We start from the raw sequence: 57,671 nt of genomic DNA on the forward strand, positions 1-57,671 counted from the left end.
AATGCAATGGGCGCGAAGATCACGGGCGCCGGCACCGGCACGATCCACGTGCAGGGCGTGACCAGCCTTTCCGGCGCGCGCGTTCGCGTTATTCCTGACCGCATCGAAACCGGCACCTATGCAATGGCTGTCGCCATGACCGGCGGTGACGTGCTGCTCGAAGGCGCGCAGGAAAGCCTGCTCTCGTCGGCGCTCGACACGCTGCGTCAGGCCGGTGCGGAAATCACCGAGACCAATAGCGGCCTGCGCGTTGTGCGCAACGGCCATGGTATTCATCCGGTCGATGTTACGACCGATCCGTTCCCGGGCTTCCCGACCGACCTTCAGGCGCAGTTCATGGGCCTGATGACCAAGGCCAAGGGCACGTCGCACATCACCGAGACGATCTTTGAAAACCGTTTCATGCATGTGCAGGAACTGGCGCGTCTTGGCGCGAAGATTTCGCTGTCTGGCCAGACCGCGACCGTTGAGGGCGTGGAACGCCTCAAGGGCGCTCAGGTCATGGCAACCGATCTGCGCGCATCGGTCTCGCTGGTTATTGCCGGTCTTGCCGCCGAAGGCGAAACCGTCGTCAACCGCGTCTATCATCTGGATCGCGGGTTCGAGCGTCTCGAAGAAAAGCTTTCGCGTTGCGGCGCGAATGTCGAACGCATCAGTGGATAATCGGCAAGGGCCGGAACTTAAATCAGGTTCCGGCTTTTTCATTCTGGCACGCTGATTGATCACAGGCTTGAAAAGCCTGTCGATTTTTTTCTGCCGACATGCAAAGTTATTGGGCAAAGTTGTCTCAAACTATTGAGCAAAGTTGCTTCGTGAACCACCCGTGTCGCCGATCTGGATGCGATGTTGGGCGGTTGTTTTGAACATGACAGGAAGTCGGTGCGGACCATGGATATGTTGAAGCTTGTGGCGTTGGATGAAGAGGATTTGCAGGTCCTGTCCGCCCATCTTCAGGACGCGGTTCTCAAAGTCTCCGACCTCCAATATGTCGCCAGGGAACAACGCTTCGTTCTGACGGCGAACCGCTTCGTCTGGGAAGAGGCGCGCCCGAAATTCCTGCGCAAGCCGCAATATCAGCGCCGCCGCGCCGCTTTGCATTTCAACCGCGTCACCGCCGCCAAGGCCACTGGCATTGACCGTCAGAAACAGGACGACGTCCTGTCGCTGCTGACCATCGGTTTTGTCCCCGGCGAAGCGCCGGCGGGCACAATAGAACTGACATTCTCGGCAAATGCCGCTATCCGTCTTTCGGTGGAATGCATCGAAGCGCAGCTGACGGATCTGGGTGCGGCCTGGGAAACGGAATCGCTCCCGCGTCACGGCGTATGAGATGAATCTTCCATGCATCGCGTCTGCTGTCACGCGGACGGTTGCTCTTATCTGGACTATTTAAAGGAATACAAGCGTGGTCACGACGCTCAGACAAACCGATCCGAACTTCGAACAGCAATTCGCGGCCTTCCTGTCCGGCAAGCGCGAAGTTTCGGCCGATGTAGACCGCGCAGCCCGCGAAATTGTTGAGCGCGTGCGCCGCGAAGGCGATGCGGCGCTGATCGATTATTCGCGCCGTTTTGACCGCATCGATCTGGAAAAGACTGGCATTGCCGTCACGGAAGCTGAAATCGATGCGGCTTTCGAGGTTGCACCCGCATCCACCGTCGAGGCGCTGAAACTGGCGCATGAGCGGATTGAGCGCCACCATGCACGGCAGTTGCCGCAGGATGACCGTTACACCGATGCGCTCGGCGTAGAACTTGGCTCGCGCTGGACGGCAATCGAGGCGGTCGGCCTTTATGTGCCGGGCGGCACGGCGAGCTATCCAAGCTCCGTCCTGATGAATGCCGTGCCTGCCAAGGTGGCAGGGGTCGAGCGCATCGTCATGGTTGTTCCAGCACCTGACGGTATTCTCAATCCGCTGGTGCTGGTTGCTGCGCGTCTGGCAGGCGTTTCGGAAATCTATCGCGTTGGCGGCGCACAGGCTGTTGCGGCGCTTGCCTATGGCACGGAAAGCATCAAGCCGGTCGCCAAGATTGTCGGCCCCGGCAATGCCTATGTCGCGGCGGCCAAGCGCATTGTGTTCGGTGTCGTCGGTATCGATATGATCGCCGGCCCGTCGGAAGTTCTGGTGATTGCCGACAAGGACAACAATCCGGATTGGATTGCTGCCGATCTGCTGGCGCAGGCAGAGCATGATACCGCCGCGCAATCCATTCTCATGACCAATGACGAAGCGCTGGCGAAGGATGTGGAAGCGGCAGTCGAGCGTCAGTTGCTGACGCTGCCGCGCGCCCAGACTGCTACCGCAAGCTGGCGCGATTTCGGCGCGGTCATTCTGGTCGAGGATTTCGAGGCGGCGATTCCGCTCGCCAACCGTATTGCTGCCGAACATCTGGAAATCGCCGTTGCTGATCCGGAAGCGCTGCTGCCGAAAATCCGCAATGCCGGTTCCATCTTCATCGGCGCGCACACGCCGGAAGTGATCGGCGATTATGTCGGCGGCTGCAATCACGTGCTGCCGACGGCGCGCTCGGCCCGGTTCTCGTCGGGCCTGAACGTGCTTGATTACATGAAGCGCACCTCGCTTCTGAAGCTCGGTCCGGATCAGTTGCGGGTTCTTGGCCCTGCTGCCATCGAAATCGCGCGTGCCGAAGGTCTTGACGCACACGCCAAATCCGTCGCCATCCGGCTCAATCTATGAGGCATCATGACCGCTGGCGTTCCCAATGCCCGTCTTGTTGATGTCGAACTCGATGAATCCATCGGGCGGTCGACGCCTGACGTCGAGCATGAACGCGCGGTCGCGATTTTCGATCTGATCGAAGAGAATTCCTTTCACCCGATTGGCGACGAGACCGGCGGTCCCTACAGGCTGAAACTCTCGCTGATGGAAACGCGGCTGATCTTTGCCATCAGCCGTGAAAGCGGGGACGATGTGGCGACGCATATATTGTCGCTCACGCCGCTGCGCCGCGTGGTGCGCGATTATTTTCTGGTTTGCGAAAGCTATTATCAGGCGATCCGCTCGGCCACGCCAAGCAAGATCGAAGCCATCGATATGGGGCGACGCGGGCTGCATAATGAAGGGTCGCAAACCTTGCAGGCGCGGCTGAAGGGCAAGATCGAAGTCGATTTCGACACGGCGCGGCGACTGTTCACGCTTGTCTGCGTGCTGCATTGGCGAGGTTGAGCCTGCATGGTCGCTGTTGATGTCGTGAGCGCGCAGGATGATGGAGAGGGCGATGTGGGCCCGAAACAGAAACTGCCGTCATCCCTGCTTTTCGTCTGCGGCAAGAACGCGATCCGCTCGCCAATGGCCGAACTTCTTGCAAGAAAGCTGCTGCCACCCAATATATATGTGGCTTCCGCAGGTGTGAAACGGGGCGAACGCGATCCTTTCGTGGATGCCGTGCTTTCGGAAGAGGGGCTTTCGCTCGACGACCGCCAGCCGCGGGGCATTGAAGAACTGGCCGACGGCTATTTCGATCTCATCGTAACGCTGACACCGCTTGCCCACCACACGGTGCTGGAGCGCATGCGCGGTTTCTCCGTGGATGTGGAATATTGGCCGACGCCGGACCCTACGCTGGTCACCGGCAGCCGCGAGCAGATCATGAATGCTTATCGCGATGTGCGGGATCGGTTGAAGACGCAGATTTTGCAGCGTTTCAGCCCGAAATAAGTTCACGGAATTCCGTTGTTCACAAATGCCGCCTAATCATATAGGTTCCGGCCAAATTTAGGATTAGAGTCCATTTTCGGACGCTTTTTATCGAAGAAAGAAACAGGTATCGCATGGCGAAAGAAGAAGTCCTCGAATTTCCGGGTGTTGTTACGGAACTGCTGCCGAATGCAATGTTCCGCGTGAAGCTCGAAAACGAACATGAAATCATCGCTCATACGGCTGGCCGTATGCGCAAGAACCGCATCCGCGTTCTGGCTGGTGACAAGGTTCTGGTCGAAATGACCCCTTATGATCTGACCAAGGGTCGCATCACCTACCGCTTCAAGTAAGCTTATCACGCACGGGCAGCCGTTTCGGGGGTGTTCTTGACGACAGTTGCGCAACACAAGCTGGTTCTGGCTTCCGGGTCTCCTCGCAGGATTGAACTGCTGGGGCAGGCCGGTATCGAGCCGGATCATATCCAGCCTGCCGACATAGACGAGACGCCGCAGCGTAGCGAGCATCCACGCTCGCTGGCGCGCCGTCTGTCGCGTGAAAAGGCGGAAGCGGCGCTGGCGCAGCTGAAGAGCGACGCCAATTTTGCCAAACCCTTCCTGCTCGCGGCCGATACGGTCGTCGCGGTTGGGCGGCGCATTCTGCCCAAGGCGGAAACCGCCGATGAGGCGCGTGAATGCTTACGTCTTCTGTCGGGCCGCACCCATAAGGTCTTCACGGGCGTCTGCCTCATCTTGCCGAACGGCAATCTGCGCCAGACCCTGGTGGAAACGCGCCTGCGCTTCGAGCGCCTGTCGCGCCAGCAGATTGACGCCTATCTCTCTTCGGGGGAATGGCGCGGCAAGGCTGGCGGCTACGCCATACAGGGCCTTGCAGGCAGCTTTGTCGTCAAACTGGTTGGCTCCTACAGCAATGTAGTCGGCCTGCCGCTCCAGGAAACTGTAAGCCTGCTGGCTGACGGTGATTATCCGGTCTATGCCAACTGGAGCACCGGAAAAGTTTAAGGTTAAAGCCATGAACGGCAAGAAGGACATATCCGCAGCAGCAGGCGCCCGCGTGACGCCGCTGCGCCCGACACGCCCTTGCCCGGAATGCGGCAAGCCTTCGGTGCGTGACAGTTATCCTTTCTGTTCGCCGCGCTGCAAAAGCATCGATCTCAATCGCTGGCTTTCGGGAAGCTATGTCATCCCCGGCAAGCCTCTGGGCGAAGAGGACGAGGGTGAGAATTAGGCTTTTTGACGCTTTTTCTCTTGTGAAATCAATTCATTAGAGAAACTGTGAGAAAAGCGCATAAAAAATGCGATACGGTGCTGGACAGCGCGAAATTTAATGCTATAACCCACCCACTTCCGGCGGACACCAACACCGCCACACGGCAAGACCAAGCGCTTGCTACAGGATGCCCGGATAGCTCAGTTGGTAGAGCAGCGGATTGAAAATCCGCGTGTCGGTGGTTCGAATCCGCCTCCGGGCACCACTTCTTCTCCAAGAAAAAATGCTGCATGACTGGCGTTGATATTTGCGCAATGCGCTTGCTCGTTCCGCTTTTTCGCATCGGTCGCTTCTGTGCTCCCTTGCGCTGATTGCTGGCAGTTCGCTATGTGAGAATATCGCGCATACAATTGTGAGCTATCGTTCGAAGAACGAAGCGGCTTTCAAACAGGATGTGCTTAAACGGGAAGATATGGGCGTTTGCTCGCGCCGTTCGGGCGGGGCGCGTTTCGGGGTCTCAGGAGGGAGTTTTCATGCGTTGGCTGTTCGGTGCCGTTTTATTCCTGATGCCCTCTCTGGCCCACGCTGAGGCCGATCAGGACCGTATCTCTTATGTCTGCGACCATGACAATGTCATCGATGTTTTCACGTCGCCTGACGATCCTGACCATATCCGATTGAGCGCCTTTAGCCGCGACCGTCTTCTTGAAAAGGTACCATCCGCTTCCGGTAGCAAGTTTGCGGGCGAGGGCTATGAAATCGCGTTCGAGACTTTGACGAAAATCGCGATCACCTCTCAAGGCGTTACATATCAGTGCGTTATGGATTCGGTGGAGTAGGCGCCCACAGCCATGTCGCTGCATTCAGCAGCGCATCGAAAACGACGAGCCGAAGCTATTTCAGTAGTCTGATTTTGATTGGACGTGTTCCGATCTGAAGTCGGATAAGCAAAAAAGCGAAGCCCGATCTGTCGATCAGTCTATCTTGAAATCTTCGCTAAATGCTTGAAAAGAAATGGCGCACCCGAAAGGATTCGAACCTCTGACCCCCAGATTCGTAGTCTGGTGCTCTATCCAGCTGAGCTACGGGTGCTTGCCTTTGTGCCGCTCGCTGCGGCGATGGGCGGTTGATAATCGGACCCATTACTAAATGCAAGCGTCTTCTGAGAAAAAAATGCCGTTATGTGAATATTTCTTGTCAAAGCCCGGTTTTCCGGGCTTCTCCACCGTTGTTTTCCCTGGGGTTTTTCCCCAGTCAGGCGGTTTCCTCCCGCCGCGTCTGTTCTCTTTCACGCTGCGCGGGCAAATCAGGCAGGCGAATCTCGAAATGCGCGCCGATTGGGCGGTCTTCCCGAAGCTCGATACTGCCGCCATGGGCGCGGATCAGCTCCTGCGCGATGGCGAGGCCCAGTCCGGTGCCATCGCTGCGTGTCGAGCCCTTGAATGCCGTGAAGAGGTTATCGCGCGCCTTTTGCGGCAGGCCCGGGCCCGTATCCTCGACGCCGATGACAGCTGTGGTGCCGATTCGTCCGGATGAGAGCGTCAGGCGCTTTACAGCCGCAGCGCCGCCGGTATCGTCGCGCTCCATCGCCTGCACGGAATTGCGGCACAGATTGCTGAGCACGCGGAATAGCTGCTCCGAATCGACGTTCAGTTCGAAATCGTCTGGAATGCGATTGTCGAACTCGATGCCGCTCTCGCTTTCCAGATTGAGGCTTTCCTGCACATCCGTGACGATGGCGTGCAGGTTGACACGGCGCGGCCTTGGCGGCGCTTCCTGCGAGCGCCCATAAGCGATGACGCTTTCCGAATAGCTGATCGCACGGCTGAGCGTGCGGATGAGCTTGGGCGCGAAACGCTTCACCATCGGGTCCTTGGCGTCCGCCAGATGGTCGGACATCAATTGCGCGGAGGCCAGAATGTTGCGCATGTCGTGATTGATCTTCGACACGGCAAGCCCAAGATCGGCAAGATGCTTCTGTTCCTTCAGCGTGCGCTGCAAATCGCTCTGGATGTGGGAAATCTGCCGCTGGGCGATGCCGAACTCGTCCTTGCGGTTTTCCGGCACCAGAATGAGCGCCGGATTGTCCGGCGTCGTTGCAAAGTCGATCATGTTGCGATGCATGATGCGCACCGGGCGCAGCAGCATTTCATGAATAATGAGATAGATCAGGCTGGCGGCGATGACGGATATAATCAGTGAGATCACGGCCACGTTGCGGGCATAAAGCAGTATGGCGCGCCGCATGGGCGCATCGGAAGTGACGATTTCAATCACCCGACCGGGCGCGCTTGTCGGCGACACCGAACCATAGATGCGCAGCGTTCGGTCTCCGCCGGAGAAAAGTGTGCTGAAGGCGTCCCATATAGAGGCGGCTTCACTGACATTGTCGAGGTCGATGACCTGATCGATCTTGCCAGGAATTTCCGACATGGCAAGGAGGCGAGAAGCGCCGGCTTCACGCAGCGCAATCGCCTTGGTGCCGGTGACGAGCAGAACCTTGTCCTGAATGGCGCGCGGGACATCCATATTCGCGCTGGCTGCCAGCACTTCGCTGACCGCGCCCACCGTATCGAGGCGCGATGTCAGCCAGCGCAGGCGCATATTGGCGATGGACGGCACGAAAATCAGAACTTCCGCCACGAGAACGGCGAGCACGATCAGCAGAAGCAGTTTGCTGGAAAGACGGTTCTGCCAGCGCAGACGCGTGAATTGCGCAGGCGATGTGCGATCGTCCGCGTTTGTGCCCTGAGCGGCGGTTTCCATCGGAATGTCGCCCGGATCTATGGTCTTTTCAACAACCGCCATAACCTGATTCCAAATAGACGGCGTCTGGGGCTGTTGGCCGATGCAGCGCGTCCGATATGCCCCGATATGCCCAATATGCCTGTGAGTCTCGAGACTGCAATAAATATAGCTTCCTATATATGGTGGCGGAGCAGATTTCCAACAGGCATTATTGTATCGATTGAATTGAGCTGGCGACAGATTGCCAGCAAGGATTACGGAAATTTAATTCGACCTTCATGAGAGGCGATGCAAAAAAGCAATATGGGGAAGTGTTAGCTATTTCTCCATCGAATCTCTGTCATGGGCAGGCGGTAACCATTGTGTCGAATGGTTGCCGCAAATGGTCAGACATTCGACGTGTCGAGCAAAAAAGTATATTTTTCAAAAGACAGGACCTGTCGGGCAGCGATGGGACGGGTTCTGCCGGAGAGCTGAATGAAATCGTGGAAGCAGATTGTCGTCTGCCTGCTTATTGTTCTGGCCGCTGCGGGCGGCTGGTACGCCTATAAACAGAAAAATGCAGCGCCGGAGAACGCCGCTGCTGGCGCCGATGCGCCCCGCACTCAGCAATCCGCTGCCAGATCCGGAGCGAGGGCGCCGCTGGTCGTCGTCGAACCGGCAAGCGAAGAAACCATCAATAATCGTCTGACCGCCATCGGCTCCGCGCGTGCGCTCAGCACTGTGTCGATCACGCCTTATTCCAGCGGCTATATGAACAAGCTTTTCGTCAAGGCCGGCGACACCGTCAAGGCGGGCGATGCAATTGCAGAACTTGATTCCGACACCGAGACGATTGCCGTCGCCAAGGCTGAAACGGCTCTGAAAGATGCCGAGACAACCCGCCAGCGTATCGAACGCCTGAGAGCCACGAACACGGCAACCGGCGTTCAGGCCGTTGAAGCCGAACTGGGTGTCGCCAATGCGCAGCTTGCATTGAAGGATGCGCAGCTTGCCTTGAGCCGCCGCACGGTGCGCTCGCCGATTTCCGGCGTGGTCGGTATTCTGCCCGTCAATGCGGGCAACTATGTCACGGCCCAGACCTCCATTGCGCGCGTGGATGACCGCTCCAAGATGCTGGTCGATATCTGGGTTCCCGAACGTTTTGCACCGCAGATCAAGGTGGGCCAGCCGCTGACAGCGGCAACAACCGCTTTTCCGGGTGAAACCCACAAGGGTGCGATCAATGCCGTTGACAATATGATCGACGAGGCAAGCCGCACCTTGCATGTGCGGGCCGAGGTCGACAATTCGGAAGACCGTTTGCGCGCAGGCATGTCGTTCTATGTCACGGTGCTTTTCCCCGGCAGCCGTTTTCCATCCGTCGATCCGCTGGCGATCCAGTGGGGCGCTGACGGCTCTTACATCTGGCGTATCGAAGAGGGTCTGGCGAAGAAGGTCGCTGTGCGGGTCGTGCAGCGCAATGCCACCAGCATTCTTCTGGATGGTCCCATCAAGCAGGGCGATATGATCGTCACGCAAGGGGTCCAGACCGTTCGTGATGAAGCACCCGTTCGCGTGATGGACGAGCAGGGCACAGCCCGCGCCGATCCCGCGGCTGCAAAACCTGTAGCCGGTTGAGGGGGCGCTGGTGAGCAGTCATAAATCATCATCCGCCGAGCGCGGCGGCTCGACGGCGCTTTTCATTCGTCGCCCGGTCTTCGCTTTCGTCATCAATGTTCTGATTGTCGTGGCAGGTCTTGCTGCTTTCACCGGCGTCGATATTCGCGAATTGCCCGATGTTGATCGTCCGGTTGTCACGATCAGCACGGATTTCAGCGGCGCGTCCGCCGAAACCATCGACCGTCAGCTGACGCAGGTGCTGGAAAACGCCGTTGCGCGCGTGTCCGGCGTCAAGTCGATTTCCTCGACATCGTCCTTTGAACGCAGCCGTGTGACGGTCGAATTCAACGACGGTGTCGATCTCAATGTTGCCGCCGCCGATATGCGCGATGCGATTTCACGCGTTGCCAATACGGTGCCGGAAGAAGCCGATCCATCCCGCATCATCAAGGCGGATTCGAATGCTGATCCCGTCATGCGACTGGCTGTGACATCGGACACCATGTCCGTGGACGACATGACCGTGCTGATCGAAGACCAGATTCAGGACGTGCTGTCGGCTGTGCCCGGCGTGGCCGATGTGCAGATCAACGGCGACCGCGCCAAGATTTTCCGCATCGACATCAATCAGGCGCGCCTTGCAAGCTACGGGCTGACGCTGGCCGATGTGGCGACTGCGCTCAATTCCATGGGGCTGGATGCGCCAGCGGGATCGCTGCGCAGTTCCGATCAGGCCATCGTGGTGCGTGCGACGGCCAATCTGGAAAAGCCCGAAGATTTCGAGAATGTCTATATCAAGGGCCGCACGCAGATCCGTGATGTCGCCACTGTGACGCTTGGGCCGGATGTCGAAAGTTCGGCAGTGCGCTCCAATGGCAAGATGGCCATCGGTCTGGGCATTGTGCGTCAGGCGCAGTCCAACACGCTCGATATTTCGCAGGGCGTCCGCGCTGCTGTTGCCAATCTTCAGCAAACCCTGCCGCCAGGGGTCAACATCACCGTTACCAGCGATGATGCAAGCTTCATCAACGGCGCTATCCATGAAGTCGAGATCGCGCTGATCGCCTCGGTGATCATCGTGGTGGCGATCATCTTCATGTTCCTGTGGGATATTCGCGCCACGCTCATTCCGGCATTGTCCATGCCAGTGGCACTGATCGGCACCGTCGCGGCAATCTATCTTGCCGGCTTTTCCATCAACATTCTGACATTGCTGGCGCTGGTGCTTGCCACCGGCCTTGTGGTCGATGACGCCATCGTGGTGCTGGAAAATGTCGTGCGACGGCGCAATCAGGGCATGGGTCCGCGCGCCGCTGCCGTTTTGGGCACGCAGGAAGTGTTCTTTGCCGTCATCGCGACGACGCTGACGCTGGCTGCCGTGTTCGTACCGATTTCGTTTTTGCCGGGGCAGGCGGGCGGGTTGTTCCGCGAGTTCGGCTTCGTGCTGGCGATTGCTGTTTTGTTGTCGTCGGTGGTGGCGCTGACGCTTTGCCCGATGCTGGCCTCGCGCTTTCTGAAAGAAGGCAGCGGCGAGACGGAAGGCGCGCATGGTCCGCTTTTCCTGCGCCGTATTGGCGGCGGGCTTGCAAGTTTCTATCGCAAGACCCTTCATGCCTGTCTTGCCGCGCCATGGGTCGTTGTGCTGGTTGCACTGCTTTTCGGCGGTGTATCGGTTGCCGTCTTTGGCACGATCCGTCAGGAACTGACGCCGTCGGAAGACCGTGCCGTGGCGGTGCTGCGTATCAACGGCCCGCAGGGCATCAGCATTGACTTCCTGCAATCGCAGCTCAACAAGATCGAGGAGGCAATCCAGCCATTGCGCGACGATGGCGAGATTGTCACCACCTATGCCATTGCCGGTTCCGGCGGCTCTTCCAATAATGGTTTCATGGTGCTGACGCTTGCGCCATGGAAGGAGCGTCACCGCAGCCAGCAGGAGATCATGGCGGATATCACCAAGCGGGTGCAGAACATTACCGCCGTGCGCATTTTCTCGACGCAGCCGAACAGTCTCGGTATTCGCGGCGCCGGTAACGGACTGCAATTCGCCATTGTCGGCAGTGATTACGCCAAGCTTCAGCCTGCCGCGCAGGCCGTTGTGGCCGCGCTGGAAAAAGATCCGCGCTTTGTGCAGCCACGCCTTTCGGTGGAGCCGACACAACCGCAGCTTTCCGTCGAGATCAACCGTGAGCGCGCCTCCGATCTTGGCATCGACATTACTGGGCTCGCCAATGCCGTGCAGTCGGTGCTGGACGGGCGCAAGATCGGCTCGGTCTATGTGGGCGACCGCAGTTTCGACGTGAAATTCGTCGCGACCACCAATCCGATCAACGACCCGACCGATCTGGAAAACATCTTCATGAAAGCGGCGGACGGTCGCTATGTACCGATGTCGTCCATCGCGACCGTCGTTGAAAAGGCGGTGCCGCCGCAGCTTGATCGTGAAACGCGCCAGCGTTCGGTGGCCATCACCACCGGCCTGCGGGCAGACTTTGCGCTCGGCAATGCCTTCACCGCAGCACAGGAAATCGCCGCGCCGCTTCTGCCGCTGGGCAGCCATATCATTCCGCTGGCCGAAGCCTCGACGCTCAGCGAAACCTCCAGCGGTCTTGCCATGGTGTTCGGCTTTGCCATCATCATCATTCTGCTGGTGCTGGCGGCGCAGTTTGAAAGCTTCGTGAGTGCGCTGATCGTCATGGCGACGGTACCGCTCGGTCTTGGCTGCGCTGTCATCGCGATGATGCTGACCGGCACCAGCCTCAATGTCTATAGCCAGATCGGCCTTGTGCTGCTGGTCGGCATCATGGCCAAGAACGGCATTCTGATCGTCGAATTTGCTGATCAGTTGCGCGACAAGGGGCTGAGCGTGCGCGAGGCGGTGGAGGAAGCATCCAATATCCGCCTGCGTCCGGTCTGTATGACGATGATCTGCGCCGTGCTTGGCGGTGTACCGCTGATACTGGCCAGCGGGGCCGGGGCGGAAGCCCGCGTGGCGCTCGGCTGGGTGATCGTTGGCGGTCTTGGCCTTGCAACCATTGCCACGCTGTATGTGACGCCGGTGGCCTATCTGCTGCTCGGACGCTTCACCAAGCCAAAGGTCGAGGAAGAAGCGCGTTTGCAACGCGAGCTTGTTCGGGCTGTGGCTCTGGAAGAAAAATTCAAGTAACATAATGGATAGACAAACAAAAACCCGGAAGCGTGCTTCCGGGTTTTTTCATATTGAGAGTGCGATGATTACTTCTTCATCGCATCGGTCACCTTGGCGGTCCATGCGCCTTCGGGCTTCTTGGTGATGACCGGATCGGACCCGCCACCAAGCAGCGTTTCAACCGTGCGGTCGGCAGCGGCAACATCGAGTGTGCCGTCCGAGCCGTCGATCAGCTTGGCGATTTCCTTGACCATGCGCTCCTGAACTTCCTTCTTCTGCGCACCGGAAGAATCATTGTCGAGAATGACGTCGGCGGCTTCGTCAGGATGTTCGGATGCATATTGCCAGCCCTTCATCGAAGCGCGGACAAAGCGTGCCAGCTTGTCGACCATGGCCGGATCATCAAGGCTCTTCTCAAGCACATAGAGCCCGTCTTCCAGTGTCGCCACGCCCTGTTCTTCATAAGGGAAGACGACGAGCTGGTCGGCCGGAATACCGGCATCGATCACCTGCCAATATTCATTATAGGTCATGGTCGAGATGCAGTCGGCCTGCTTCTGGATCAGCGGATCGACATTGAAGCCCTGCTTCAGAACGGTAACGCCATCCTTGCCGCCGGTGGTCGGGATTTTCAGATGGTTCATCCAGGACAGGAACGGATATTCATTGCCGCCGAACCAGACGCCCAGCGTGCGGCCCTTGAAATCTTCCGGCTTGGTGATGCCGGTTTCCTTGCGGCAGGTCAGCATCATGCCCGACTTCTTGAAAGGCTGGGCGATGTTGACCAGCGGAACGCCCTTTTCGCGGGTGGCGAGCGCCGACGGCATCCAGTCGACCACCACATCCGCACCGCCACCGGCGATCACCTGTGGTGGCGCAACGTCCGGACCGCCCGGCTTGATCTCGACATCGAGCTTTTCTTCATCATAGAAACCCTTGTCCTTGGCCACGTAATAGCCCGCGAACTGGCCCTGCGTGACCCATTTGAGCTGCAAGGTCAGCTTGTCTGCGGCCATGGCCGTCGTGCTCATGAGTGCGAGAGCAAGTCCGGCTGTTGCGAGGCCTATGGATAGTGCCTTCTTCATGCTTGGTTCTCCTCTGGTTGACGGTCCCGCCTTATGTTGGCGGATACCGGATCTGCTTACATTTACGCATTTCCCGCAAAAGCATTTCGCGCTTTTGCGGGAAAGGCTTCACCCCCGCCTGTAAGAAGGGTGCCAGAATGTCACTTTGCGCTCGATCAGCGCGATCAGCCCGTAAGAGAGCGATCCCGCAAGGGCGGCGACGAAAATTTCGGCCCAGACCATGTCCACATTCATGCGGCCGATCTCGGCCGAAATGCGGAAGCCCATGCCGACAATCGGCGTACCGAAGAATTCGGCCACGATAGCGCCAATCAGCGCAAGCGTGGAATTGATCTTCAGCGCGTTGAAGATGAAGGGCATGGCGGCGGGCAGGCGCAGCTTCACCAGCGTCTGCCAGTAATTGGAGCCATAGGTCTCCATCAGGTCGCGTTCCATTGATCCTGTGCTGGCAAGGCCTGCGACCGTATTCACCAGCATGGGGAAGAAGGTCATGATGATGACGACGGCAGCCTTTGACTCCCAGCCGAAACCGAACCACATCACCATGATCGGCGCGACGCCGACGATGGGCAGCGCTGCCGCCAGATTGCCGAGCGGCAACAGGCCCTTGCGCAGGAAGGGGATGCGGTCTGCAACGATGGCCGTGATGAAGCCAAGCCCGCAACCGGCGACATAACCGATGATGACCGCCTTCATGAAGGTCTGGCGAAAATCCGCCCAGAGGATCGGCACGGAATCGACGATCCGCGCCCAGATGGCGGAAGGTGCCGGCAGCAGCACTTGCGGTATGGCAAACAGCCGGACGGCTGCTTCCCACAGCACCAGCATGGCGATGCCGAACAGGGCAGGGACCGCGATGTCGAGGAGTTTTTGGCCTTGCGGGGTGCGGGCCTTGAGGCTGGAAACCCAGCCCACAATCACCCACGACACCGCAATGATGGCGATCAGGGAGAGGATGCCTGTCGTCATGCCGTCGCCCTTTCCGGCTTCGCGCCCATGCGGCTGTTGACGATGCGCGCCACCAGCCCGACCAATGCCACCAAGACGCCGGCCATGACGGCAGCGGCGATGAGTGCCGCCCAGATCTGCACCGTCTGCCCGTAATAGGAGCCGGCGAGCAAGCGCGCGCCAAGTCCGGCGACAGCGCCGGTCGGCAATTCGCCGACGATTGCGCCAACAAGGCTGATGGCGACGGCAATCTGCATCGATGTGAAGAGAAACGGCATGGCCGCGGGCCAGCGCAGCTTCCAGAATACCTGCGCCCGTGACGCATTATAGGTGCGCATGAGGTCGAGATGCATGACATCCGGCGACCGCAGCCCCTTCACCATGCCAACGGCAACGGGGAAGAAGGACAGATAGGTCGATATGAAGGCTTTCGGCAGCAGGCCCGATATGCCGATGGCGTTCAGCACCACGATGATCATCGGCGCGATGGCGAGGATCGGGATCGTCTGCGAGGTGATGATCCACGGCATCAGGCTTCTGTCGAGCGTGCGCGAATGGACGATGCCGACCGCCAGCGCAATGCCAAGAAGCGAACCGAGTGCAAAGCCGAGCAGCGTCGAGGAAAGCGTGACCCAGCCGTGATAGACGAGGCTGCGCTTGGAGCTTGGCTTGACTTCGAAGACGGTCTTCCAGATTTCCTGCGCCACCTGATGCGGCGCGGGCAGAACGGGGCGCTCCTGGCTCATCGTATTGGCGACGAGCGTGGAAAACGAAATCTCGGTTCCGGCGCGCTCAGCCTGATCGCGTTCGAAGGGCGCGTTCAGAAACATCGCCAGCCCATACCAGAGCGCCACGAACACGGCGAGAACCGTCGTCACGGGAATGAATTTGTCGTGCAGGAAGGCCTTCATCTTCGGCCTCGTATGATAAAATATGGGCTGCGAGCTTTACTCATGAATATGCCCCAGCCGCAGGCCTTCGCGCACGCGATGGGCGATTTTCAGGAAAGCTTCCGATTCACGAATATCCAGCGTCCGGTCCGGCCCAAGATCGCAATCGATGATTTCGTGAATGCGGCCCGGACGCGGGCTCATCACAACGATCTTGGTGGAAAGAAACACGGCTTCCGGGATCGAATGGGTGACGAAGATCACCGTCTTACGCGTCGCCGCCCAGAGTTTCAGAAGCTGTTCATTGAGGTGGTCGCGCACGATTTCATCAAGCGCGCCGAAGGGTTCGTCCATCAGCAACATGTCGGGGTCAAACGACAGCGCGCGTGCAATGGAAGCGCGCTGCTGCATGCCGCCGGAAAGCTGCCATGGGAACTTTTTGCCAAAGCCGGTCAGATTGACGAGCGCGAGGTTCTTTTCGATCCGCTCCTGACGCTCCGTCCGGGAATAGCCCATGATTTCCAGCGGCAGGCTGATATTGTCCTCTATCGTGCGCCATGGAAACAGGGCTGCTGCCTGAAACACATAGCCATAGGACCGGTCGAGACGCGCATTGGCGGGCGTCTTGCCGTTGACCGTGACCGAGCCGGAAGTTGGCTGTTCGAGATCGGCGACCACACGCATCAGCGTGGTCTTGCCACAACCCGAAGGACCGATAAAGGAAACGAACTCGCCACGTTGAATGGCGAGATTGATATTGGACAGCGCATGGACCGGCCCGTCATTGGTCTCGAAAATCAATGACAGATCCTTGATGTCGATCACCGTCTGCGCATCACTCAAGCCCCTCTCCGGGGCCATGCTGTCATTCACATTCATGCGCGGTTCCCGAAGCTGAGCCAGAGCCATGTGTCAGACTCCTATCGGCATATGTTCTGCGCTGCGTTCTACCTTACGCGGAGCAACGATTTCCTTCCACTGCGACAATGCCTTGTTCACGGCGCCGTTCGGCTCGCGTTCGATGAAGCGACCGTCGCCCGGCTCGGCCGTAACCTTGCCCTTGTTGAAGGCGACGCGACCGCGAGAGAGCGTCACGACCGGCAGGCCCTTCAGCTCGAAACCTTCAAACACATTGTAATCGATGGAGGAGTGCTGAGTCTTGGCCGAAACCTTCTTGGTGGCTTCCGGGTCCCAGATCACCAGATCGGCATCGGCTCCCGGCAGGACAGCGCCCTTTTGCGGATAGATGTTGAGGATCTTCGCAATGTTGGTCGACGTCACCGCAACGAATTCGTTCGGCGTCAGGCGACCGGTGCGAACACCACGCGACCACAAGACCGGAAGGCGTTCTTCAAGGCCGCCGGTGCCGTTCGGTATCTTGACGAAATTGCCGATGCCATAGCGTTTCTGCTCGGTGGTGAAAGCGCAATGGTCGGTCGCGACGCATTGCAGGCTGCCAGCCGCAAGGCCAGCCCACAGGCTGTCCTGATTGACCTTGTCGCGGAAGGGCGGCGACATCACGCGGCGCGCCGCATAATCCCAGTCCTTGTTATGATATTCGCTTTCGTCCAGCGTCAGGTGCTGGATCAGCGGCTCGCCGAAAACGCGCATGCCCTTTTGCCGGGCACGGCGGATCGCTTCATGGCTCTGCTCGCAGGAAACATGCACCACATAAAGCGGCACGCCTGCCTGATCGGCAATCATGATGGCGCGGTTGGTGGCTTCGCCTTCCACTTCCGGCGGGCGCGAATAGGCATGGGCTTCCGGTCCGTTATTGCCTTCGGCCATCAGCTTGGCCTGCAAATGGGCGACGACATCACCGTTTTCAGCATGAACGAGCGGCATGGCGCCCAGTTCCGCGCAGCGCTGGAACGAGGCGAACATCTCGTCGTCATTCACCATCAGCGCGCCCTTATAGGCCATGAAATGCTTGAAGGTGTTGATGCCGCGCTTCACCACTTCGGCCATCTCGTTGAAGGTGCGCTCGTTCCAGCCGGTGATGGCCATGTGGAACGAATAATCGGTGCGTGCCTTGCCCGCTTTCTGGAACCACTCCTGAAGCGCGTCGAGCAGATTGCCCTCGGAATCCGGCAACACGAAATCGACGACCATGGTCGTGCCGCCCGCAAGCGCTGCCGCCGTGCCGGTGTCGAAATCGTCGGACGAATAGGTGCCCATGAAGGGCATTTGCAGATGGGTATGCGGATCGATACCGCCGGGCATGATATAACAGCCGGTCGCGTCGATAATTTCATCGCCGGTCAGATTGTCGCCAACGGCAGCAATCTTCTCGCCTTCGATGAGAACGTCGGCTTTAAAGGTGCGGTCGGCAGTGATGACTGTGCCGCCCTTGATCACTTTACTGGCCACTGTTCGTTCCCCTTTTTGGTTTTGTTGCGAAACAGAAGCCGTATTGGATGGCAGTGAAATCAGCTTACAATTTCAGCAGTCTCCAATACGGCATGCAGAAGCACGTCGGTCCCGGCCGACGCCCAGTCCTTCGAAATTTCCTCATCTTCATTGTGGCTCAACCCGTCGACGCAGGGGCACATGACCATTGCCGTCGGTGCAACGCGATTGACCCAGCAGGCATCGTGGCCAGCACCGGAAATAAGATCGCGATGGCTGTAACCAAGCCGTTCAGCGGCATTGCGGATGGCCTCCACGCAGCCCTTGTCGAAGGTGACAGGATCGAAATGGCCAGCCACTTCGATCTCGATGCCGATACCCAGTTCCTCGGCAATCTTTGGCGCTTCCTGCTCAAAACGCGCCTTCATGCCGTCGAGCACAGCCTGATTGGGTGAGCGGAAATCCACCGTGAACACCACCGTGCCCGGCAGGACATTGCGCGAATTGGGCGAGACGTCGATATGGCCAACGCCGCCAACGGCATCCGGCTGATGCGCCATGGCGATTTCGTTGACGAGTTGCAGCATCTTGCCAAGGCCGAGGCTGGCATTCTTGCGCATCTTCATCGGCGTTGAGCCGGTATGCGCTTCCTTGCCGGTCAGCGTCACTTGCAGCCACCACAGGCCCTGACCATGGCTGACGACGCCGATGTCTTTGTTTTCAGCTTCGAGGATCGGTCCCTGTTCGATATGCAGTTCGAACATGGCGTGAATTTTCCGCTGGCCGACAGGCTCGTCGCCTTTCCAGCCGATGCGCTCCAGCTCATCGATGAACTTCTTGCCCTTGGCGTCGGTGCGCGCATAGGCCCAGTCCTGATCCAGCACGCCTGCGAACACGCCCGAAGCCAGCATGGCGGGTGCGAAACGGGTGCCTTCCTCATTGGTCCAGTTGGTGACCACGATGGGGCGCTTGGTGCGGATATTCATGTCGTTCAGCGTGCGCATGACTTCGAGGCCGCCCAACACACCCAGAACGCCGTCATATTTGCCGCCGGTCGGCTGCGTGTCGAGATGGCTGCCCATATAGACGGGGTCGGCATCGGCATCTTCGCCGGGGCGAAGGAAGAACATGTTGCCCATGGTGTCGACGGTCATCGACAGTCCGGCCTTTTCGCACCATGACTGGAAAAGCTTGCGGCCTTCACCGTCTTCATCGGTCAGCGTCTGGCGATTATTACCGCCGCGCAGGCCCGGGCCAATTTTGGCCATGTCCATCAGGCTGTCCCACAAGCGGTCGCCATTGACTCTGAGATTGCTGGTGAGCACCATGCGCTCGACCTCCTCATTGTATGGATGCGTTGGATACCCCGCCAATTCTGGTTCTGGCTCGTATCCACCCGCTTAAAATGTTCCCGCGACCCGGCTCTTTGGCCACAATATTCTTGCCTGAATTGCAAAAACTTGACTAGTTGGTCAAAATGCAGGCTAGAAGAGCGTTCGAAGACGGTCAAGCGCTTTTGAAAAATTCTACACTGCCGAAAGGTGTCAAATGGCCACAGCCCCTTCCGCACCCCCATCTGTCTCATCCCCCACCCATGCCGATCCGGCTGCACATGAGAAGACGGAAGGCGCGACGCGCATCCAGGGCATCAATCGCCGGCTCATTCTCGACGCGGCGCTGGAAGTGTTTTCAAACTACGGATTTCGCGGCTCGACCATCGACCAGATCGCCGAGAAGGCGGGCATGTCGAAGCCCAATCTCCTCTATTATTTTCCGCGCAAGCAGAACATCTATGTGACGGTTCTGGAAGATACGCTCGCCACCTGGCTGGAGCCTTTCGAGAATATTGACCCGGAAGGCGATCCGCTGGATGAATTGCGCCGCTATATCGCGGTGAAGCTGGAAATTTCAGCCAAAAAACCGGAGGCTTCGCGGCTTTTCGCCAATGAAATCCTGCACGGCGCACCAGCCATTTCCGATTTCCTGAAGGGGCATCTGAAGCAGCTTGTGGATGAAAAGGCGGCTGTCATTCATCGCTGGATCGCGGAAAAGCGCATCGCGCCCGTCGATCCTTACCACCTGATTTTCACGATCTGGGCGGTGACGCAGCATTATTCGGATTTCTCGGTGCAGATTTCCGCAATACTGGAAGACCGCACCCAGAAGCCCGGCTTTTACGATGAAACGGCGGCGGCAGTCAGCGCCATCATCCTTGACGGAATTCGCCCGCGGGACGAACCTGCCGGATCATGAAAACGATTCGCATTTCAGCAGCCATCATCCGCGACGAGGCAGGCCGGTTCCTGCTGGTGCGCAAGCGTGGCAGCACCATCTTCTTCCAGCCCGGCGGCAAGATCGATGCGGGTGAACAACCCGAAATCGCGCTTATCCGCGAGATCGAAGAGGAGCTTGGCATCCATATCGACGTGAGCCAGTTGCGTTATGCGGCGAAGATGTCAGCCCCTGCCGCCAATGAGGTGGACGCGACCGTGGAAGCGGAGCTTTTCCATCTGACCCTGAAGGATGGTCAGGTGCCAGTTGCTTCCAGCGAGATCGAGGAGCTGATGTGGAACCCGCCCGGCGACCAGACGCGCCCGGTGGCCCTGCTGTCGCAGAGCATTCAGGCGCGTTTCAAGGACTTCTGACACGCACACGGTTTGTTGTAAGTCCATCGCGAAAACCGTTTCACAGTTTTCGCGATGTGCACTAACAGTTCTGCGAATGGGAGAACGCCGCCAGTCATGCGCGGTGTGAGGAAGTGAGGATTTCATGGGATTCAAGGCCACCGAACGGCGGGTGCTGGGCCGCACCGGCCTGTCAGTTACGGCGCTTGGTCTGGGAACGGCGCCGCTGGGCGGGCTTTACGAGCCTGTCTCGCGCGCAGATGCGACGGCGCTGTTGCAAGCAGGCTGGGACAGCGGCATCCGCTATTTCGATACTGCGCCGATGTATGGTTACACCCGCAGCGAGCATCTTCTGGGCGATATGCTGCGGGAGACAAACGAGCCTTTCGTTATCTCCACCAAGGTTGGCCGCCTGATGACCACCGAGCGCGCCGGGCGCAAGCTGCCGCCAGCGCCGCCGAAGAACGAATTCGATTCCGGCTGGTGCAACGGGCTCAAGTTTCAGGAAGTTTTCGATTACAGCTATGACGGCATCATGCGCAGTTTCGACGACAGCCAGCAGCGGCTCGGCTATCCCGATATCGATCTGCTCTATGTCCACGATATCGGTCGCGTCACCCATGGCGATCTGCACGAGCACCATTGGGGCGCGCTGACCAGGGGCGGCGGCTTTCGCGCACTGACCGAACTGCGCGATGCGGGCAACATCAAGGGCTTCGGGCTTGGCGTCAATGAATGGCAGGTCATTCGCGATGCGCTGGACGAAGCCGATCTTGATTGCTCGCTTCTGGCTGGACGTTACTCGTTGCTGGATCAGGACGCGGAAAAGGAATTCCTGCCGCTGGTGCAAAAACGCGGTATGGCGCTGGTCGTGGCCGGTGTGTTCAACTCCGGCATTCTGGCGTCGCCGCGCGGCGGACAGCAGAAGTTCAACTATGCCGATGCGCCTGCCGAAATCATTGCCCGCACCGAACGGCTGCACGATATTTGCGATGGCTTTAACGTGCCTCTGGCCGCCGCCGCCGTTCAGTTCCCGATGATGCATCCGGCAGTGAGCTGCATTCTCGTCGGCGCCCGCACACCGGAACAGATCCGCACCAATGTGGCATGGTTCGAGCAGACTATTCCCGATGAGCTCTGGAAGACCTTGCGTGCCGAGGGACTGATCGTCTGATCTCTTTATGGCGAAATGAAAAGCGCCGGGTTTCGCCCGGCGCTTTCTCTTCTGTGATAGTTTTTTATTCCGCCGCTTCCGTCACAGCCATCGGGTTGTTCGGATGTGTGGTCCAGTTGGCATAATCCGGCGCAATCGGCGCCTTGGTGCGTGGATCGACGCCGCCGATCTGCTCCATGGTGATGCAGTCCTCGACCGGGCAGACATTGACGCAGAGATTGCAGCCGACGCATTCCTCATCGATCACCTCGAAATGGCGCGCGCCATTGACGAGATTGGTGATTGCCTGATGCGAGGTGTCCTCGCAGGCAATGTGACAGCGACCGCACTTGATGCAGAGGTCCTGATCGATGCGCGCCTTGGTGACATAGTTGAGGTTTAGATACTGCCAGTCGGAAACCTGCGGCACGGCCATGCCGCGGAAATCGTCGAGCGTTTCATAGCCCTTCGAATCCATCCAGTCCGACAGGCCGTCGATCATTTCTTCCACGACCTTGAACCCGTAGGTCATGGCCGCCGTGCAGACCTGCACCGTGCCGCAACCAAGCGCGATGAACTCTGCCGCATCGCGCCATGTCGTAATGCCGCCAATGCCTGAAATCGGCAAGCCGTGGGTTTCGGGATCGCGGGCGATTTCCGCCACCATGTTGAGCGCGATGGGCTTCACCGCCGGGCCGCAATAGCCGCCATGGCTGCCGCGACCGTCAATCGACGGCACCGGCGACATGCGGTCGAGATCGACCGAGACGATGGAGTTGATCGTGTTGATCAGCGATACGGCATCCGTACCCGCTGCATGAGCGCCGCGCGCTGGCTTGCGAATGTCGGTGATGTTGGGCGTCAGCTTGGTGATCACCGGCATGCGGCTATATTGCTTGCACCATTTGACGACCATGGCGACATATTCCGGCACCTGACCGACAGCCGCACCCATGCCGCGTTCGCTCATGCCATGCGGGCAGCCGAAGTTCAGCTCGATGCCGTCCGCGCCGGTTTCCTCGACCAGAGGCAGGATCGCCTTCCAGGCTTCCTCCTCGCAAGGCACCATGATCGAGGCGATCAGCGCGCGGTCCGGCCAGCGCATCTTCACCTCTTTCATCTCGCGCAGATTGACCTCCAGCGGGCGGTCGGTGATCAGCTCGATATTGTTGAGGCCGAGAAGCCGCCGGTCTGCGCCATGGATCGCGCCATAGCGCGGGCCGTTGACATTTACCACTGGCGGGCCTTCCGAACCCAGCGTCTTCCATACCACGCCGCCCCAGCCCGCCTTGAAGGCGCGCTCGACATTATAGGCCTTGTCGGTCGGCGGGGCCGAAGCCAGCCAGAAAGGATTGGGTGATTTGATGCCGAGAAAATTCGTTGAAAGATCAGCCATGTCTTGAACCTCCTCAGCCTTGCTCGTTGCCAAGCTGGGTCGTTGCCCAATGATCGGACGGGACACTTCTGTCCCGCGGGGATGCTGTCGTGTGGTGCGCGCCGCCGGAAAGCACGGCTTCTGCAAAGCCTTCCACTGGCTGCGGACGCCGTGTCAGCGTTGCATGAATCGACTCGGCGGCAACTTTGCCCGCCTCGACCGATGCGACCGTCAGGTCCTTGCCGCCTGCAACGCAATCGCCGCCTGCCCAGATGCCTTCAACCGAGGTGCGGCCTTCCGCATCCGCGCTGATCCGGCCCTTGGCCATGCCGATACCGGAGCCGCGCAGCGGTTCTGGATCGAATGTCTGGCCGATGGCCTTGAACGCCTGATCGGCTTCAAGCGTCAGATATTCACCCATGCCGACCAATTTGCCGTCCTGATTGCCGGTATATTCAAAGGTCACGGCATGGACGATGCCGTCGCCGCTGCGTTCCAGCGCATGGGGTTGCAGCCAGTGTCGGATTACGACGCCATGGATCTGCGCCAGTTCCTGCTCATAGGCGCTGGCATTCATGTTTTCCTGACCGCGCCGATAGACGACGGTGACATTTTCCGCGCCAAGCTTCTTGGTCTGGATCGCGACGTCGATAGCCGTCATGCCGCCGCCAATGACAACCACATTGCGACCGACGGGGAGGGTGGACAGGTCCTTCGCCTGACGCAGATTGGCGATGTAATCGACCGCGTCGAGAACATTGGGCGCATCTTCGCCAGCAAGGCCAAGATCGTTCACGCCCGGCAGACCCATGCCGAGGAACACCGCATCATGGCCCGCCTTCAGCGCTTCGATGGTGATGTCCTGGCCCAGTGTCTGGTTGTATTCGACGGTGATGCCGCCGATTTCCAGCACGAATTCCAGTTCGCGCTGGGCGAAATTATTGACGGTCTTGTAGGCCGCAATACCATATTCGTTGAGGCCGCCGCCCTTGGCGCGTGCTTCGAACACGGTGACCTGATGGCCTTTCATGGCCAGACGGTGTGCTGCCGAAAGACCGGCAGGACCAGCGCCGACCACGGCGATATGCTTGCCGGTTTCCGGTCCGCGCTTGAAGGGCTGCTTGCCCTCGGCCATCAGAACATCGGTGGCGTAGCGTTGCAGATTGCCGATCTTGACCGGCTTGCCCTCTGCCGTTTCGCGCACGCAGACTTCTTCGCACAGCGTTTCGGTGGGGCAGACGCGGGCGCACATGCCGCCGAGAATGTTTTCGCTCAGGATGGTTTTGGCCGCGCCGACCGGATTGCCCGCATTGATCTGCCGGATGAACATAGGAATGTCGATGCCCGTCGGGCAGGCATTCATGCACGGCGCGTCATAGCAGAAATAGCAACGGTCGGATTCGACAATGGCTTCGTGCCGCGTCAGCGGCGGATGCAGATCGTCAAACACATGCACATATTCACCGGCCGCAAGGCGCGCGCCGTGAATGTCAGGCGTGTGGCCCGCTTCTGCATCAATGGATGAACTGCCTGCGGATCCCCTCGTGGAAGGATTCATGGATCGCATCTCCCATTTTTATCTACAGTATTGGCCCAAAAATCGGGATCGACCTTTGGAAATCACGATGCGTAGAAATGCTTCAGAGCGACCTTTGTGCGTCCCTGTAGACGCCTCGGTGCTCTATGCGACATGCGGGTTCCCTTTGCGCAATGCCGCTCATGTCCGGGCTGCAATCTTGCCGTTGCCTGCTCCGGTTAAGGGTAGGATGACAGATTTTTTCGGAAGGTCAAATTTTTTATCATCTGGTCAATTTATGATTCCAGACGTCAAGAAATAGGCGGTGCGAGGCACCGCTTTTCAAGCCAGATAGATGGTTTGAAATTATGCGGTTTTTGCCGCTTTGCCGGATGCGGCTTCGGCAATATTGGCGAAGAACCGGTCTGCAACCTTGCGCGCGACCGAGCCGAGCAGCCGGGTGCCGAGCTGGGCAATCTTGCCGCCCGCATCGCCGCGTATGGCGTAGGAGAGGATGGTTTCGTCGCCATCTTCGGTCAGCGTCACATCGGTGACGCCGTGCGCAAAACCGGCAATCGAACCCTCGCCATGGCCCGAAATCGTATAGGAGGCGGGCGGGTTCATGTTGGACAGTTCCAGCATGCCGTGGAACCGGACTTTGATAATACCAAGATTGACCTTGAGCGCGGCGCGGATTTCGGTTGGCGAGAGACGTTCAATGTCTTCGCAGCCGGGAATGCAGTCTCTCAGCGTCTCAATGTCGTTCAGCGCGTCCCACACCGCCTGTCTTGGCGCTGCTATGCGTTCTTCACCTATCAGGTCCATGCTTTGCTCCAGACGCGTCCTGCTATCAATGTAATTTGATTGATAAGATGTATATGGCAATCTATCCAAATAGGAAGTTTCGGTGATTTAATCGCCGCATTCTTTCTTAAACTGCCCTAATATCCGCGATTAAATCGATTTGATTCGGGAGTAGCATCATGGCAAGAGACGCGACGAAGCTTGAAGCAACGGTCGCTAAGCTGAAAAAGCATTGGACGGAGAACGCCCCGCACGACATGCGCGCGGCATTTCAATCCGATCCGGGCCGGTTCGAGCGTTATTCGCTCTCGCTGGACGATCTCTTGTTCGACTGGTCGAAATGCCGGGTCAATGACGAGACCATTGCACTGCTGAAGGAACTGGCCGAGGCCGCCGACGTGGAAGGCCGCCGCGCCGCCATGTTCGCAGGTGAGCACATCAACAACACCGAAGATCGCGCCGTGCTGCATGTAGCCCTGCGCGACACCTCGTCGAAGGAAGTGCTCGTCGACGGCCGCAATGTGCTGCCGGATGTGAAGCAGGTTCTGGATCGCATGGCGGCCTTTGCTGACGGCATCCGTTCGGGCGCGCTGAAGGGCGCGACGGGCAAGAAGATCACCGACATCGTCAATATCGGCATTGGCGGTTCCGACCTTGGCCCGGTCATGGCCACGCTGGCGCTGGCGCCTTATCACGATGGCCCGCGTGCGCATTTCGTTTCCAACATTGATGGTGCGCATATTGCCGACACGCTGGCTCCGCTTGATCCGGCGACAACGCTGATCATCATCGCCTCGAAGACCTTCACGACCATCGAAACCATGACCAATGCGCAGACGGCGCGCAAATGGATTGCCGATGCGCTGGGCGAAGCTGCCGTGGGTGCGCATTTCGCCGCCGTTTCGACAGCGCTCGACAAGGTCGCGGCCTTTGGCATTGCCGAAGAGCGCGTGTTCGGTTTCTGGGACTGGGTCGGCGGTCGCTATTCGGTATGGTCGGCCATTGGCCTGCCGGTGATGATCGCTGTCGGTCCGGATAATTTCCGCAAGTTCCTCGCCGGTGCCCACGCCATGGATGTGCATTTCCGCGATGCGCCGATGGAGAAGAATTTGCCAATGTGGCTTGGCCTGATCGGCTATTGGCACCGGGCGATCTGCGGCTATGGCAGCCGGGCAATCATCCCTTACGACCAGCGTCTGTCGCGTCTCGCCGCCTATTTCCAGCAGCTCGACATGGAATCGAACGGTAAGAGCGTGACTGTGGACGGCAAGCCGGTTTCCGGCCCGACCGGTCCGGTTGTCTGGGGCGAGCCTGGCACCAACGGCCAGCACGCTTTCTTCCAGCTTTTGCATCAGGGCACGGATACGATTCCGCTGGAATTCATCGTGGCGGCGAAGGGCCATGAACCAGCGCTCGACAATCAGCATGAAATGCTGTTGGCCAACTGCCTCGCGCAGTCGGAAGCGCTGATGAAGGGTCGCACGCTGGACGAGGCCCGCGCCCAGTTGCAGGCGAAGAAAATGCCGGAAGCCGATGTCGAACGCATTGCGCCGCATCGTGTATTCTCCGGCAACCGCCCGTCGCTGACGCTGGTGCACGATATGCTCACCCCATATGCGCTGGGTCGCCTCGTCGCGCTTTATGAACACCGTGTGTTCGTCGAAGCGCAGATTTTCGGCATCAATGCGTTCGACCAGTGGGGCGTGGAACTGGGCAAGGAACTTGCGACCGAATTGCTGCCGGTGGTTTCCGGCAAGGAATCGGCTGGCGGTCGCGACGCCTCCACGCAAGGTCTTGTCGCGCATCTGCACGCACGACGCAAAGCTTGACGGCATAATCCTGCGTAATAGAAATGATGTGGAGCCGGGTTTGACAGGTCCTGAGCCTGGACCCGGCTCTATTCGTATAAAATGAAATGGGACGAGAAATGAAGACTGAGATCATCAAATTTGCGGGCGACGTGCCGGGCAATGCCATCGAACTGCGCGTGCTGCGCTTTGCGGGCAAGGGCGGCGATGCGCCGACCGCTTATCTGCAATCCTCGCTGCACGGTTCGGAACTGCCGGGGCAGGCTGCGCTTCATTTCCTTATCCCGATGCTCAAGAAGGCTGGCGAAGAAGGCCGCATTCTGGGCAACATCACCGTGGTGCCGCAGGCCAATCCGATTGGTTCGAACCAGTGGCAGACCTATCAGCATCAGGGCCGTTTCGAGATGTTCTCGGCGGTGAACTTCAATCGCGCATTCCCGCTTCTGCCCGACTTCGACACGTCGGAACTGCCCGGTCCCGACGCGCCGGAAGCACTGGCCAAGCGCCTCAAGGCCACGCTTCTGAAACTCGCACTGCCGAACGACATCGTGCTCGATCTGCATTGCGACGACGAGAGCGAAAACTATGTCTATATCGCGAATGATTTCGTGGAAGACATGAAGGATCTCGCCGTCGCGCTCAATTCCACGGCAATCCTTGCCTGGGACACCACAGCTGACGCTGCCTTCGAGGAAGCCTGCGCGCATCCCGTTCTGCAACTGCCGAAAGACAAGCGCAACATGAAGCGCCGCGCGGTGACCACGGTGGAATTCCGCGGCCTGACCGATGTTTATGCCGATATGGGCAAGGGCGACGGGGAAGGTCTCTATAAGTTCCTCGTGCATCGCGGCGTCATTCGCGACGAGAGCGTCAAGCTCGACCTCGACTATAAGGGCCTCATCTCGCCGCTCTCGAATGTCGAAATGGTCCGTGCGCCGCAAGGCGGCATGGTGTTCTTCCATGTCGAGCCGGGCGATGTGGTGGAAGCAGGCGCGAAGCTTGTCACGATTGTCACCGTACCGGGCGAGCCGGAACACGATATCGTCATGACCGCCCCGCAGGCCGGTCGCATCCTGACGCGCCGCTCGCTGCGCTATGTGCGCCGGGGTGATGATCTTCTGAAACTGCTCGGCGCGAAGCCGTCTTCCGTCAAGAAGCGTGCAGGCGCACTCGAAGCATGAGTGTGACGCCCTTAGCCGATCGCCTGAAAGACATCCGTGCCGTTCTTTTCGACAAGGACGGCACGCTGATCGATTTCGACCGCACCTGGTTTTCAGTGTCGTGGACATTGGCGCAGCGTGCTGCGAAGGGTGACGAGCAGCATGCTCGCTCTCTGCTCGATGCTGGCGGCTATGACTGGGCGGCAAAGCGCTTCCGCGCCAATTCGGTGATCGCGGCGGGCACAGTGGAAGATATCGTCTCGCTCTGGCATCCGGAGCTGGACAAGGCGGATTTGCGCAGTGTGATCGGTGAATATGACCGCTATGCGGTCGAGGAGGGCGCGCGTTCGGCGGTTGCCATCGAAGGCCTGCGTGAAACGCTGGAAGCACTGCGCGGCATGGGCTATCGGCTCGGCATTGCGACGAATGATTCCGAGGCGGGCGCCCATGCGACCGCCAAGGCGCTCGGCATTGAGGGCTTCTTCGATGTGATCATCGGTTATGACACGGCGGCACGACCGAAACCCTATCCCGATCCATTGCTGCATTTCGCTGAGAAGCTGGGGCTTCAGCCGCGTGAAATCGCCATGGTGGGGGATAATCTGCACGATCTCGAAACCGCCCATGCGGCGGATGCGGGGCTTGCGGTCGGCGTCCTGTCAGGCAACAGCCCGCGTGAAGCGCTGGAACCTCGTGCCGATATCGTGCTCGATTCCGTCGCCGGTCTGCCGGAACTGCTGAAGGTTAAGGGTTGAACCATTCCATTTTCTGATGCTGGCTTCAGAAGAATTCATCCCTGCGGCACTTGCAGACGCAGGGAGCTGCGATAGCATGCCCTGATCACAATCTAGTCCGGGCGATGCCATGATCCTGATCGGCCAGTATGATTCTCCCTTCGTGCGGCGTGTCGCAATCGCCATGCGCCTCTACGGCCTTCCCTTCGAGCACTGGCCGTGGTCCACATTTGGCGACCGCGACCGGCTGGCCGAATACAACCCGCTCAGCCGGGTGCCGACCCTGCTTCTCGATGATGGCGATGTGCTGATCGAAAGTGCGGCGATACTCGATTATCTCGATGAGATTGCCGAAGTCAGAAAACCGCTGATTGCCGGTCATGGGATTGAACGGCGTCAGGCGCTAAAGATTTGCTCGCTGGCGACCGGGCTTGCCGACAAGGCGGTTAGCCTTCTCTATGAGGGCCTTTTGCGCAGCGAACAGTCGCCGGTCTGGGTGGAGCGGTGCGAAATGCAGATCGGGCGCGTGCTGGATGGTCTGGAAGGTGATCTGGCCCTGCGCGGCTCGCCGTTCTGGTTCGGCACCGATATCGGCCATGCGGATATAGCGGTTGCCTGCGCACTGCGTTTTGTTGGCGAGGCCCATGCGCACCTGTTCGATGCGGCGAAATATCCGGCGCTGGCAGGTCTGGCCGGGCGCTGCGAGGCTCTCGCACCCTTTCAGGAAATCGTGCAGCCGCTCGCCCCGCCATCGGCCTGATCGAAAGAAAAAAGCCGGGGCGAAAACCCCGGCTGTTGATTTTGGCAATCAGTCGCGCAATTCGCGGCGCAGGATTTTACCCACATTGCTCTTTGGCAGGCTTTCGCGGAATTCGATTTCGCGCGGGCGCTTGTAGTTGGTCAGCCGTTCGGCGCAGAAGGCCTTGACGTCATCGGCTGTCAGATTGGCATCGCGGCGCACAACATAGAGCTTCACCACTTCGCCGGAATGTTCATTGGGAACGCCAATGGCGGCTGATTCCACAATGCCCGGATGCTCCGCCGCGACTTCCTCGATCTCGTTTGGATAAACGTTGAAACCGGAGACGAGGATCATATCCTTCTTGCGGTCGACGATCTTCGTATAGCCGCGCTCGTCCATGAAACCCATGTCACCGGTGCGGAAATAGCCGTCGGGCATGATGGCGCGCGATGTTTCGTCGGGCCTGTTCCAGTAGCCTTTCATGACCTGCGGGCCACGTACGCAGATTTCACCGACTTCGCCGAGCGGCAGATCATTGCCGTCATCATCGCGAATGGTGATGTCGGTTGATGGCATCGGCAGGCCGATGGTTCCGCTGAACTCGGTTGCGTCCAGCGCATTGGCGCTGGCGACAGGCGAGGTTTCCGAAAGCCCATAGCCTTCGGTGATCAGGCAGCCGGTCATTTCCTGCCAGCGTTCGGCCACCGGGCGTTGCACAGCCATGCCGCCGCCGAGCGTCAGGATCAGCGGCTTGAAATCCAGCGTTTTGAAATCGGGATTGTTCATCAGGCCGTTGAACAGCGTGTTGAGGCCGGGGAAGATGTGGAACGGATATTTCTTCAGTTCCTTGACGAAGCCCGGAATGTCACGCGGATTGGGGATCAGGATGTTGCGCGCGCCAAGCTTCATGCCCAGCATCGCATTCACCGTGAGCGCGAAGATGTGATAGAGCGGCAGCGCGCAGACATAGTTCAGCGCTTTCGGCTTGCCCTTGATGCGGAAGGCCACCTCCGTCCACACGCCCATCTGCTCGACATTGGCAAGAATGTTGCTGTGGGTGAGCATCGCGCCTTTGGAAATGCCGGTCGTGCCGCCGGTATATTGCAGGAAGGCGAGGTCCGATCCTTCGACGGGAACCGGATTGAAGGGCTTTGACTTGCCCTGTGCCAGAGCATCCTTGAAGCTGACATGCCCCGGGAGATTCCAGGCCGGAACCATTTTCTTGACCTTGCGCACCACGAGATTGACGATGTGGCCCTTGAGGCCCAGCATATCGCCCATGGACGCCACGATGATGGTCGACAGCTTGACGGAGGGCAGGGTCTTTTCAACGGTCGCGGCGAAATTCTCCAGCACGATCAGCGCCTTCGCGCCGGAATCGTTCAGCTGATGCTCCAGTTCGCGCGGCGTATAAAGCGGATTGACATTCACCACGACAAAACCGGCGCGCAGCACGGCGGCAATCGCAATGGGATATTGCAGCACGTTCGGCATCATGATGGCGACACGGTCGCCCTTGACCAGACCACGCGATTGCAGGAATGCCGCGAGCGCCCGCGCATTCTCGTCGAGCGCCTTATAGGTCAGGTCCTTGCCCATACAGGTGAAGGCAGGATTGGCGGGAAACTGGCGGCAGGCGGTGGTGATCATGTCGCCGATGGACGTCGAGCGGTTGAGATCAATCTCGAACGGAACACCAGCCGGATAGGATTGCAACCAATACCGGTTCGGCTGCCCGGGTGCAGGATTGACCTGCTCCGTCGTGACGGCTTCGGTTGCGGATGCGCTTTGCCCTGTCGCTTTTTTTGCCATCTTTTCTCCCCGGATCGCTCCGTCCGTTGCATCGAGAGCGGTTTCAGCGAAGGCTGAATCGTTCTAACCGCTCTATCAATTTTTACGCATTCTCCCACGCAAAACCGCTTCGCAGTTTTGCCGGAAATGCTCTGGCGGAAACTTGTCCGCCCTTCTCCCAAGCTTACCCGTCCTCTCGGGTCGCTTCCTCAAGAATAATGTGGTCGAGTTTCCACATCTTCGCAAGGCTTACATTGACGTAAACGTAAAATATTAGTGTGTCGAGTCTTCGTGAAAAACTTTAGCGACGGCTGGATTATCACTGCCTGTCTGTATCAAAAACGCAGTTGGTCGTGACAAAACCGGCAAGATTGAGAGCCGAAACGCAGTGTTTTGCGCCTCTGGCGGGTCTCAATCGGTCCTTCGTAAAGACTGAATATGCGTCCTGACGGCTTTGCTGCCGCCGGTCACCAGATCGAAATTCTTTTCGCTGCGCAGCCATTCATTGAGCAGCCCGCTGACGATTGCGAGCAAGATCGGGGCTGCCGTGCTGGCAGTCCAATCCGGAGAAAGTTCGCCGCGCCGCTCCGCGACATCCAGAAGGCCGGTGAAAAGCGACAGCACATTGTCGCGTGCTTCCTTGATGCGTTCCACCACGGGGGCCATTTCGCCCACATATTCGCAGCGCTGGTTGATGATGGTGAAAATGACCTGCTGGCGCTCATTCGTCACGAAGAGTTCAAACGCAGAAACAATGGACTGTTCAAGCACATGCAGCGGGTTGGGGTGGTCGACACTCGCCGCCTGAAGCATGATCTCTTCTTGCGGAAAACGCGCCTGACCGATGATGGCCTGAAAGATGTCGAGCTTGTCATGAAAGTGGAAATAGATTGCCCCACGGGTCACGCCCGCGTGGGATGCTATTTCCATGAGCGATGACTGATTAACTCCGCGTTCGAGAAACATCTGTTCGGCGGCTATCAGTATGGCTTCCCGCGTTTCAGCGGCTTCGGCTTTGGTTCGGCGCATTTTTGTCTCGATCTGCCGGAAAAGGCTGGATTTCCTTGCTTTTCCGGCTGTACCGTGGATAAATCATTCGTGATCTACCTTTGAGCTTATTGACTATAGCATCCCAAATCGTGTTTACAAACAGATATGTATGTTTAATTGGCCGCACCTTATGGGCATCAAACCTTATGGGCATCTCTGGGGCGACAACAAGGGCAACACCCATCATGACCATCCATCGTTCTATCCGGCTTTTTGCGGCGGGAGCCGCTTTTCTTGTTTTTGCAGGGCAGCCTGTTTTTGCACAGGCACCGGCAGGCGCGCCGCCTGCGCAGGTTGAGGTCGTGACAATCAGGCCGCACGACGTGCCCGTTACCTATGAATATGCAGCGCGCATCAGCGCCTATCGCAATGTGCAGGTTCGCGCCCGTGTGGGCGGCATCCTGCTGCATCGTAATTTCGTTGAAGGCACCGAGGTGAAGGCCGGCGAAGTGCTGTTCGAGATCGATCCGGCGCCGTATCAGGCAGAGCTTGAACGAGCGCAGGCTCAGGTTGCCCAGGCCCAGGCGCAGTATCAGCAATCCATCCGCGATGCCGAGCGCGCCGAGCAGCTGGTTCAGCAGAAGGTGCAGAGCGCGGCAGTTCGCGATTCCGCATTTGCGACCCGCGATCTGAACAAGGCCGCTGTCGCTGCGGCGCAGGCGCAATTGCGCACTGCCGAACTCAATCTCAGCTATACCAAAGTGACCGCGCCGATAAGCGGCATCACCAGCCAGGAACAGGTGTCCGAGGGCAGCCTCATCGGCACCGACGCGACGTCGAGCCTGCTGACCTCGATCACGCAGCTCGATCCGGTTTATGTGAATTTCTCGTTCACCGATACGGAATCTGCCGAGATTCAGAAACTGCGCGCCGAACGCGGTGCGACGGGTGAGGATGCCGACCGCCTCAAGATCAAGATCCTGTTCGGTGACGGCCAGCCCTATGATCATGAAGGCACGATCGACTTCACCTCGTCGTCGCTCGATACGGAAACCGGAACGCTCGGCGCTCGCGCCGTGGTCCAGAACCCGGATCGTCGTCTGATCCCAGGTCAGTTCGTGCGCGCCGTCATTCTCGGCATCCAGGTGAAAAACGCCGTAACGATCCCGAAGGCCGCTTTGATGCAGGGGCCGCAGCTGCAATTCGTCTATGTCGTGAACAAGGACGATGTCGTGGAAGTGCGCCCGGTCACAGTCGCCCGCGAGCTTGACAATGAATGGCTGATCTCTGACGGCCTCAAGGAAGGTGACCGCGTTGTGACGGAAGGCGTCATCAAGGCGCATCCGGGCGCCAAGGTGCAACCTGTCGACGCTGCGGCGGCCGGCAACAAGGAAGCATCGTCGGCTGAAGCTGGCAAGGAACAGGCGGCAGGCAACAAATGAACAAGTTTTTCGTAGACCGCCCCGTTTTTGCGGCGGTCATATCCATTGTGCTTGTGCTTGCGGGGCTTATCTGCATCCGCATCCTGCCGATTGCACAATATCCGGAGCTGACGCCGCCGCAGGTGGTTGTCACCGCGACCTATCCGGGCGCAAGCGCGGAAACCGTGACCCAGACGGTCGCTGCTCCGCTGGAGCAGCAGATCAACGGCGTCGAGAACATGCTTTATATGCAGTCCTCGAGCCTTGGCAGCGGCACCATGCAGCTGACCGTGACCTTTGCACTGGGCACCGACCCGGATCAGGCCACGATCAACGTGAACAATCGCGTTCAGCGCGCCACCACCTCGCTTCCGCAGGAAGTGCAGCGTCTCGGTGTGACCGTGGACAAACGTTCCTCGTCCATTCTGGGCATGGTCGCCATGTTCGCGGAAGAGGGGCGCTATGACCGTACCTATGTCGGCAACTATGCGCTGTTGAACGTCATCGACGATCTCAAGCGTCTGTCGGGCGTGGGCGACGTGCAGCTGCTCGGCAATATCGACTATTCGATGCGTATCTGGCTGCGTCCGGACAAGCTGGCGCAGTATAATCTGACGCCATCTGATGTTCAGGTCGCCATTCAGGAACAGAACGCGCAGTTTGCGGCGGGCCGTTTCGGCGATCAGCCTGATCCGCAGGCTGGTCCGTTCACCTATACGGCGACGACGCAAGGCCGTCTGCCCGATACCAAGGCGTTCGAAAACATCATTCTGCGGTCCAGCCCCAATGCGGCGACGTTGCGTCTGAAAGACGTGGCGCGTGTCGAACTGGGCACGGAAAGCTATTTCGTCGACAGTAATCTCAATGGAACGCCTGCCGTTCCGATTGCGATCTATCTGCAGCCGGGCGCCAACGCGCTCAACACGATGGAACTCATCCAGAACCGTATGGATGAGCTGAAGATGAGCTTCCCGGCGGGCATCGACTATTCGATCCCGTTCGACACGACCAAGTTCATCAAGGTCTCGGTCGAGGAAGTCATCCACACCTTCATCGAGGCTATCATCCTCGTCGTCCTGGTGGTGTTCATCTTCCTGCAGAACTGGCGCGCAACGCTCATTCCCGTTATCGCCGTGCCGATCTCGATCATCGGTACATTTGCGGGCATGTATGTGCTGGGCTTCTCGATCAACCTTCTGACATTGTTCGGTCTGGTTCTCGCCATCGGTATCGTCGTGGACGATGCCATCGTGGTGCTGGAAAACGTCGAACGTATTATGACGACCGAGAAACTGTCGCCGCGCAAGGCCGCCATCAAGGCCATGAGCGAAGTGACCGGTCCGGTTATCGCGATTGTTCTCGTGCTCTGCGCGGTGTTCATTCCGGTTGCCTTCATGGGCGGTCTCGTCGGTGAAATGTACAAGCAGTTCGCTGTCACCATCGCGATTTCGGTGGTGCTGTCCGGTACTGTGGCGCTGACGCTGACACCGGCGCTCTGCGCGCTGATCCTGAAGCCGGGGCATCACGAGCCGATCCTGCCGTTCCGCATCTTCAACCGGTTTTTCGACCGGGTGACGGCTGGCTATACGGCGGGCGTTCGCTTCTTCCTGAAGCGCGTTGCCGTGGGCCTTTTGATCTTTGCAGGCCTTTTGGGAAGTACCTATTTTCTGTTCCAGAAGGTTCCCACCTCGCTGCTGCCGGATGAAGATCAGGGCTTCCTGTTCAGTGTCGCCATTCTGCCTCCGGCGGCTTCGCTGGAACGCACGACGGCCGTGCTCAATCAGGCGAGTGAGAATATTCGCAAGCATCCGGCCGTGGAAAACGTGTTCGCCGTTTCCGGCTTCGACCTCCTGTCGGGCGGTTTGAAGACCAGTGCGGGTACCATGTTCATCATGCTCAAGGACTGGAAGGAACGCACGACGCCGGATCTCGACGCGCGCAACCTGCCGGGCGTCATCATGGGCATGAATGCGGGGATCAAGGACGGCCTTGTGCTGGCCTTCAACCCGCCGCCGATCCTCGGCCTCAGCACGACCGGCGGCTTCGAACTTTATGTTCAGGACCGCACCGGTGGTGGCGTGGAATCGCTGACCAATGCGACGAAGCTGCTCACCGATGCAGCCGCCAAGCGGCCCGAGCTTTCGGGCGTGCGCACGACATTCGACCCGAATGTTCCGCAGTACGATATTCAGCTTGACCGCGAGAAGGCCAAGGCGATGGGCGTGCCGATCAATTCGGTGTTCACCGCCATGCAGGCCACCTTCGGCAGTGTCTATGTCAACGACTTCACGCTGTTCGGTCGTAACTATCAGGTCAACCTGCAGTCCGAGGCGGAATTCCGCCGCGATCCGAGCGATCTGAAACATGTGTTCGTGCGCGCCGACTCCGGCAGCATGATCCCACTCAGTGCGCTTGTGACCGTCAAGCGTATTGTTGGCCCCGACCAGCTCGAACGTTTCAACGCGTTCAATGCTGCGAAGGTCACCGGCAATCCGGCACCGGGCTACACGTCGGGCGATGCCATCAAGGCGATGCAGGAAGTGGCTGCGGAAGTGCTGCCGCAGGGCTTCCAGATCGCATGGACCGGTTCCGCCTATCAGGAAGTCACGACCAGCGGCACCGGCTCGCAGGCCATGATCTTCGGTCTGTTGATGGTGTTCCTCATTCTGGCTGCCCAGTATGAGCGCTGGAGCTTGCCGCTTGCGGTTATCACGGCTGTGCCTTTCGCGATCTTCGGTGCGCTTCTGGCAACCCATCTGCGCGGATTGACCAATGACGTGTATTTCCAGATCGGTCTGGTGACACTCATCGGTCTTGCGGCAAAGAACGCGATTCTGATCGTGGAATTTGCCGTGCTGGAACGCGAGACAGGCAAGTCCGCCTTCGACGCGGCCTTGTCCGCAGCGCGTCTGCGCTTCCGCCCGATTGTGATGACCTCGCTGGCCTTCATTCTCGGCGTGGTGCCGCTGGCAATCAGCTCGGGCGCAGGCTCGGCCAGCCGTCACTCCATCGGTACCGGCGTTATCGGCGGTATGCTCGTGGCAACCTTCGTTGCAACGCTCTTCATCCCGATGTTCTACAGCATCATCGCACGCAAGCCGCCAAAGCGGCCAGACGATGAGGATGATGCAATCGAGCAGACGCCTTCGGCACATGATGCGCCAAATGGCTCGGGTGGCGGCCTCTAGCCGCCACTTAAAACCAAAAAAGCAAAAGCCCCGCTTATCCGGCGGGGCTTTTCGTTTGCTGAAAATCTTGTTTCACGAACATCCTCGCCGGGATGTCCTGATTGGCTCGACAATCACATACCACAGCAGATGCCGGTCTCCTCAAACCGGGATTCTCGCTGGGGGCTGATCAGTGCAGCAGCGAGCCGATGCTTTGGAACAGTGCCCAGCCGAGAAATGCAGCTGGTACGGACAGTGCCGCCAGCATGATCCCCAGAAAGACATACGCCGCTTCATTCGGCGAGCGTTTGGTTTGTTCCGGAGCTTTGTGCCATTGTGCAGGAACGCCATCAAACATCGTATAAATCCTCCTTCTCCCCATGCCAGATTAGGGATCGAGGGCTTATTCATTCAAGTCAAAATAAATCGATGTATTTTAACTTATGTTTGTGGTAAAAGCGGCGCGTAACTGCTTGATATTGGTTGCCTTATCGACCTGATCGGCGCCAAAATCCTCCAAAAGTGCTTGATAGTAAACATTTTTACTTTATTACTGTAAGTATTGTTATGTCCGAAGTTTCAAAACTTTCTGAAATTCGAAATCCATTGGCGCATGATCTGCGTCAAAATGGCACGCATTCGTGAACGGCGGTTTGTCGCGGCTTGTGTGCCGATGCGGGCCGCAGTCGAGCGGCGGGCGTTCCGCTTGAGTCGTTTCCGATGGGGCGAAGCGGACTTCAGTAAAAGCTTGTCGGAAAATAGCGCAGATATAGCTCGGTCAGGACACCCTTTTGCTGCAAGGCTTGCAGGGCATTATTGATGGCGCTGGCGATGGCGGCATCCTCGCGGGTGACGGCGATGCTGAGACCGGTTCCGAGATATTGCGGCGCGAGATAGGGGCCATCGGTGAAAGCACAGCAATTGCCGCTTTCCGCATCATTGAGCCAGAAGGACAGCGCCATACCGTCATCGAACACGCTGTCGAGCTTGCCGTCCTTGAGGTCGGCCAGCATCGCGGCCCGGTCCGGATAGGGCTTTGCCTGCGCCTGTGGGAAATAGCTTTTGAGAAGCTGTTCATGCGCCGTGCCGGCAATGACGCCAACCGATTTGCCGCGCGTGGCCAGTGCTGCCGGTTGCGTAAAGCTCTTGCTGTTCTGGGTCGCAAAACGGGCGGGCAGCCGCATATAGCTGCGCGAAAAGACGAATTCCTTTCGCCTTGCTTCCGTGGGTTGCCAGCCGCCGATAATCGCTTCCGCATCCCCTTTCAGTACGCGGTCTTCCAGCTCATTCCACGGTACTGCCTCGATCTGGCAAATATCCTCGATGCCGAGCTGGCGGCAGAGCGCTTTGGCCAGATCGACATTATAGCCGGAAAGCTGGCCCTGATTGTTGAGCATGTTGAAGGGCGGAAAATCCACCGTGGTGATGAAACGAAGCCGCGTCAGCCTTTGCAGCGAGGGCAAAGGCAGGCGTTCCTTCTGATTGAGAAAATCCGGAGCAGCCGGAGCCGTCTGCGCGAAGGCAGTCGGGCTTGCCGCGAGCGTGGCGGCCAAGATCATCAAGCTTGAAAGACAGCGTTTCATTGGCAGGCTTCCTATCAGCTCAGGCATAATTTCGCGTTAACGCGCAACTTGCAAGAGTTGCAGGGTGGCAATGTCTATAAAATATAAGTTGCGTTTTCTCGATATTCTTTTACTTTTATTTTTACAATAATGAGTGAAGGATATGATATATAAATATTATTATATTCTATAATTATAAAGTAATAAATAAAAAATCACCGATCTGTATTTTGGGTGTTCGGGGGAATTATGAATAATGGATCGAGTGGCTTCGATCTGGAGATATGCGGCGCCATATCTGCCAGATTGCAGCGGCGTGGCATTGCGCGTTGTTTGCTTGTCGGGGCTTATGGGGAAGCAGTGCGCAACGGAACCACATTTTGCGCCGAGCTTGTGCAGCAGTCTGGCGTCGGCGAAATCGCTGTTTTCGAAGCGATTGCTGACCTTCTGGGGCTGGATTTTACCCGGGAGCTGTTGCCGTCTCGCGTGTTCATTTCCGATGAAGATGCCTTGCACAGTGTCAAAGATATTGCGCAGGTCATGACCATCGGGCCTGACGGCACGACATATCTCTATATCGCACCGACAGAACACCGGATCAGGAGCCTGCTGGAGCATGTGCGCGCCCATCCCACGCTGCGCAATCGCATCCGCATCTGCACGCCCACGCTTTTGCGGCAGATATTGCGTCGGCGGTATCGCGCGCGGCTGATTGACCGTGCCCGGCAGATGACACCGCAATCTCTTTCAGCGTCACGTGTTCTGCATAGCTGGCAGGCTTTCGGCATCGCGATGGCGCTTTACTTGCTGGTCGCGGCCATCATCAACTGGCCTTTGCAGACATTTCTGACGCTGCACGTCCTGATGACGCTGTTTTTCTTCGGTTGTGTTTTGATCCGGCTGTTTGCCGTGACAACGGGCGGTCGTCTGCGTTTAGTGGACGTCTTGCCGCTGAGAAAACGGGATTTGCCGGTCTATTCCGTTCTTGTTCCCCTCTATCGGGAAAAGGAAGTGATCGGCCAACTGGTGGAAGTCCTTAGCGGGATCAACTGGCCGCCCAGCAAGCTGGAAATCAAGCTCGTCTGCGAGGAAGACGATTTTGAAACGCGTGATGCGATAGATCGTCAGCATCTGCCTGCAAATTTCGAGGTCATTCCCGTGCCGCCGGGTGGCCCCCGCACCAAGCCAAATGCGCTGAACTATGCGCTTCAATTCGTACGCGGCGAAATTGTTGCGGTTTTTGATGCCGAGGATCGTCCGCATCCCGACCAGTTGCGCGAAGCGTGGCAGTCCTTCACGCGGGATAGCGGTAAGCTTGCCTGCGTGCAGGCGCCGCTGATCATCGGTAATTTCCGGCACAATCTTCTGACACGCATGTTCGCCTTCGAATATTCGGCGCTGTTTCGCGGGCTTCTGCCCTGGCTTGCCGGGCAGGGGTTGGTTATTCCGCTGGGCGGTACGTCCAATCATTTTCGCCGGTCATGCCTGGAGGAAGTCGGCGGTTGGGATGCTTTCAACGTAACGGAAGATGCCGATCTCGGCATTCGTCTGGCGCGTTATGGATATAGCATCGGCACAATCAGTCGCGGCACAATCGAGGACGCGCCGGAGGACTACGATGTCTGGCGCAAGCAGCGCACGCGCTGGATCAAGGGCTGGATTCAAACCTGGCTGGTGCATGCCCGCGACCCTTATACGGCCTTGCGCCAGCTTGGCGGCTGGCGCTTTGCCATCAACCAGATCTACACGCTCGGCATCATCAGTTCAGCATTGTTGCATCCGATCATGCTGGTAACGCTGGCTGTCCTGATGGTGAAAGTGGTCATGCAGCCGCTGACGCCAAGCAGCCTCGGGCTGCTGATGCTGGATGTGGTGAATATTCTGCTGGCCTATCTCAGCTTCTATCTGCTTGGCGCCAAAACCATGGAGCCGACAGAGCGTGGCGGTTATGCCTATCTGCCGGGAATACCGATCTACTGGATGCTGATTTCGCTCTCGGCCTGGCGGGCATTGTGGCAGCTGGTACACAAACCATATCTCTGGGAAAAGACCCCGCACAGGCCGAGCATTTTTTATTTGGGAGCAGACGACTGCGTGATGAATGCCGAACCGCGACCGATAATGGACTGATCTTCGGGGCCGATGGCGTCGAGATCGCGCCCGTCATAGGGCAGGGTCAGAAGGATACGCCGGATAGCGGCCAGTCTGGCGCGTCGCTTGTCGTTGGAGCGCACGATGGTCCACGGTGCATAGCCGCTGTCCGTCCGCTCCAGCATGGTGTGGAGCGCTGCGGAATAATCATCCCAGCGCGAAATGCCGGCCACATCCATCGGCGAGAATTTCCAGCTCTTGAGTGGGCTGTGGCGGCGCTCATGGAAGCGCTTCAGCTGCATTTCCTGACCGATATCGAGCCAGAATTTGAACAGGTGAATGCCGTCCGTCACGATCATACGTTCGAAATCCGGCGTTTCCGTCAGGAAGATTTCCAGCTGCGCCGGTGTGCAGAAGCCCATTACCGCTTCAACGCCAGCCCGGTTATACCAGGAGCGGTCGAAGGTGACGAATTCGCCCGCCGTCGGGAAATGGGCGACATAACGCTGGAAATACCACTGGCCGCTTTCGGTCGGGGTTGGCTTTGGCAGGGCCACGTTGCGCGCAGTACGCGGGTTCATGAATTCGCGGATCGTAAAGATCGTCCCGCCCTTGCCAGCCGCGTCGCGCCCTTCAAAGACGCTGATGACGCGTCCGCCGGTCGATTGCAGCCAGTATTGCAGTTTTACGAGCTCGATTTGCAGGCGCTGGAGGGTCGCCTCATATTCATCGCTCTTCATTTTGGACGTATAGGGATAGCCGCCCGATTGCAGCGCCTGATCGTCAATCCAGTTGGGAAGCTTGGGATCGTTGATATCGAACTTGCGTGTCTCGCCGTCGAGCTTCAGCTTGATCGGCTTATCCACGGCTGGAGTATCGCTTTTTTTGTCGTTCTTTTTGTTAGCTGTCTTCGAACTGTCACCCACGGCAATTCCCTTTCGTTTATATCAATCCATGATATGGGCATATGAGAAGCTTCGTAAAGACGCCGACGCTGATTTCGACTGAGGTATAAGGCTGTCGTCACACGTGTTCTGATCGGGAAAAGCCGTTTTCCCGATCTGGCAACAGGTTCGATGAACGGCATAGAGCCTAGTGGATTGAATTTGACGTTTGAATCCCCGCTGACACATATGCTGTTTCAAACGTCAAATTCGAAAAATCCACTAGATACATATAGTTGCTAGTGGTCTGATTCCAACATTTGCTCAGCGCTTGGAGCCCAGGGATGCAAATGTTGGAATCAGACCACTAGTCTAAGGAATAGACAATGAGTGAAGACAACCGCCGTACCGATGATGCCGAGACCGCCCCGGAGGCGCGCGCTCCGGAATCGTCGATCTTTGCCCCGCTTGGGCGGGTGAAGGGCGTTCTCATCGTCAGCATGGTTCTGGCGGTTTGCGTCATGGCTCTGGAACTGCCGTTCTGGTTCCGGGCGGTGCTGCTGGCGCTGGTGGTGCTGGGGGCGGTCTGGGTTGCCAATGAAGTTGGCAGCGGTGAGCCTGACGCCGACCCGGTCAAGGATGACGACCAAAGCGAAATGGCCGGTGTTTCCGGCGAGCGGCTGGCCGATCTCCTCACCGATCCGATGATTGTCTTCGACCATGGCGGCACGGTGCTGTTCGCCAATGCGGCGGCGCTGGAGGCCTTCCAGTCTCTTGAAGGCGGCACGGCGCTCTATCTACGCTTCCGCGCGCCAGAAATGCATGCGCTCATTCAAGGCGTTATTGCTGATGGCGAGCCGCGCAGCATCGAATATTTCGAGCGCGTGCCAATCGACCGCTGGTACAAGGCCATGGTCAAGGCGCTGCCGGACGCAGAAGGGCGGCCCGAACTGTTCGTGCTTATCTTCCGCGATCAGAGTGAAACGCGCCGTATCGACCGCATGCGGTCCGACTTCATCGCCAATGCCAGCCATGAATTGCGCACGCCGCTTGCCTCGTTGCGCGGCTTCATCGAAACCTTGCAGGGGCCAGCGCGCAACGACGTCGCGGCGCGTGACCGCTTTCTCGATATCATGCAGAAACAGGCCGAGCGCATGTCGCGCCTGATTGACGATTTGCTGTCACTGTCCCGGCTGGAAATGCGGGCGCATCTGGCGGTCAATGAAAGCGTGGACCTGACGTCTATTCTCAACCATGTCGCCGATACGCTGAACCCGCTCGCCGCCAATCTCGGCGTGGTGATCGAGCGCAATCTGCCGGATCGTCCGCTGCTGGTGACCGGCGCCCGTGACGAGTTGATACAGGTGTTCCAGAACCTTGTCGAAAATGCCTGCAAATACGGGCAGGCGGGCAAGAAGGTTATCGTCAAGCTGGAGACGGATGAAACCGGCAGTGCGCCGGAAGTCGTGGCTTCGGTGCAGGATTTCGGACCGGGTATCTCGACCGAACATCTGCCCCGCCTCACCGAGCGGTTCTATCGCATCGATGTGGAAACCAGCCGGGCCCAGAAGGGCACCGGACTGGGGCTTGCCATCGTGAAGCATATTCTGGCGCGCCATCGCGGCCGTCTGGTGGTGCGCTCGCAGCTTGGCGAAGGCTCCACCTTCATGGTGCGCCTGCCGAAGCGCGAAGGCTGAGAATTAGAGCGCATCCCGAAAAGTGTGAAACGGTTTTCGGAACAAGATGCGCGGTCTAACGCGAGAGGCGGCGCAGAAGCTCCCATTTCAGCGGGCGAAGCCGCTTGTAAAGACGGGTGGTGCGCAGGCCGTCGATGGTCTGCTGACAGGCAAGCGCGATCCTGCCGCGCAGGGTGCGGGCAACCACATAATCGCGCATGGGGATTTCGAGATTTGCGAAATCCTGCTTCCACGGCTCATTGCCGAAGCCGAGATCGAAGCATTCGTAATCATCGGCTTTTAGGGCTTCGATCAGCCGCACCATCAACACTTTGCCGGGCGAATATTTGTTCCAGATACCGTCTTCGAAGGTGGTGATCATCGCACAATAATGCCGCTTGCGCGTCACGCTCCACATGGTGGCGACGACCGCGTCATCCATTGTCAGAACGGAGAAATGCAGGGCATTCACGGCGGCCAAAGGCTCGGTCACCATTTCGAAGAAGCGGCGCTTTTCGGGATGGGTCTCGAAACCGGGGACTTTGGTGTCCTCAAAACGCTTCTGCTTTTGTTGCAGCATGGTTTCAAGAAAGGTCGCCCGCTCCAGCGCGTCGCGCGTGACGAGAAAGCGATAACGCCCGGCGCGGCGCAATGCCTTTGCGCGCTTGGCAATGGAGCTATGGCCGCGGATCGATTGTTCGATCTCCGGCATGGGGCGGTCAAGCGTGATCCAGTGCGTGCCCGCCGCACAGTCGCGATTGGACAGACCCCAGAAAGGATTGGGCCGACCTTCGACTTCCTGCGGCATTTTTTCAAAAGCCACCATGTCGAAGGGCGGCAGGGCTGCGAAAATCTGCTTCAAAAGGGCTGCGGCGCCTGCGACATCCCAATGCGGCGCGTTTTCGAAGAGGATCGGCGCGTTGTAATCGGAGACACCGTCATCCACGAAAGACAGAATGCGTGCGCCATAGCGCTGCATGATGCAGAACGGGACAAACAGGACGGGCCGCTGGTTCTGGTCGCGGACTTCAACCAGGCAAAGCTCTGCCTTATGCGCTGCGCCATAGCTTGCTTCCCAGGCGCGCAGAAAGGTTCTGGACTGAAAGACATAAAGCGCGCAGCTGCTGCTGTCATTCGCGTCGGGCCAGTCGTTGGATAGATCGTCGACGCGACGATGCACTCTGATTTGGAAATTGGCACTCGACATCAGCAGCCTTGAAATATCTGTTTGTTTGCCGGTTCATAAGCTGATCGCTCAATATGAACTGACGAATCGACATCTTCATAACGTGGTTTAGTTTATTTGAAACTAAACGGAACTATGAAATGCTGGAAATCATCGTGGAAGTGTAACCTCTTCAAGCGATGACTGTCGATAATCAACCGGGAGCGGGCAAGGCGCGTAATGTCAGTTTCGATTATCATCAAGACTTTAAACGAAGAACAGCGCATCGCCGCGGCGATCGAGAGCGCCCTTGCGGCTTTGCCTGACGGACAGGTCGAAGTCATCGTTTCTGATAGCGGCTCGTCGGACCGCACGGTGGAAATCGCCAGCGCTTATCCGGTGCGTGTGGTGCAGATCGAGGCGCCGGCGCGGGCAAGCTGTGGTCTTGGACCGCAACTGGGCTTTCAATATTCCACGCAGCCTTTTGTCTGCCTGATCGACGGCGACATGATCATCGAGCCGGATTTTATTCCCGCTGCCCTGCAATATATGGCCGAGCACCCGGAAACCGGCGGTGTGACCGGGCATGTGGTGGACCAGATTCTGGAAAGCCTTGAATTTCAGCGCCGCGCACGCAGGCAGACGCCGGAAAAGCAGGCCGGTAATATCGACCGGATGAATGGCGGCGGTGTCTATCGCCGTGCCGCCATCGAGCAGGCGGGCTATTTCTCAGACCGCAATCTGCACGGCCATGAAGAGTTCGATGCGGGCGTGCGCCTGCGCACCCATGGCTGGAAACTACACCGTCTCGACCGGCCTTTCGTGCAGCATTTCGGCTATTCGATGAATGCGTACAAGCTTTTGACGCGCCGCTGGAAAAGCAAATATCTGCGCGGCACCGGCGAAGTGCTGCGTGCAGCGGTTGGCCAGCCGCACTGGCAAAATGTTATAAAGGAACTGCCGGAATTGCGCCTCTGGGGCGCGGTCTATGTCTGGTGGCTGGTGGTGATCGCCGCACTTTTGCTGGGCTTCGTCACGCCCTGGGCGCTTGTCGCGGCGCTTGTGTTCGCGCTTTTGCCATTTGTGCTGATGTCGATCCGCGAGCGCAGTGTTTCGCTCGGCGTCTATGCGGTCGTGGCATGGATTTTCCATGCGGCGGCCATGCCGCTTGGCTTCTTCCAGCCGCGCCGAAAGCCGCAGGACTGGATCGAAAGCCGGGTCTTGAATGAAATCCCGAAAGAGACCCCAAAAGGGGCCTCATGAGAAAGCTGCTTGCCGCTCTTCTGATCTGCGTTGCCGGTCTCAGCGCCCTGGCGTTCTGGCCGGAAAGGACTGTTGCGGAAGAGTGGATGCCGGTCAAGGAAACACGGCTGGAGATGACGCCGGGCAGCCCGCTCGACTTCTCGTCCATTCTGCCCAATTCCGCGATTGATGAGCAAAGCCGCATTGCAGCCAATGCCGCCGGGCGTCTCGTTCGGGCGGCAAAGCCGGATGAGCCTCAGCGCCTGTTCTGCGCGTCGCTCTCCTGGCGGTTGCCGTCGGCAGGCAAGATCGATCACGCCTTCATCGACCGCTATGTGCGGCAGCTTCGCCTGCATGGCTACAATATTGCGCGGCTGCATTTCCTCGATACCGATCTGATGCTCAATCGGGATGGGGACTTCAACTTCGACCCCGAGGCGCTGGACCGCATTCGTTATCTGATGGCCGCCTTGAAACGCGAAGGTATCTACTGGACCATCGATGGATTGACGGCGGAAAGCGGCGCGCTCGGCGGCAGGGATATGAACCGCTGGGGACCGGAAGGCAATCTGAAGCGCCGCATCTATGTGGATGATACAGCCTTCGAACACTGGCTGCGGTTTCAAAAAGAAGTCTATGCGACGGTCAATCCCTATACCGGACTGGCCCCGTTGCAGGACCCGGCGCTGGCGCTGATCATTCCGTTCAATGAGAATGGTATCGAATTCACCAGTTTCCTGCATGGCAAGCAACCAGACGGCCCGTTCTGGCCGGGCTTTGCTCCGGCGTTCAATGCGTTTTTGAAAAAACGTTATACCAACACGGCTGCACTTTCACGGGCCTGGGGCGGTCTTGCCGCAGAGGAAAAGCTCGAAGCGGGAACGGTGCAACTGCCGCAAAGCCGTTCCGGCGGCGGCGCGCGGCTGCATGATTTTCAGGCCTTCGTCGTCGAGCGCGAGCAGGCGCTGGCCGCACGGCTTGAGGCGGCCTATCGCGCGCTTGGCTATAAGGGGCTGATCGCACCCTATAATAACTGGTTTACGGTTCAGACCGCGCTGTCGCGTATGCCGCAACAGGCCATCAGCGCCAACACATATCATGACTGGACCGGCTCGATGGAACCCGGAACGACGATGAAGCAGAACAGCTCCATCGCCGATGCCGCCTCCTATGTCAGCGAGCTGGCCGCTGGCCGCTGGATCGGTCGCCCGTTCTTCGTTACCGAATACGAACACCTGTTCTGGAACCGTTATCGTTATGAAGCGGGGCTGGTTTTCCCGGCCTATGCCGCGTTGCAGGGGTGGGACGGTATTTGCCGCCATGGGCAGGGGCCGGTCACGCTTGCCTTCGACGAGGCAGAACCGCTTCGTCAGCGCATCGTGCCCTATACATTCGCGGTCGATCCGGTGGCGCGTGCGGGCGAAACGCTTGCCTCGCTCCTGTTCCGGCGCGGCGATGTCAAAACGGCGTCCTTCGCGGTTCCCTTCATGATGCAAGGCGAAACCAGCCTTGGCGATTCGCTTGAAACGCGAGAGCCGGAAAGGTTGAAAACGCTGGCGCTGGTCGGGGGTATCGGCCTGTTCGCCTCGGGTTTGCAGTGGCCGGAAACCACGGCCAAAGGCATCGAGATCAATTATCGCAATGTCGCGCTCGACAATGTTCTGGAGCGTTTGAAACAGGCAGGCCTGTCGCTCAAGGACAATGCGACCGATCCTTATCGCGGCATCTTCGCCAGCGCGACCGGCGAAATCCTGCTGGAACGGGACCGCACTCGTATGCGGGTTGTGACGCCGCGGACCGAGGCACTGGCCTTCGCCGACCTGAAGGATAGTCTGACGCTTGGGCAATTGACGCTCAGCCATGCCGAAGGGCGCGGCCTTGTCTCCGTATCGGCGCTTGATACGCAACCCTTGGCAACCAGCGAGAAGATGCTGGTGATTTTCGCGACCGATGCCCGCAATACCGGCATGCGCTTTCGCGACGATGCGCAAAAGGAGATCGAGGATTGGGGGCGCCTGCCGGTGACATTGCTGCGCAACCGCGTCGATTTTCGGCTTTCGGGTGCTGCTTCGGCTTGGAAATTGTCTACCATCGGTCTCGACGGCAAGGTTCATGCGCCTGTCGCCACCGGCGATGGGCCGGTGGAATTTCGCCTCGATAACGGCGCGGGCGCTGACGGGCCGACGACCTTTTTCCTGCTGGAGCGCCGGTTCAGTCGCTAGGTTTATCGAATATTGGTGGCTTTTGGATCAGACAGCTATTGGAAGTCAGTAACCAGCCTGCTCCAGCTTTCGCCCGCAAGTCCGCCGATGAAGATATCGTTGTGGTCCAGCGCATTCACGACACCGGGATTGGCTGTCACCACGCAGACATTGGCTTTCAGGCGGAAGAACATGACCGATTGCTGCGAAAGTGCACCGAGAAAACGCGGATCGGCGCGGCCTTGCGCCGCGATATGGCCCGCCTCCTGCAAATGCGACAGCATGACCTCGACAACGGCCTGCTCCCGGGTCTTGAGAGCCAGAACGCTGAGCACGTCGGCCATCCCGTTTGCGCGGGCGTAATAGCAGAAGAAGCCGAGAGGCTCGTCACCTTTGCCGGAAACCGAACACAAGCGGAGTTCGCCCGCGGCGCGGTTGTCGCTAGCGAGCTTGAGAATCCAGTGCAGATCCTGTTCCGTCCATGCCGGATAGGCGTCGTAGGTTGGCAGGAACTGGCGGATCAGGCCGATCGCTTCGCTCTGATTGATCTCGCGCACGGTCAGTTTGCCATTGGTGGAGTTGCGCAATTTGGGCAGCGGCACCAGCGAATCCAAAAGCTTTCCAACTTTTGCCGCAGGCCAGCCGCGCAACGCCGCACGGCGCTCGGCAACAAACTGGGCTACATAGCTCGCACCACGGAAAATCCGCGTCCATGCCAGACCATGCGTGTCGAGCGTGATGCCGCCAACTGCACTGAAATGGCGCATGCTGACGGGCGCCGCACTATCGCTGAATGAAAAATCATTGGGGCGCGCGCGCAAGGTGAGCGTCAGTTCGGCGGCACCGCGCGGCGAGCCGCCGGGGCGCATCATATAGGCGCAGAGCAGCCGTCCCATGACGATCTTGCCGCCGACATGATACGGGATCGGCAAGACGCAGAGCGTACTGTCGATCTCGCCCTTGCTGTCTTCATGCACGATGCTGCACAGATCTGCATCGTAATAGGGGTTTTCGAAGAAAACATGCCGGAAATACTGGTCGAAACTCTCGCTGTGAGAGGTCGATTTGGGACGAAAAACCTGGGTAAACAATTCGCGCACAGCGGGTATGTCATCGACACGCATCGGGCGAACCCGCTGTGTCTTTGTTTCCGCGACAGATATGCTCCCCACTTTACCCTGCCCCTCTGCCCGGGCGGACCGGGCTTAGACTTGAACCTCTTTCCTTGCAGCTGCTTCGCGGCTTCTTTTGACGAGGTAGAAGACGCAGCACCACGAAGCCAACACGATACATATTTCAATAAAGTAAATGGCGGTGAAAGTGCCGGTGATCGGCGCATACCAGGTGGCTGCAGCCAGCAGCGGCGCACCCAGGATATTGCCGACATTCAGCACCGCAGTACGATAGGTATGCTGGCTGGCCGCACCGAGCAAATCCACCGCAATCGACCAGAGCGCGACGAAGATCGTGATCCAGCACAGCGTGCGGCAGAAAGCGATCAGCGTCGTGTATTCCTTGCCGAATAAGAGTGGGAGATAGGGCGCGGCGATGAAGACGACCAGTGAGGTCAGCGTTCCGATCAAAAGCGAAGCGCCGAGAAGGCGCAGCGTGATCGGCAAGGCATGGTGAATGCCGTTGGCGCTGGCTTGTGACAGGCGCGGATAGACGAGACGGTTCATCGCATCGATGGTCAGCATGCTGCTGTCGACGATGCGGCGCGTGACGCCATAGCTGCCAACTATGCTGGGCGCGACGAGCGCGCCGAGAATGAGCAAATCGGCGTTCTGGCGGACTGCACGGAAGATGAATTGTGAGGCGAACATGATGCCGAGGCGGATTTCTTCCCGCACGATGCGGTATTGCGGCGCGCCGAGCCTGCGGAGAAACCATGCATAGGCGACGAGCACCAGCACATGGCAGGCAAACTGCCAGTAGGCCCATTCCACGACGCTCGAGATATTGAAGATCAGGCAGGCGACCACGGCTGCGATGGTGCGCGCCACGGCAAAGCCGACCACTGAGAGGTTCGCGGAAACGAAATCTGTATGGGCGATATAGATCTGTTCGACCAGAAGAATGGCGCGCACAAGCACGATATTGGTGACGAGCAGGAAAAACATGCCGAGATAATTGCTGGCGAATTCCGGGACGGATTCAAGCCAGAACGGCAACAGGATCATACCGAGGATCACGAGCACGATGCCGCTCGTCACGATCAGGATGATATTGTGCCCAAGCATGGCGGGATAGATGTCGGGATTTTGCGCCACGCGCCGCACGAGACATTCAGCGCCGCCAAGCCCGCAAATGTAGTTTGCGATGGCTGTGATTGCCATCACGGTCACGAAAAGCCCGAACTCGTGCGATCCCAGATAGCGCGCCAGAATGGCAAAAGTCAGCAGCTGCGCGACATTGGCTGCGAAGAGACTGCCGCTTGATGCGGCGTAGGACAACAATGTGGGCCAATAGCGTTTTAACATTTCATACTGCGAACTTAAGAGAGTCATTTGAACGGCATTATCTGTCGGTGCCAGCTTCGCGCTTCGATCCAACCCGGCATGGGTTTATCAAAAGGACCTTTTCCCTCTCCCGACCTACTCTATGTTTTCTGTCAGATGTAGCCTTGAAATATGAACCCTAACTGAACAGGTCATGTATTTTCCAGTTCTATCGCGCATTGCGGCCCAATAGTTGTGATTAACCAATTTTTTTAATCTTCTCATATAAGGAGTAGAGAGACGGTTTTTCCCGCGATCAGGGTAACCATAGGCCAAGGCAACCATAGGATCGATCGATGTACACCTTGCGTGACCTTGCTTCGAAGGCTCAGCTACCGCGTGATGAAACGCGCGGCGCAGAGACGCTCGAGCAATGGAACCAGGCTTTGACGCAGAACCATGCGCCATCCTATCCGCGGGCAGCGTCTGTCTCGGCGCCTGCTTCCGGGCCAGTTCCCGAGGAGGCCGTTGCCGACAGGCCGTCAGCACCGCATCTGGAACAACCTGACGCAAAAGCATCCGGTGACGGGCTCATGCTGCCGGAAATCGATCTCTGGGCGGCACTGGAATGGGTGCGCGCCCGCTGGATATGGATTGTCATTCTGGCCGTTGCCGGTGCGCTGGCGGGCCTTGCCTATGGCATGACGGCCAAGCCGCGCTATACGGCCTATACGGATATGCTGGTGCCGCCATCCGGTTTGCAGCTGCTGCCCAACGATATTTATGCCCAGAGCCTCCAGGCCGACAGCCAGATTCTCGACATTGAAAGCAAGATGAAAATGCTTGTGTCGGGCAATGTGCTGCGTCGCGTCGTGCAGAACCTCAATTTGCAGAACGATGCCGAATTCGTTCCGCCGCCAGCGAGTTTCGATCTGCGTGCGCTGCTGGGTCTTGGCAAGCCGAAGGACCCATCGGACGACACACTGACGGCTGTGCGCGCTTTGTCGCAGCGTATCGTCGTGACTCGTCCCGAACGGTCCTATCTCGTGACGATTGGCGTCTGGACCGACAATCCCGAAAAATCCGTCAAGGTTGCCGATGCGCTGGCGCAGTCGTTCCAGGAAGAAGTTGCCGAAGCTGATGCCGATGGTGCAGGTCGTGCTGCCGCCGCATTGTCTGAACGCCTGACCTCCTTGCAGAAAGCTGCCACGGACGCCGAAGAAAAAGTTGCCGCTTTCCGTCGCGCGCATGGGCTTCAGACAACCGGTGGCGAACTGGTCAGCGCCCAGTCCATGGCGCAGATCAACACCAAGCTGCTCGATGCCAAATCACGCCAGACGGATGCCAGCACTCGTTACAATGAGCTGACCCGCGATACGGGCAGTCCGGTCGGTCCGGCAAGCACGCTGCAATCGCCGACCATGACCAATCTGCGCAGCCAGTATGCGACGCTGAAGCAGCGCTACGATGCGCTGACCATGACCTACGGTCCGCGTTATCCGGAACTCATCAATACGCAGCGCCAGATCGCCGGGCTGGAGCAGCAGATCGCCGCCGAACGCTCGCGCATCCTGCAATCGGCAAAGGTCGATCTGGATCAGGCCAATGCGGTTGTCAATGCGCTCAATGCGCAGGCCGCAACCGCGCGCTCGGCTGTGGCGCTCGACAATGATGCGCAGGTGCAGTTGTCCGATCTCGAACGCGACATGACCGCCAAGGTTTCGATCTACAACACATTCCTGACGCGCTCGACCGAAACACATCAGCGCCAGCAGCTCGATGCCACCAATATCCGCGTGATCTCCACGGCAATCCCGCCCGTCAGCCGTAGCTGGCCACCGCGCACCGTGCTGCTCGGCGCAGGCGGTGGCTTTGTCGGCATGGGTCTCGGTGTGGCGCTCGCGCTTGCTCTGGGTTACCTTGGCGCATGGCGGAGAAATCGGGAGAGCCGTGTCTGATCTCGCTTCACATCGGCGTGTCGCGGCCCCTGCACCAATCAAGGCGCAGGCCCATGATCTGACGTCGGTGTCGTCATCCTTCGGCGCCGCTCTCTTTCTCATCATGATTTTGTTTCTGTGGGTCGGGATCAGTCCTTACCCCGGAACCAGTGCTGAAATCGGCGCGAGCGCTTCGGCGGGTCAGTCGAACCTGCTGAACCAGCTGATGACGCTGACAATTTCCCTGGGCTTTCTTGCCTGCGGCCTGAGCAATCCTCTGCGCAAGACCATTCTTCAGCCGCGTGTGCTGCTGGTGACCCTGTTCATCTGGATGTTCGTGACGGCCATTCTCTCGGCTCATCCCAGCATCGCAAGCCGCAAGGTGGTGCTGTCGATCCTGACGGCGCTCAACGCCAGCATATTCCTGTTGTTGCCACGCTCTGAAAACCAGATGGCGCGCCTGTTGCTGATCGGCTCGTTCATCACGCTCGGATTTGCCTATTTCGGCGTTATCTTTCTGCCGAGCAGGGCGATCCATCAGGGCACCGACGTGCTGGAGCCAATGCTGGCAGGCGCGTGGCGCGGACATTTTCCGCACAAGAATGCGGCTGCGGCAGCACTGGTGCTGCTCAGTTTCTTCGGGCTTTATGGCTGGCAAAAGGGTTACCGCAAAGCCGGTGGGCTTGTGGTGGTGCTGTGTGTTTTCTTCCTGCTGCATACGGGCGGCAAGACATCGACGGCCATGCTTCCCTTCATCGCCTTCATGTCGCTCATCTTCATGCACTGGCGCTGGACACGCATTCCAATTGCCATCGGCGGGGTGGCTGCGTTCAATTTTGTGGCCGTGGGTGCTGCGGTTTCCGACCCCATCCGCCAGCTCATCACAAGCCTTGGTATTGACGCGACATTTACCAACCGCGCCGATATTTGGCGCATAGCCTTTTCAGCAGTCGCTAAAAAGCCGATATTTGGCTACGGGCTGGACTCGTTCTGGAAGACACCGGAAATGGTCTATGCCGGGGGAGGCGGGGCGACATGGGCAGTCGCAGCTTTCAACGCGCATAAAGCCTATCTGGATATGATGATCAATGCGGGTGTGTTTGGCCTGATCCTTATGCTGATCTGGCTGATGATCCTGCCGCTACGTTATATCAGGGCAGCCGAAGCGACTGGGAATGATCCTGCATTGACGCTTCTGTTCAGCCGTCTGTGGTTATACGGCCTCTATGCATCCTGCATGGAAAGCACGTTTTTCCAGAACGGCAGCTCTGTTTGGTTTTGTTTGATGATTGCCATTTTCGGCATGCGTCTTCAGGCGAAGGCGCGACTTGTGGCTTAAAGCACATCCCGAAAAGTGCGAAGCGGTTTTCGGACAAGATGTGCGTTACAAACATTGAGAGCGCCGATCTGATCCTATCAGATCGAAACGCGCTCTGAGCTTTTTGGGGCAAAGGCTTGGTAAAAACATGGGACAGGACAGAGTTGGGGAACAGGACAGATTGGGCTGGGCAAGGGCACGTTTGGACCGGCTGAACAACAGATTGCATGACGCGCTGAGCCGCAGTTTTCCGCTGCGACCATTTCCGCTTCCGAAGGATCGGCGGATCATCAGTTTCACATTCGATGATGTTCCCGATACCGCCGAAAGTGCGGGCGCGAAGATACTGGAACAATACGGCTTTCACGGCACGTTTTATATTGCCGGTGGTCTGGTTGGTTCCGTCGAGGCGCATCGGCAACTGATCACGGAAGAGGGCCTCCGCAGGCTTGCACAGGCCGGGCACGACATTGGCTGCCACACATTTGCGCATTGGAATGTGCCCTCGGTCGGCATGCGCGATCTTGCTGCAGATCTTGATCGCAATCACGCTTATTTGGGCGAGATCGAACCGGATCGGGTCGGACGGCGCAATTTCGCCTATCCCTATTGCGCGTCGTCGGTGTTGTCGCGCGGCCTGTTTTCCGACCGCTTCGCGACCTGCCGCAGCGGCGGCGAGCGCATCAATCGCGACGCGGTCGATCTGGCCTTTCTGGAAGCCGTCGAAATACGGCAGCCGGAGCATCATGCGGAACAATTGACCCGCTGGATAGACGATCTTGTCGCAAGTCCGGGCTGGTTGATCTTCTATACGCATGATATCAGCGATAGGCCGACACCGTTCGGTTGCACGCCGGAAACCTTCGAAAAGCTGGTTTCCCATGCGGCGCAGAGCGGCGTTGAGGTACTGTCGGTACGCGATGCGCTGGCTCATATCGGAGCAGATGGAGGTGCTCCCTGATGAAAGCAGCCGATCCGGATCACCGCTTGCTGGCGATCAATAATTATTTTTACCGGCGCGGCGGGGCTGAGGCGGTTTTTCTCGACCATATCAAGCTCTTTTCCGACATTGGCTGGGAGACGGCTCCCTTTGCCATGCAGCATCCGGACAATTTCGCTTCCGACTGGTCATCCTATTTCGTGTCCGAAATCGAATATGGGCGCGAGAGCGGCCTCCTCACCAAAGTGGCGCAGGCGGGCAAGATCATCTATTCATGGGAAGCACGCGACCGCATCAAGGCGCTGATCGAGCGTTTCCGGCCAAGCGTCGCCCATGCCCATAATGTCTATCACCACCTGTCGCCCTCGATCTTTCCCGTGTTGAAAGCGGCGGGCGTGCCGACTGTCATGACCGCGCATGACCTGAAGCTCGCATGCCCGGCCTACAAGATGCTGTCGCATAACCAGATCTGCGAGCGCTGCAAGGGCGGGCGCATCTACAATGTCGCGCTCCATAAATGCATCAAGGATTCGACGGCGCTGAGCGGGCTGGTTTTCGTGGAAACCGCCATCCATCGCACGCTCGGCCTTTATCGCAATACGCTCGACCGCATCGTGGTGCCGAGCCGGTTCTATATATCGAAGCTGATCGAATGGGGCTGGCCGGAGGAAAAGCTGGTCTATATCCCGAACTTCGCGCAGACCGACAATCTCGAACCCTTTGAGCATGAGGGCGATTATTTCGCCTATGTCGGGCGTCTCGCGCCTGAAAAGGGGATCGGCACGCTGATCCGCGCGGCGGCGATTTCCGGGCAGAAGCTGATCGTGGCCGGGACAGGACCGGAGGAGCAATCCTTGCGCACGCTGGCCGCAGAAACCGGCGGCGATGTTTCCTTTGCGGGCTATGTCTCGGGCGAGCGGCTGCACCGGCTGATCGGCGAGGCCAAGGCGCTGATCCTGCCATCGGAATGGTATGAAAATGCGCCGATCAGCATTCTGGAGGCCTATGCGCTTGGCGTGCCGGTCATCGGCGCGGATATTGGCGGTATTCCCGAAATGATCGTGCCGGGTGAAACCGGCATGGTGGCCAGAACGGGCGATGCCGAAGACCTTGCCCGCGTCATGAGCGAAGCCGCCAGCCTGACGCCGCAAGCGCGGCGCAAGATGGGGCGTCTGGGCCGCACATGGGCAGGACAGGAATTCTCGCCGGAAGCTTACCGGAACCGGACACTGGAACTTTACGCGGAACTGGGAGCGCTTTGATGGGACAAGGGGCTAAAAAGCGACGCGTCATGATGCTCGGCCTGCGCGGCATACCCAATGTGCAGGGTGGCGTGGAACGTCATGTCGAAGAACTGGCCCGTCTTTACATCGCCAAGGGTTGGGATGTGGAAGTGGTGGGCCGCAGGCCCTATCTCGACCGGAAGCAGCCCTATGTCTGGGAAGGCGTGAAGGTCACGCCGATCTGGGCGCCGACTTCGATGAAGTTCGAAGCCATCGTGCATACATTTCTCGGTGTGCTGCGGGCCGGTTTCACGCGCCCCGACATTCTGCATATTCACGCCATCGGCCCCGCGCTGGTGACGCCGCTTGCGCGGCTCTTCGGTTTGCGGACCGTCGTGACCCATCATGGCTTCGACTACAACCGCCAGAAATGGGGACGGTTAGCGCGCACGACATTGAAGCTTGGCGAAAAATGGGGAATGCGCTTTGCAAGCGCCCGCATCGCCGTCTCCAACGATATCGCGAAAACGGTTGAGCAACGCTATAACGTTCCCGTCACCTTCATCCCGAACGGCGTCACCCTGCGGGAACCCAGCCGCGATCCGAGCTGGCTGGAAAAGCATGGGCTTGCTCCCAGCCGCTATATCGCGCTGGTCGCCCGTATTGTGCCGGAAAAACGCCAGCTCGATCTGATCGAAGCCTTTGCCAAGCTCTCCGATCCATCGCTGAAACTGGCTCTGATCGGCTCGGCTGAATACACCGCCGACTATGCCGGAGAGGTTCGCGCCCGCGCCGAGGCTGTGCCGGGCGTGGTGCTGACCGGCGCATTGCAGGGTGAGGAATTATCCGCGCTTTTCAGTCAGGCTGGGCTTTTCGTGCTGCCATCGAGCCACGAAGGCATGCCCATCGCACTTCTGGAGGCCATGGGCTACGGGCTCAATGTGCTGGCCAGCGACATCACAGCCAATATGGAAGTCGGACTGCCCGACGACGATTATTTCCCGCTCGGCGATATCGACGCGCTGAAAAACGCACTGCGCCGCAAGACTGATAACCCGCTGACGGCTGAACAGTCGCAGCAACTCATCGACTGGATCGCCCGCGACTATAGCTGGGACGGCATCGCGGACCGGACGCTGAAGGTCTATGAGGAGGGGAATAAGTGAGTAGGGCAGTAGGGCAGTATGTGATCGGAATAGGGTACAGGCAAAGAAAAAGGGAGCTGCCGACGATATCGTCAGACATACTCCCTTATTCCCTTACTCACCTATTCCCTTAGATCAGCGTGCCCGGCGCCGTTCTGCCGTTGGCTGGAAAGCCATACGCGAGTGGTACTTGCAATAAGGGCTGGATTCGCAGGATTCACTGCCGCAGAAGTGGAAATCCTCGTTCAGCGGATCACCAATCGGCCACTTGCAGGTGCGTTCGCTGAGCTGCAACAGGGTGAGGCGGCGCGAAATAGGCACCACGACATCCGAAGCCGGCTTGATGACGGTCTCGGTCACCACTTCAGCGGCATATTCCATCTGCAGCGCCGTTGCGCCGACCGTCTTGGTAACGGTTGCCGTGCGCATCGTCGTCGTATGGGTGGTATGCGTGCTGCCGCCCGTATGCTGCGTCACAGGACGCGGCGCTGCTGCAACCGTATTCACTTTCTTGCTGCGTGGAGCAGCGGTCGTCGTCTTACCGCGACCTGAAAGCTTCAGACGGTGCACTTTGCCGATCACTGCATTGCGGCTGACGCCGCCAAGCTGTGCAGCGATCTGGCTTGCGCTCAAGCCTTCGCTCCACAGTTTCTTCAGTAGTTCAACGCGTTCGTCTGTCCAGTTCATCGCCCTGGGCTCCAATCATTTTCGTTATCCGGAATCCACCAGTGTTCCCGGATTGCTCCAGGCGCAAACACCATATCTATCCGGGTGACTAGGTCCGCCGCACGAAATGTAGCTTTTTTCTTTAAAGAGAAACTACATTACCGGATGACTCCATGACAAGGGATAGCCCTGTCAGGCAGATTCCATTTTTAGGGTTTTCCCCAACTTGGGTGGCAAAGA

At 58.5% G+C, this 57,671-nt stretch carries 48 protein-coding genes and 2 tRNA genes (1 of these 50 only partly in view); 30 read left to right on the forward strand and 20 right to left on the reverse strand.

Annotation, left to right across the window (positions count from 1 at the left end; all coding sequences use genetic code 11):
• The 10 genes from murA to FGI60_RS15550 all read left to right on the forward strand — a co-directional run.
• Window positions 1–663 carry the 3' portion of a UDP-N-acetylglucosamine 1-carboxyvinyltransferase gene (gene murA, locus FGI60_RS15505; RefSeq protein ID WP_138785965.1) on the forward strand. It extends 630 nt beyond the left edge of the window, so only the last 663 of its 1,293 coding nucleotides appear in the window; its start codon lies beyond the left edge, outside the window; its stop codon occupies window positions 661–663.
• A gap of 225 nt (window positions 664–888) precedes the next feature.
• Window positions 889–1,329, forward strand: a complete 441-nt coding sequence (locus tag FGI60_RS15510) for a DUF2948 family protein (RefSeq protein ID WP_138785966.1) — start codon at window positions 889–891, stop codon at window positions 1,327–1,329.
• Window positions 1,330–1,405: 76 nt separating this feature from the next.
• On the forward strand, window positions 1,406–2,698 hold the full coding sequence (gene hisD / locus FGI60_RS15515; protein WP_138785967.1) for a histidinol dehydrogenase: 1,293 nt from the start codon (window positions 1,406–1,408) through the stop codon (window positions 2,696–2,698).
• Window positions 2,699–2,704: 6 nt separating this feature from the next.
• Window positions 2,705–3,187 (forward strand): UPF0262 family protein, encoded by a 483-nt coding sequence (locus FGI60_RS15520; RefSeq protein WP_078337869.1) that lies wholly within the window; start codon window positions 2,705–2,707, stop codon window positions 3,185–3,187.
• Window positions 3,188–3,193: 6 nt separating this feature from the next.
• Complete coding sequence (locus tag FGI60_RS15525) at window positions 3,194–3,679, forward strand: arsenate-mycothiol transferase ArsC (RefSeq protein WP_078337870.1); 486 nt, start codon at window positions 3,194–3,196, stop codon at window positions 3,677–3,679.
• Between the two features lie 113 nt (window positions 3,680–3,792).
• Window positions 3,793–4,011 carry a translation initiation factor IF-1 gene (gene infA / locus FGI60_RS15530; RefSeq protein ID WP_002965531.1) on the forward strand — a complete coding sequence of 73 codons (219 nt, stop codon included), beginning with the start codon at window positions 3,793–3,795 and terminating at the stop codon, window positions 4,009–4,011.
• 36 nt (window positions 4,012–4,047) lie between these two features.
• Window positions 4,048–4,680 (forward strand): Maf-like protein, encoded by a 633-nt coding sequence (locus FGI60_RS15535; RefSeq protein ID WP_078338109.1) that lies wholly within the window; start codon window positions 4,048–4,050, stop codon window positions 4,678–4,680.
• Between the two features lie 10 nt (window positions 4,681–4,690).
• The gene (yacG, locus tag FGI60_RS15540) at window positions 4,691–4,906 is read left to right on the forward strand and encodes a DNA gyrase inhibitor YacG (protein WP_138785968.1); all 216 of its coding nucleotides are present in this window, start codon (window positions 4,691–4,693) and stop codon (window positions 4,904–4,906) included.
• 171 nt (window positions 4,907–5,077) lie between these two features.
• Window positions 5,078–5,153: transfer RNA gene (locus tag FGI60_RS15545), tRNA-Phe, on the forward strand.
• 268 nt (window positions 5,154–5,421) lie between these two features.
• Window positions 5,422–5,727 (forward strand): hypothetical protein, encoded by a 306-nt coding sequence (locus tag FGI60_RS15550; RefSeq protein ID WP_138785969.1) that lies wholly within the window; start codon window positions 5,422–5,424, stop codon window positions 5,725–5,727.
• A gap of 176 nt (window positions 5,728–5,903) precedes the next feature.
• Here FGI60_RS15550 and FGI60_RS15555 read toward each other — a convergent pair.
• Together FGI60_RS15555 and FGI60_RS15560 are read right to left on the reverse strand one after the other, a co-directional pair.
• A tRNA-Arg gene (locus FGI60_RS15555) sits at window positions 5,904–5,980 on the reverse strand.
• 162 nt (window positions 5,981–6,142) lie between these two features.
• Window positions 6,143–7,696 carry a sensor histidine kinase gene (locus FGI60_RS15560; RefSeq protein WP_138785970.1) on the reverse strand — a complete coding sequence of 518 codons (1,554 nt, stop codon included), beginning with the start codon at window positions 7,694–7,696 and terminating at the stop codon, window positions 6,143–6,145.
• Between the two features lie 417 nt (window positions 7,697–8,113).
• Here FGI60_RS15560 and FGI60_RS15565 point away from each other — a divergent pair, with 417 nt between their 5' ends.
• Entirely contained in the window at window positions 8,114–9,256 is a 1,143-nt protein-coding gene (locus FGI60_RS15565; RefSeq protein WP_138785971.1) for an efflux RND transporter periplasmic adaptor subunit, read from the forward strand.
• A 10-nt stretch (window positions 9,257–9,266) separates the two neighbouring features.
• Complete coding sequence (locus FGI60_RS15570) at window positions 9,267–12,404, forward strand: efflux RND transporter permease subunit (protein ID WP_138785972.1); 3,138 nt, start codon at window positions 9,267–9,269, stop codon at window positions 12,402–12,404.
• Window positions 12,405–12,472: 68 nt separating this feature from the next.
• On the opposite strand, the gene FGI60_RS15575 is transcribed toward FGI60_RS15570, so the two are convergent.
• The 6 genes from FGI60_RS15575 to FGI60_RS15600 form a co-directional block, all read right to left on the reverse strand.
• Complete coding sequence (locus FGI60_RS15575; protein ID WP_078337876.1) at window positions 12,473–13,471, reverse strand: ABC transporter substrate-binding protein; 999 nt, start codon at window positions 13,469–13,471, stop codon at window positions 12,473–12,475.
• A 108-nt stretch (window positions 13,472–13,579) separates the two neighbouring features.
• Window positions 13,580–14,440, reverse strand: coding sequence for an ABC transporter permease (locus tag FGI60_RS15580; protein WP_138785973.1), 861 nt, complete (start codon window positions 14,438–14,440; stop codon window positions 13,580–13,582).
• Window positions 14,437–15,330, reverse strand: a complete 894-nt coding sequence (locus FGI60_RS15585) for an ABC transporter permease (protein WP_138785974.1) — start codon at window positions 15,328–15,330, stop codon at window positions 14,437–14,439. The genes FGI60_RS15580 and FGI60_RS15585 overlap by 4 nt, the downstream gene beginning before the upstream one ends.
• Before the next feature lie 36 nt (window positions 15,331–15,366).
• Window positions 15,367–16,218 (reverse strand): ABC transporter ATP-binding protein, encoded by an 852-nt coding sequence (locus FGI60_RS15590; RefSeq protein ID WP_374843933.1) that lies wholly within the window; start codon window positions 16,216–16,218, stop codon window positions 15,367–15,369.
• Window positions 16,219–16,221: 3 nt separating this feature from the next.
• Window positions 16,222–17,679 (reverse strand): dihydropyrimidinase, encoded by a 1,458-nt coding sequence (gene hydA, locus FGI60_RS15595; protein WP_113533706.1) that lies wholly within the window; start codon window positions 17,677–17,679, stop codon window positions 16,222–16,224.
• Window positions 17,680–17,738: 59 nt separating this feature from the next.
• Entirely contained in the window at window positions 17,739–18,986 is a 1,248-nt protein-coding gene (locus tag FGI60_RS15600; protein WP_138785975.1) for a Zn-dependent hydrolase, read from the reverse strand.
• Between the two features lie 220 nt (window positions 18,987–19,206).
• Between FGI60_RS15600 and FGI60_RS15605 the strand changes: the two genes are divergently transcribed.
• From FGI60_RS15605 to FGI60_RS15615, 3 genes are all read left to right on the forward strand, one after another.
• The gene (locus FGI60_RS15605) at window positions 19,207–19,911 is read left to right on the forward strand and encodes a TetR family transcriptional regulator C-terminal domain-containing protein (RefSeq protein WP_138785976.1); all 705 of its coding nucleotides are present in this window, start codon (window positions 19,207–19,209) and stop codon (window positions 19,909–19,911) included.
• Window positions 19,908–20,303, forward strand: a complete 396-nt coding sequence (locus FGI60_RS15610) for an NUDIX hydrolase (protein WP_138785977.1) — start codon at window positions 19,908–19,910, stop codon at window positions 20,301–20,303. Before FGI60_RS15605 ends, FGI60_RS15610 begins: the two co-directional genes overlap by 4 nt.
• 124 nt (window positions 20,304–20,427) lie before the next feature.
• Complete coding sequence (locus FGI60_RS15615) at window positions 20,428–21,456, forward strand: aldo/keto reductase (RefSeq protein ID WP_138785978.1); 1,029 nt, start codon at window positions 20,428–20,430, stop codon at window positions 21,454–21,456.
• 64 nt (window positions 21,457–21,520) lie between these two features.
• On the opposite strand, the gene preA is transcribed toward FGI60_RS15615, so the two are convergent.
• The 3 genes from preA to FGI60_RS15630 form a co-directional block, all read right to left on the reverse strand.
• A complete protein-coding gene (preA, locus tag FGI60_RS15620; protein WP_078337885.1) occupies window positions 21,521–22,831 on the reverse strand; it encodes an NAD-dependent dihydropyrimidine dehydrogenase subunit PreA in 1,311 nt (436 codons plus the stop codon).
• Between the two features lie 13 nt (window positions 22,832–22,844).
• Complete coding sequence (locus FGI60_RS15625) at window positions 22,845–24,368, reverse strand: NAD(P)-dependent oxidoreductase (protein ID WP_374843935.1); 1,524 nt, start codon at window positions 24,366–24,368, stop codon at window positions 22,845–22,847.
• Between the two features lie 324 nt (window positions 24,369–24,692).
• On the reverse strand, window positions 24,693–25,151 hold the full coding sequence (locus tag FGI60_RS15630) for a CoxG family protein (RefSeq protein WP_138785980.1): 459 nt from the start codon (window positions 25,149–25,151) through the stop codon (window positions 24,693–24,695).
• A gap of 158 nt (window positions 25,152–25,309) precedes the next feature.
• Here FGI60_RS15630 and pgi point away from each other — a divergent pair, with 158 nt between their 5' ends.
• The 4 genes from pgi (at window position 25,310) to FGI60_RS15650 (ending at window position 29,592) form a co-directional block, all read left to right on the forward strand.
• Window positions 25,310–26,959 (forward strand): glucose-6-phosphate isomerase, encoded by a 1,650-nt coding sequence (pgi, locus tag FGI60_RS15635; protein ID WP_138785981.1) that lies wholly within the window; start codon window positions 25,310–25,312, stop codon window positions 26,957–26,959.
• A 98-nt stretch (window positions 26,960–27,057) separates the two neighbouring features.
• Window positions 27,058–28,119, forward strand: a complete 1,062-nt coding sequence (locus FGI60_RS15640) for a succinylglutamate desuccinylase/aspartoacylase family protein (protein WP_138785982.1) — start codon at window positions 27,058–27,060, stop codon at window positions 28,117–28,119.
• Window positions 28,116–28,853: an HAD family hydrolase gene (locus FGI60_RS15645; protein ID WP_138785983.1), complete on the forward strand. Its 738-nt coding sequence runs from the start codon at window positions 28,116–28,118 to the stop codon at window positions 28,851–28,853. Before FGI60_RS15640 ends, FGI60_RS15645 begins: the two co-directional genes overlap by 4 nt.
• A 109-nt stretch (window positions 28,854–28,962) precedes the next feature.
• Window positions 28,963–29,592, forward strand: a complete 630-nt coding sequence (locus tag FGI60_RS15650; RefSeq protein ID WP_138785984.1) for a glutathione S-transferase family protein — start codon at window positions 28,963–28,965, stop codon at window positions 29,590–29,592.
• Window positions 29,593–29,640: 48 nt separating this feature from the next.
• Here the strand turns inward: FGI60_RS15650 and FGI60_RS15655 are convergent, their stop codons facing one another.
• On the reverse strand, window positions 29,641–31,386 hold the full coding sequence (locus FGI60_RS15655; protein WP_138785985.1) for a long-chain fatty acid--CoA ligase: 1,746 nt from the start codon (window positions 31,384–31,386) through the stop codon (window positions 29,641–29,643).
• 390 nt (window positions 31,387–31,776) lie between these two features.
• Window positions 31,777–32,394: a TetR family transcriptional regulator gene (locus FGI60_RS15660; RefSeq protein ID WP_138785986.1), complete on the reverse strand. Its 618-nt coding sequence runs from the start codon at window positions 32,392–32,394 to the stop codon at window positions 31,777–31,779.
• A 206-nt stretch (window positions 32,395–32,600) separates the two neighbouring features.
• On the opposite strand from FGI60_RS15660, the gene FGI60_RS15665 reads away from it, so the two are divergent.
• Together FGI60_RS15665 and FGI60_RS15670 are read left to right on the forward strand one after the other, a co-directional pair.
• Window positions 32,601–33,797, forward strand: a complete 1,197-nt coding sequence (locus FGI60_RS15665; protein ID WP_138785987.1) for an efflux RND transporter periplasmic adaptor subunit — start codon at window positions 32,601–32,603, stop codon at window positions 33,795–33,797.
• Window positions 33,794–36,964 carry an efflux RND transporter permease subunit gene (locus tag FGI60_RS15670; protein WP_138785988.1) on the forward strand — a complete coding sequence of 1,057 codons (3,171 nt, stop codon included), beginning with the start codon at window positions 33,794–33,796 and terminating at the stop codon, window positions 36,962–36,964. The genes FGI60_RS15665 and FGI60_RS15670 overlap by 4 nt, the downstream gene beginning before the upstream one ends.
• A 169-nt stretch (window positions 36,965–37,133) precedes the next feature.
• Here FGI60_RS15670 and FGI60_RS26305 read toward each other — a convergent pair whose 3' ends face one another.
• Together FGI60_RS26305 and FGI60_RS15675 are read right to left on the reverse strand one after the other, a co-directional pair.
• A complete protein-coding gene (locus FGI60_RS26305) occupies window positions 37,134–37,301 on the reverse strand; it encodes a hypothetical protein (protein ID WP_171058783.1) in 168 nt (55 codons plus the stop codon).
• A 379-nt stretch (window positions 37,302–37,680) separates the two neighbouring features.
• The gene (locus FGI60_RS15675; protein ID WP_138785989.1) at window positions 37,681–38,526 is read right to left on the reverse strand and encodes a transporter substrate-binding domain-containing protein; all 846 of its coding nucleotides are present in this window, start codon (window positions 38,524–38,526) and stop codon (window positions 37,681–37,683) included.
• A 228-nt stretch (window positions 38,527–38,754) separates the two neighbouring features.
• Between FGI60_RS15675 and FGI60_RS15680 the strand changes: the two genes are divergently transcribed.
• Window positions 38,755–40,635, forward strand: coding sequence for a glycosyltransferase (locus FGI60_RS15680; RefSeq protein ID WP_138785990.1), 1,881 nt, complete (start codon window positions 38,755–38,757; stop codon window positions 40,633–40,635).
• Here the strand turns inward: FGI60_RS15680 and ppk2 are convergent.
• Window positions 40,578–41,522, reverse strand: a complete 945-nt coding sequence (ppk2, locus tag FGI60_RS15685) for a polyphosphate kinase 2 (RefSeq protein ID WP_138785991.1) — start codon at window positions 41,520–41,522, stop codon at window positions 40,578–40,580. The two genes, FGI60_RS15680 and ppk2, sit on opposite strands and share 58 nt — an antisense overlap.
• A 344-nt stretch (window positions 41,523–41,866) precedes the next feature.
• On the opposite strand from ppk2, the gene FGI60_RS15690 reads away from it, so the two are divergent.
• Window positions 41,867–43,177, forward strand: a complete 1,311-nt coding sequence (locus FGI60_RS15690; protein WP_138785992.1) for an ATP-binding protein — start codon at window positions 41,867–41,869, stop codon at window positions 43,175–43,177.
• Window positions 43,178–43,232: 55 nt separating this feature from the next.
• On the opposite strand, the gene FGI60_RS15695 is transcribed toward FGI60_RS15690, so the two are convergent.
• A complete protein-coding gene (locus tag FGI60_RS15695) occupies window positions 43,233–44,363 on the reverse strand; it encodes a GNAT family N-acetyltransferase (RefSeq protein ID WP_138785993.1) in 1,131 nt (376 codons plus the stop codon).
• Window positions 44,364–44,561: 198 nt separating this feature from the next.
• Here FGI60_RS15695 and FGI60_RS15700 point away from each other — a divergent pair, with 198 nt between their 5' ends.
• Window positions 44,562–45,584, forward strand: coding sequence for a glycosyltransferase (locus tag FGI60_RS15700; protein ID WP_138785994.1), 1,023 nt, complete (start codon window positions 44,562–44,564; stop codon window positions 45,582–45,584).
• Window positions 45,581–47,785: a glycoside hydrolase gene (locus tag FGI60_RS15705; RefSeq protein WP_138785995.1), complete on the forward strand. Its 2,205-nt coding sequence runs from the start codon at window positions 45,581–45,583 to the stop codon at window positions 47,783–47,785. Before FGI60_RS15700 ends, FGI60_RS15705 begins: the two co-directional genes overlap by 4 nt.
• A gap of 35 nt (window positions 47,786–47,820) precedes the next feature.
• Here FGI60_RS15705 and FGI60_RS15710 read toward each other — a convergent pair whose 3' ends face one another.
• Together FGI60_RS15710 and FGI60_RS15715 are read right to left on the reverse strand one after the other, a co-directional pair.
• Window positions 47,821–48,888 (reverse strand): hypothetical protein, encoded by a 1,068-nt coding sequence (locus tag FGI60_RS15710; protein WP_138785996.1) that lies wholly within the window; start codon window positions 48,886–48,888, stop codon window positions 47,821–47,823.
• A gap of 81 nt (window positions 48,889–48,969) precedes the next feature.
• Window positions 48,970–50,244: a lipopolysaccharide biosynthesis protein gene (locus FGI60_RS15715; RefSeq protein WP_138785997.1), complete on the reverse strand. Its 1,275-nt coding sequence runs from the start codon at window positions 50,242–50,244 to the stop codon at window positions 48,970–48,972.
• Between the two features lie 314 nt (window positions 50,245–50,558).
• Between FGI60_RS15715 and FGI60_RS15720 the strand changes: the two genes are divergently transcribed.
• The 5 genes from FGI60_RS15720 (at window position 50,559) to FGI60_RS15740 (ending at window position 56,786) form a co-directional block, all read left to right on the forward strand.
• On the forward strand, window positions 50,559–52,160 hold the full coding sequence (locus FGI60_RS15720; protein WP_138785998.1) for a GumC family protein: 1,602 nt from the start codon (window positions 50,559–50,561) through the stop codon (window positions 52,158–52,160).
• Complete coding sequence (locus tag FGI60_RS15725) at window positions 52,153–53,478, forward strand: O-antigen ligase family protein (protein ID WP_235889831.1); 1,326 nt, start codon at window positions 52,153–52,155, stop codon at window positions 53,476–53,478. The genes FGI60_RS15720 and FGI60_RS15725 overlap by 8 nt, the downstream gene beginning before the upstream one ends.
• Before the next feature lie 127 nt (window positions 53,479–53,605).
• On the forward strand, window positions 53,606–54,418 hold the full coding sequence (locus FGI60_RS15730) for a polysaccharide deacetylase family protein (RefSeq protein ID WP_138785999.1): 813 nt from the start codon (window positions 53,606–53,608) through the stop codon (window positions 54,416–54,418).
• Window positions 54,418–55,659 carry a glycosyltransferase family 4 protein gene (locus FGI60_RS15735; RefSeq protein WP_138786000.1) on the forward strand — a complete coding sequence of 414 codons (1,242 nt, stop codon included), beginning with the start codon at window positions 54,418–54,420 and terminating at the stop codon, window positions 55,657–55,659. Before FGI60_RS15730 ends, FGI60_RS15735 begins: the two co-directional genes overlap by 1 nt.
• Complete coding sequence (locus FGI60_RS15740) at window positions 55,659–56,786, forward strand: glycosyltransferase family 4 protein (RefSeq protein ID WP_138786001.1); 1,128 nt, start codon at window positions 55,659–55,661, stop codon at window positions 56,784–56,786. Before FGI60_RS15735 ends, FGI60_RS15740 begins: the two co-directional genes overlap by 1 nt.
• A gap of 114 nt (window positions 56,787–56,900) precedes the next feature.
• Here the strand turns inward: FGI60_RS15740 and FGI60_RS15745 are convergent, their stop codons facing one another.
• Entirely contained in the window at window positions 56,901–57,452 is a 552-nt protein-coding gene (locus tag FGI60_RS15745; RefSeq protein ID WP_078337909.1) for a GcrA family cell cycle regulator, read from the reverse strand.
• Between the last annotated feature and the right edge of the window lie 219 nt (window positions 57,453–57,671).

It is taken from the genome of Brucella haematophila, from assembly GCF_005938105.1.
Classification (GTDB): Bacteria; Pseudomonadota; Alphaproteobacteria; order Rhizobiales; family Rhizobiaceae; genus Brucella; species Brucella haematophila.

What these genes read in the sequence shown, in the direction of transcription:
- FGI60_RS15510 (WP_138785966.1), top strand. Translation starts at nt 889, where the DNA reads ATGGATATGTTGAAGCTTGTGGCGTTGGATGAAGAGGATTTGCAGGTC.
- FGI60_RS15520 (WP_078337869.1), top strand. Translation starts at nt 2,705, where the DNA reads ATGACCGCTGGCGTTCCCAATGCCCGTCTTGTTGATGTCGAACTCGAT.
- FGI60_RS15525 (WP_078337870.1), top strand. Translation starts at nt 3,194, where the DNA reads ATGGTCGCTGTTGATGTCGTGAGCGCGCAGGATGATGGAGAGGGCGAT.
- infA (WP_002965531.1), top strand. Translation starts at nt 3,793, where the DNA reads ATGGCGAAAGAAGAAGTCCTCGAATTTCCGGGTGTTGTTACGGAACTG.
- yacG (WP_138785968.1), top strand. Translation starts at nt 4,691, where the DNA reads ATGAACGGCAAGAAGGACATATCCGCAGCAGCAGGCGCCCGCGTGACG.
- FGI60_RS15550 (WP_138785969.1), top strand. Translation starts at nt 5,422, where the DNA reads ATGCGTTGGCTGTTCGGTGCCGTTTTATTCCTGATGCCCTCTCTGGCC.
- FGI60_RS15560 (WP_138785970.1), bottom strand. Translation starts at nt 7,696, where the DNA reads ATGGCGGTTGTTGAAAAGACCATAGATCCGGGCGACATTCCGATGGAA.
- FGI60_RS15565 (WP_138785971.1), top strand. Translation starts at nt 8,114, where the DNA reads ATGAAATCGTGGAAGCAGATTGTCGTCTGCCTGCTTATTGTTCTGGCC.
- FGI60_RS15575 (WP_078337876.1), bottom strand. Translation starts at nt 13,471, where the DNA reads ATGAAGAAGGCACTATCCATAGGCCTCGCAACAGCCGGACTTGCTCTC.
- FGI60_RS15580 (WP_138785973.1), bottom strand. Translation starts at nt 14,440, where the DNA reads ATGACGACAGGCATCCTCTCCCTGATCGCCATCATTGCGGTGTCGTGG.
- FGI60_RS15585 (WP_138785974.1), bottom strand. Translation starts at nt 15,330, where the DNA reads ATGAAGGCCTTCCTGCACGACAAATTCATTCCCGTGACGACGGTTCTC.
- FGI60_RS15590 (WP_374843933.1), bottom strand. Translation starts at nt 16,218, where the DNA reads ATGGCTCTGGCTCAGCTTCGGGAACCGCGCATGAATGTGAATGACAGC.
- FGI60_RS15600 (WP_138785975.1), bottom strand. Translation starts at nt 18,986, where the DNA reads ATGGTGCTCACCAGCAATCTCAGAGTCAATGGCGACCGCTTGTGGGAC.
- FGI60_RS15605 (WP_138785976.1), top strand. Translation starts at nt 19,207, where the DNA reads ATGGCCACAGCCCCTTCCGCACCCCCATCTGTCTCATCCCCCACCCAT.
- FGI60_RS15610 (WP_138785977.1), top strand. Translation starts at nt 19,908, where the DNA reads ATGAAAACGATTCGCATTTCAGCAGCCATCATCCGCGACGAGGCAGGC.
- FGI60_RS15615 (WP_138785978.1), top strand. Translation starts at nt 20,428, where the DNA reads ATGGGATTCAAGGCCACCGAACGGCGGGTGCTGGGCCGCACCGGCCTG.
- preA (WP_078337885.1), bottom strand. Translation starts at nt 22,831, where the DNA reads ATGGCTGATCTTTCAACGAATTTTCTCGGCATCAAATCACCCAATCCT.
- FGI60_RS15625 (WP_374843935.1), bottom strand. Translation starts at nt 24,368, where the DNA reads ATGAATCCTTCCACGAGGGGATCCGCAGGCAGTTCATCCATTGATGCA.
- FGI60_RS15630 (WP_138785980.1), bottom strand. Translation starts at nt 25,151, where the DNA reads ATGGACCTGATAGGTGAAGAACGCATAGCAGCGCCAAGACAGGCGGTG.
- pgi (WP_138785981.1), top strand. Translation starts at nt 25,310, where the DNA reads ATGGCAAGAGACGCGACGAAGCTTGAAGCAACGGTCGCTAAGCTGAAA.
- FGI60_RS15640 (WP_138785982.1), top strand. Translation starts at nt 27,058, where the DNA reads ATGAAGACTGAGATCATCAAATTTGCGGGCGACGTGCCGGGCAATGCC.
- FGI60_RS15645 (WP_138785983.1), top strand. Translation starts at nt 28,116, where the DNA reads ATGAGTGTGACGCCCTTAGCCGATCGCCTGAAAGACATCCGTGCCGTT.
- FGI60_RS15650 (WP_138785984.1), top strand. Translation starts at nt 28,963, where the DNA reads ATGATCCTGATCGGCCAGTATGATTCTCCCTTCGTGCGGCGTGTCGCA.
- FGI60_RS15655 (WP_138785985.1), bottom strand. Translation starts at nt 31,386, where the DNA reads ATGGCAAAAAAAGCGACAGGGCAAAGCGCATCCGCAACCGAAGCCGTC.
- FGI60_RS15660 (WP_138785986.1), bottom strand. Translation starts at nt 32,394, where the DNA reads ATGCGCCGAACCAAAGCCGAAGCCGCTGAAACGCGGGAAGCCATACTG.
- FGI60_RS15665 (WP_138785987.1), top strand. Translation starts at nt 32,601, where the DNA reads ATGACCATCCATCGTTCTATCCGGCTTTTTGCGGCGGGAGCCGCTTTT.
- FGI60_RS15670 (WP_138785988.1), top strand. Translation starts at nt 33,794, where the DNA reads ATGAACAAGTTTTTCGTAGACCGCCCCGTTTTTGCGGCGGTCATATCC.
- FGI60_RS26305 (WP_171058783.1), bottom strand. Translation starts at nt 37,301, where the DNA reads ATGTTTGATGGCGTTCCTGCACAATGGCACAAAGCTCCGGAACAAACC.
- FGI60_RS15675 (WP_138785989.1), bottom strand. Translation starts at nt 38,526, where the DNA reads ATGAAACGCTGTCTTTCAAGCTTGATGATCTTGGCCGCCACGCTCGCG.
- FGI60_RS15680 (WP_138785990.1), top strand. Translation starts at nt 38,755, where the DNA reads ATGAATAATGGATCGAGTGGCTTCGATCTGGAGATATGCGGCGCCATA.
- FGI60_RS15690 (WP_138785992.1), top strand. Translation starts at nt 41,867, where the DNA reads ATGAGTGAAGACAACCGCCGTACCGATGATGCCGAGACCGCCCCGGAG.
- FGI60_RS15695 (WP_138785993.1), bottom strand. Translation starts at nt 44,363, where the DNA reads ATGTCGAGTGCCAATTTCCAAATCAGAGTGCATCGTCGCGTCGACGAT.
- FGI60_RS15700 (WP_138785994.1), top strand. Translation starts at nt 44,562, where the DNA reads ATGTCAGTTTCGATTATCATCAAGACTTTAAACGAAGAACAGCGCATC.
- FGI60_RS15705 (WP_138785995.1), top strand. Translation starts at nt 45,581, where the DNA reads ATGAGAAAGCTGCTTGCCGCTCTTCTGATCTGCGTTGCCGGTCTCAGC.
- FGI60_RS15710 (WP_138785996.1), bottom strand. Translation starts at nt 48,888, where the DNA reads ATGCGTGTCGATGACATACCCGCTGTGCGCGAATTGTTTACCCAGGTT.
- FGI60_RS15715 (WP_138785997.1), bottom strand. Translation starts at nt 50,244, where the DNA reads ATGTTAAAACGCTATTGGCCCACATTGTTGTCCTACGCCGCATCAAGC.
- FGI60_RS15720 (WP_138785998.1), top strand. Translation starts at nt 50,559, where the DNA reads ATGTACACCTTGCGTGACCTTGCTTCGAAGGCTCAGCTACCGCGTGAT.
- FGI60_RS15730 (WP_138785999.1), top strand. Translation starts at nt 53,606, where the DNA reads ATGGGACAGGACAGAGTTGGGGAACAGGACAGATTGGGCTGGGCAAGG.
- FGI60_RS15735 (WP_138786000.1), top strand. Translation starts at nt 54,418, where the DNA reads ATGAAAGCAGCCGATCCGGATCACCGCTTGCTGGCGATCAATAATTAT.
- FGI60_RS15740 (WP_138786001.1), top strand. Translation starts at nt 55,659, where the DNA reads ATGGGACAAGGGGCTAAAAAGCGACGCGTCATGATGCTCGGCCTGCGC.
- FGI60_RS15745 (WP_078337909.1), bottom strand. Translation starts at nt 57,452, where the DNA reads ATGAACTGGACAGACGAACGCGTTGAACTACTGAAGAAACTGTGGAGC.